Below are 57,671 nucleotides of genomic sequence, written 5' to 3'. Positions count from 1 at the left end.
ACCTTGCTGGCGGTCATGGTTTTAAAGGCATAGTTGTAGCAGGTAAAGGCGAAAATGTTGACGCCAAAAGCTAAGAATAATATGGCGACTATCGCTTCTTTCGACACATCAGTAGGGATTGCCGTGTCTTGAATCAATAAGAAGGGTAGGAAAAATAGTGTGCCAACGATCATTTGCAGCAGCGTCAAGAATACTGGCGAGTAACGCTGGGATAATTTTCTCGCAAGTAAGCAGTATGCCGCCGCCGCCGTGATTGCGCCGAACTCTAAAGTATTGCCCAGTAATGGGTTGCTCGCGTGTTCAGAACTCTCGCCACTCAAGGTTAACCAAATAACACCCACAACCGCCATTAAACAGCCAACAATTAGTCTGCTATTGAGCTTCTCTTTCAGCAAATAATAGGCCGCTACGGCAACCATGATCGGCTGTAATGACGTTATCATGCCGGCTTCCGAAGCTGTGGTATAGGTCAAAGCATAGCTTTCGAAAATAAAATACAGGCAAGGCTCACAAAGCGCCAAAAGCAATAATAGCCACCAGTCGCCCTTTTGATACTGTTGCTTTTTACCCATTGTTGGTAAAAAGAAGATCAGTACCGCGGCAGCCAGGATCATGCGTAAAAAGACCGTCAAGATTGGTCCAAACTCAGCTATCGCGTACTTCATAGCGACAAAGGATCCAGCCCACATGACAATAGCACATATCAAGCCAATCATTGCCAAATGCTTTTGAACGTTTTTGTACATGCCTAGCTCCAAAAAAAGGCTTATCCGAATAGGCCGTATTCTATGGCGCTACAATTGATAAGAACAACGATCTTTTTTCATTACCTTAATTAATTTAAATAATGGATGTTGCACAATAATAGTAATTAATCATCAACAATGACAGACGTCGGGAAGAACAGTACAAAGCAAGAACCTTTACCTAGCTCGCTCTGTACAGACACAGTGCCATTAAAGCGCTGCATGGCGGCTTTAACAAACCTTAAACCAAGTCCAATCCCTTTTATTTTCGCCATTTCGTGGCGTCGTATTCGTGAGAATGGCTTAAAGATGGTCTTCATTTGATCGGCATCAATTCCCTCTCCCTGGTCCGCCACCATCACCTTAACCCCGTCCTCGCCTTGTTCCAACGTGATTTCGACTTGGCTCTTAGCCGGTGAATATTTAATGGCATTGGTGAGTAGGTTGACGATCACCCGCTCCAATAGCTCCTCATTCGCTTTCAACCAAATATCATCATACTGGCTAAAGTCAAACTTGAGCTCAATGTCCTTATCTCGAGCAAGTGGCCGCGCTACTGCCAAGGCACTATCGATACTGTTTAAAATCTCTACCGGATACAAAGGCATCTCGATCCCACTTTCCGCTCGGGAAAGCATAAGAAAGTGCTCGGCCAATGATAAGCTTGATTTCGTCAAACGCTCAACCTCAGCATTAAGCTCATCAACGGTTAGATCGGTTTGTTTGCTTTGATACTGATTTAGGAGAGCTAGAACGGAGGTCATAGGTGAACGCAGATCATGAGATATGAAATCGATCATTTCCAACTGACGCTGTTGTTCACGTTTAATTAGAGTAATATCGGACATATTGATAATGAGGAAATCCTGTCCTTCAACATTGTCTAAAAGCGAAATACCTATTTTATAATAACGTTTTCGAGAGTTAATCGCCTGTATCTCACGGCCGACACCATCAACCATGACCTTTTTAATTTCTTCAGACCAGTCTGAACCCACTTGCAGAGTTAACTGGTTGAACACGTCGAATATATCTTTGCCAATATCAACATCCAGATATTTTTTAGCTTCCATATTGGCATAAAAAACAACCCCAGAAATGTCTACAAGTAATACAGCTTCCGACATTTTATCCATGGTTTTTTCGACAAATCGGCGTAGGAAGTTTATTTTCTTAATTGCTACTTCGACTTGGGCTACCTTTTCTTCAACAACGCTTCCCGCCGGCGCCTGCTTCTTCTGCACAAATGTTGACTGACGATATAACTTATAGAATAACTTGCGCTCCTCGTCTGTCTGCTCACCAACATCGATCAGCCAGCGCCTTTTATTAATATCGATAGGAATACTGCGATCGAATGCAGCTATATCTTCGACCCCTTCGGACCAACCTTGAATTAAATTCAATCGCTTCCAAAATTGAAAATGCTTTTCATAACTCGACTTAACTTCAGGCTCAAAGCTATTTCTCACCTCGTACTGAAGTCGTTTTACCGTATTGATGAAGAAAGTCATGTTGGCCACAACTGCACGCCACACCCACATCAAATAGCCCAGAACCATGACAATCGCCGGCGTTACCAACGGCAACCAATAGCCCGCACCGTGTAACAGGATCCAACTGGCAAAGAGCAAAGTAAAGGCCAGTAACAATACAAGGTAAACGTTATGCCTTGGAAGCGACCTTGGGATCAGCATAAATAATGCAAAGACCAGTAGTGCCGAAAGCGTACTAACAAAATTCTGACTCATCGGCAGAATTAAGCTGTTGTTCGCCAACCCTTCGTAAAGCGTGGCGTTGATTTCCACGCCTGACATGACCTGTCCATCACGATCGACAGGAACTGGAAGGAAGTCCGCATTACGGGCTGCGGTTGCAGTGACCCCGACAAATACCACGCGATCACGCAAAACATCCAATCCAACTCTACCTTCAACAAGATCCACAAAGCTGATTTTGGTGAAATAATCTTTATTTTCTTGATAAGGAATTAACGCATAGTGCGTTTTTTCTATTTTATTTAGATTATAAGAATATTCAGCGACTTGATTACTTTCAAAAGGGAAACTATAGATCTCATCGCCATTCGCAACATCCAATACTTCAACTGCGAATGTTCTCCAGTATGGTTCACCCAGCCCAGATTTGAGATAGACGCCTCGCGCGATATTGTCCTTGCTCAACTCGAAATGAACCACACCTAGCCCAACGCTCGCCTGATAAAGCTCTGGATAGGGCTGTAACTCAACCAGCTGTCCGCCTTGTATCAGTTCATCAATAACTACTGGGAAAATAACTTTGCCATTTTTCTTTACCGCTTGAGTTAAAGCTTCATCCCCTGGGCCGCTCACTTTGTCGAATAGCACGTCGTAACCCAGTGCTTTGACCTTGGCTTCAGTAAGCCTATCGATAGCTTTGGCGTGTAGCTCCCTTGGCCACGGCAAAGGGCCGTATTCTCGCAGACTTTTCTCATCCATCGCTATGATCACAACATCTTTGGAGTAACTCTTCTCTTGCACACGAAGCATACGATCGTAGGCCAGTAACTCCAGTGGCTGAAGGACCTTAAAACAGGTTAAGAAAAATGTGATTATGGCTAGAATCGCTGCGAAGGCGATACCACCCTTTGTTAAAAATCTACGATTAACAAACACTATAAATGCCTTATAGTAGAAGAATAAAGAGTAACACTGAACCAATCCCAAAGGCCGTTTTGCCATTGCCTTGCGGCTCGATTAGTACGCGCTGTGTTTCTGAGAAACGGCTTCTATTATATGGACCAAGCGTTGCCACCCTAATATAGAGCTGGGCTTCTGGGAACCCTTCTAATACTAAGTGATTGGACTGACTCTTTCCCTCTTTGATGATATCCCTAAATTGCTCATCGGTACTGACTTGCCAGTAATATTCCTTAGCAAGGGGTACGGGCTTCCAGCTTAGAGTTAGCGCATCTTCAGTGGTGATGGTTTCAGCTGACAAGACTAACTGTGGCGGTATCGGTCGCTTTACATCGAAACGTTTAGGCTCCGAATATTGACCAAAGCCATGATAATTTCCGGCAGTGACGCGCCAATAATACGTCCCTGCGGGCAAGCCCTCTTGGATATGTCGAACCCTTGACTTCAAGTCAGTTTGCGAAACAATATTCCTGAATTGTCGGTCCTTGGCTAGTTGCCATCGATATTGAGTCGCTCCATCGGCCGCTTTCCAGGAAAACTCTAATGACTCTCCAGCAGTATACTCCTCGATAAAAGTATTCAGTTGTGGACTTGTAGGCACTGGTGAAATAGTAAAGTGATGCGTTGCATTTAAACCTTGCAGGCCATCTTTATCTATCGCTCTCAAGCGTAGCGAGTACTCGCCAACCTCCACCTCCGGTAAAGTGAACTGATGAGTGTTTACCGTTGCTTTATATTCTAAAACCGTTAGCTCCTTATCCTTGAAAAGCTCCACCTGATAACTGATTGCCTCATCGATAGGCTGCCAAGTAACGGTCACTGGGTGTCCGGGGTATTTCGAGCGTGGATTGACCCATTTTGGCTCAGGCAACAATTCTTTAGGTTTCGTCAGCGGTAGTTTGGCCGAAGTAATTAACCCATAGCCTTCCTTCACTGACTCCTTATTTTCATGTAACTGAACTGAAACCGTTCCCTCATTCACCTCATTAAAGACTATACCTTCATTTTCTTTATCTAAGCGAACACGGAACTCTGTGCCCCGCACTGTGGCCACAGCCGATGGAGTTTGTACTTCGAAATTCGCTCCAGGACCACGTAACTTTTCGACACGACCTTCCGCTGAGCCTTGCATCAAGCGCACACGGCTATCGACCATTCCCGTCTCGCCCCACTTGGTTTGAACGTCAAAGATAAGTTCCGAGTTCTCGCCCAATAATAATTCCGAGCCGTCAGCAAACAGCAAAGCCACACTCGAGTCTTTTTTCGTGACTAGGATGTCATCCAGCACCAACTTTTGCTCTTCGGTTAAAGGAGTCCTGACACCTCTGCGGACAAAGTAAGCTTCACCATTAATGGAGTTGACGTTAACTTCTGCTGGAGCAAACTTAAGATATTCCATAGGAAACTTAAGCGTTACGCCTGGCGGTAACTGTCGATCAAGCTTTACATTGTTGTACTTTTGTATGTCTTGGAATTTAAGCGGATCTTTTAAATATTTATGTGACAAGCCCCAAATGGTGTCGCCCTTACGAACGGTATACAGCCAATCTTCGGCGAAACACTGAGGAACCAGTAACGTCACCAAGACAATCGCTGAGCTCCAAAAACCGCGACTAAACATCATCGATTTACCTATATTCAGAATATTATGACCAGCCGAGTTTAGCCTGCACGTAAAAGCGCGACAACTTTAAACTGCGACACTCGGCTCCATGAGTTCTTCTAGGCGATAACCGTGCTGATAAACTGTTTTTATACGATAACCACTCTCCGCTCGAATGCTTAGCTTTCGACGTAATGAACTGACGTGTGCATCGACGGTTCGGGTGCTGATCTCAGACTCAATGCCCCATATATGCTTGAGAAGATACTTTCTTGAGAAAAGACGTCCAACATTTTTAAATAAAATTAACGCTAACTCATATTCCTTTGTGGTTAATGTTGCCGGCTCGCCATTGACCAACACTTTTCTGTGTTGCTGATCGACGGTGAACGGCCCTACCTCTATCTGAGCTTCTTCATCCAGTAACCCGGCACGACGCACCAATGCATTCAACCTAGCCAATAACTCAGAGCGTCTAAATGGCTTTATCATATAATCGTCAGCGCCTTTCTCGAGGGCGGCCACGATATCTTGCTCGGCATCACGGTTAGTCACAAAAAGAATAGGTCCCTGCCAGTTCATGAATGATCGAACTTGCTCCAAAGCCTCTATGCCCGACATATCAGGCAGCTCCCAATCTAGAATCAGTAAGTCAAACTCGTCAGCTTGTAATATTTCCAGAAAAGACTCTGCGTTTTCGCAATGAGTGGCTTGGTATCCAGAGTCTTGTAAAATTGCCATCAGTGCGTCTGCTTGAGTTTTATCATCTTCAAGGTATAGCAACTTTATATCTTCGTACATGGTGTCTCCTTGCCGGGAAAGTTTTTATTATTTGAACCGGAGCAACTATTAGCCCCTAACTGACCAAGTTCCGTATAGTATAGTGTTTAACGCTATCAGATTTTAAACAAATGTAAAATAGGGGTTTCCCCCTAGTGCTAAACAAAGCATGAAATTATCAAAGAAGTCTGACCACGCTTGCAAAAAGTGGTTATTTGTTGGTAATTTACTGTAAAATGCACGAACTTTGAAATACTGCTTATCCGCAGGGTTGCTAAACATCGCTCAGACGATTCTTTTATTTTGAGCGGTTTTAAGCTCTTTTAAGCGAAGTTAAATAGTTTTGGAGACTAGATGGCGAAATTAATGCTTCTACATGGTCCTAATTTGAACCTTTTAGGACAACGCGAAACCGATATTTATGGTGAGTTGACGCTAGACGCCATCAATTCGGCCGCCAAGAAACAAGTTGAAGCAACAAATATTGAGCTAATAAGTTTACAAAGCAACTCAGAAAGCCAACTAGTTGAAACTATTCAGCAGGCAAAAGCTGATAATGTGTCGCTAATTGTTATTAACCCAGCGGCTTATACACATACTAGTGTAGCAATCCGCGATGCATTACTTGCGGTAGAGATCCCTTTTATTGAAGTGCACTTGTCGAACCCTCACCGTCGTGAGCCTTTTCGCCACCACTCATACTTTAGCGATATCGCTGAAGCTGTGGTTGCTGGCTTTGGCGCCGATAGTTATCGATATGCACTTGATGCAGCCATTAAAATCATCCAAAAAAATTAATAGTAGGTAGAGACTATGGATTTACGTAAAATTAAGAAGTTAATTGAACTCGTCGAAGAGTCGGGTGTTGCCGAGCTTGAAATTCAAGAAGGTGAAGAGTCGGTTCGTATCTCACGTTCCTCTAGTGCTCCAGCGCCAGCTCCTATCCAATACGCGGCAGCTCCAGCGCCACAGGCGGCACCTGCGCCAGCACCACAAGCACCAGCGGCAGACTCTGCGCCGGCTAAAGACGAAGTTAGTGGTCATAAAGTGCTTTCGCCAATGGTAGGTACTTTCTACGCCGCGCCATCTCCTGGTGCTAAAGATTTCGTAGAAGTTGGTCAGCAAGTCAAAGCTGGTGATGTGTTATGCATCGTTGAAGCGATGAAAATGATGAACCAGATCGAAGCCGATGTTTCGGGCACAATCAAAGCAATCTTAGTGTCAAACGGTGAGCCAGTCGAGTACGACGAACCTATGTTTATCATCGAGTAACCCTTAAAACGAGTAGGAAATAATTATGTTAGAGAAAGTGGTCATAGCCAACCGTGGCGAGATCGCATTGCGCATATTGCGAGCCTGTCGTGAATTGGGTATTAAAACGGTTGCGGTTCATTCAACAGCCGATGAAGACTTGATGCACGTTCGCTTAGCCGATGAATCCGTTTGTATCGGTCCGGCTTCAGCTGCCGAAAGCTATCTCAATATCCCTGCGATTATCTCAGCCGCCGAAATTACCGACGCCGTGGGCATTCATCCAGGTTACGGTTTCTTAGCAGAAAATGCTGACTTCGCCGAGCAAGTAGAGCGCAGTGGTTTTACCTTCATCGGCCCAAGTGCAGAAGTTATCAACCTGATGGGCGATAAGGTTTCAGCTATCGCAGCCATGAAAAAAGCTGGCGTACCTTGTGTACCTGGCTCCGACGGCCCGCTAGGTGATGACGACAAAGAAAACCTTGCCATGGGTAAGCGTATCGGTTACCCAGTGATCATCAAGGCTGCAGGAGGTGGCGGTGGCCGTGGTATGCGCGTGGTGCGTAAAGAGGAAGAGTTGCTGAATGCTATCTCTTTAACCAAGTCAGAGGCCGGCTCTGTTTTCGGCAACGACATGGTTTATATGGAGAAGTTCTTAGAGACTCCTCGTCATATTGAGATCCAAGTTCTAGCTGATGGACACGGCAACGCAATTCACCTAGGTGAGCGTGATTGCTCTATGCAGCGTCGTCACCAAAAAGTGGTCGAAGAAGCTCCAGCACCAGGCATTACCGACCAAATGCGTAAGCATATTGGTGAGCGCTGTGTTCAAGCGTGTAAACAACTTGGCTACCGCGGGGCTGGTACTTTTGAGTTCTTGTACGAAAAAGGCGAGTTTTACTTTATCGAGATGAATACTCGTGTTCAGGTCGAACACCCAGTATCAGAACTTATTTCCGGTGTCGATATCATTAAAGAACAGCTTCGTATCGCCAGCAATCAGCCGCTGTCGTTCAAGCAAGAAGATATCCAGCTCAAAGGTCACGCCATCGAGTGCCGAATCAATGCCGAAGATCCGGAAACCTTTATCCCATCTCCAGGCGTCATCACGCGTTTCCACGCTCCAGGTGGCCCAGGCATCCGTATCGACTCGCACATTTACGCTTCATACAAAGTGCCACCTTTCTATGACTCAATGATCGGAAAGCTGATTACTTATGGCGAAACTCGTGAAGTCGCGATTCAGCGTATGCAAATGGCACTAGAAGAAATCGTTATTGACGGTATTAAAACCAACATACCGCTTCAACAACGCATTCTTGCCGACGCCAACTTCCAAAAAGGTGGAACCAACATCCACTACTTGGAACAGCATATGTTTGGCGATAAAGACTAAACGTCGATATATGTAAGCAAAAAGCCGGCAACTGCCGGCTTTTTTTATTCCCCATTATATTGAGCCGCTTGATGACAAAATAGAGTGATCAAAATCTGGATGATTTTGATAGGAGTTTTCAGCACAAGGAAGTGCTGTAGACTCTGGTACGTAAATATTTTGTCTGAAAAGCGGGAAGTCATTCCTCGAATGACCTCATTATAGGGGTGTGCTTCTCTTTGGTTCCTTTCTCTTACACAAATAAGAGAAAGGGACTCAACGAATGTCGAAAAGCAGAATGACAATTAACTTCGAACCAAATTAGTAGATTCCCCACTTTCCCCTTATAATAAGCCCAAAATTGTAAACCCAAAAATTCCTATGGCTTGGATCCAGCTAAAATTCGACTATAAACACTCCGACGCCGACAGCTTAAGCGATCATTTGATGGAGCTTGGTGCGTTGGCGGTGACGTTTCTTGATGCAGAAGATAAGCCGATTTTAGAGCCACTACCTGGCGAAACGCCCCTTTGGGAACACCTCATCGTATTGGCGCTTTTCGATGCGGAAACTGATACGCAGATGATGGACGGGTTGCTCGAAAATAGCGACTTTTACCAGCATTTTGGCGACAGTTATGAGTGGGAAATCATTCGCGACCAAGACTGGGAGCGAAGCTGGATGGATAACTTTAAGCCGATGCAGTTTGGCGAACGCGTTTGGATCGTGCCTAGCTGGTGCGAAGCTCCTGAGCCGAATGCGGTGAACATTAAACTCGATCCCGGATTAGCCTTTGGTACTGGCACACACCCGACGACTTCTTTGTGTTTGCAATGGTTGGATGGTGCTGACCTAAGCGGAAAAATCGTTATCGATTATGGCTGCGGTTCAGGCATTTTAGCCATTGCCGCCCTATTGCTCGGTGCGGAAAAAGTTTATGCAGTGGATATCGACCCGCAAGCCATCGAAGCGACCAAGCAAAATCTTGAGCGCAATGGCATTCAAAGTGAGCGCCTAATTTTAGGGTTACCAGAAGACGTGGAATTACCTAGGGCTGATATCCTAGTGGCCAATATTTTGGCCGAACCTCTGCGCCAGTTGGCAGAATCCATTGCATATTCGGTGCAAAGCGGTGGAAATCTGGTATTATCAGGGCTTCTTGAAAGTCAGGCAGAAGAATTAAAAGAGCTTTATAGTCAATGGTTTACCATGGACCCAGTGGCCAAAGAAGAAGACTGGGCGCGACTATCAGGACAAAAACTATAACAATCTAATCCTGCTTTGTTAGCCGCTGTTGCTAGCAAAATGCACGGGTAGGATATATCGCATTGTAGAAAATACATTATGAGTGAAACCTTTTTAACCAATTGCCCACACTGTAAATCAGTGTTTAAGCTACGTCGGGAGCACCTAGAAGTTGCTTCGGGTCACGTACGTTGTGGTAATTGTCACTCACTATTCCTCGCCACCGACTCCCTCGTATCTTTAGACAAAGAAAGCCAAAAGGCAAAAATGTCTGAGACTGTGGAGGAAGCTGAAGAGCAAATAGTTTCAAGCGCTATTCCTGAGCTCACTCAAATCGACAAAACCGATCACTATCAATTAGATATAGAAGAAGAATCTAAGGAAGTTAAAGAGCGGCCACACTATATCAAATGGTCTTTCTATGGCCTTGCAAGCTTGATTTTAGTTTATCTCGGCTTGTGGTTTTTTTACCTATGGCCAAACCAAGGCTCCCTCGGCCAACAGGAAAGCTGGCGTCCAATCTATCAAGCGTCATGTTCGGTATTTGGCTGCCAACTCGCGCCACGCCAAGATATTAATCAATATCGCGTTAACGCCATTGAGGTTAATATTACCCGTGGCGGGCAAAAAGAGGTCAGTATGGTGCTCAAGAATGTGGCAGAATTCCCCCAGCCCTACCCAAAAATGCGGGTTATTTTAAGCGACATCAAGGGCAAGCAATTTCCTAGCCCAGTCTATAAACCGCAGTATTATTTGCCTCAAGTGAATCACAACGATTTGATCCAGCCTAATCAGTCGGTTCACATCGCCTTTACCTTCAATAACGAAATCGCTGACTATAGCGGTTACCAAGTCGAACTCGTTGAATAGTTCTTATACTTTAGTGTCTTAGTTAACACTGGTCATTTGTCAAGCAAAATATTGTTGGTTTTTTAAACAATATTCGTTCAAAAGCCCCATGAAAAAGTGTATGATCGGCGACCTTAATTTGAACCCACAGTATTGATACTCAAGCATCTGCACGGTGTTGAGTGATGCGTTGGATACTAGCTGACTCATTATGCAAATAGCACAGTACAAACTCGATAATCCATTAATTCTTGCACCCATGGCTGGTGTAACGGATCGTCCTTTTCGTATTTTGTGCAAAGAGTTAGGCGCGGGTATGACGGTTTCGGAGATGATGGCTTCAAATCCCAAACTGTGGAATACCAAAAAAAGCCTAATGCGTAGTGACCATAGCGGCGAACCCGGTATCCGCTCGGTTCAAATTGCTGGCGCAGAACCTGAGATGATGGCTCAAGCCGCACAACACAATGTTGAGAATGGCGCAGAGATCATTGATATCAACATGGGTTGCCCAGCAAAGAAGGTTTGTAAAAAAGCAGCTGGCTCAGCGCTTCTGCAATACCCTGACTTGGTTGAAGACATCATCAAGGCGGTGGTTAATGCGGTCGATGTGCCGGTAACGCTAAAAATAAGAACAGGGTGGAATCCTGATAATCGCAATGGTGTCGAAATTGCGAAAATTGCGCAAGACAATGGTATTCAAGCGTTAGCTGTCCATGGCAGAACACGCGCTTGTAAGTATCAAGGGTTCGCAGAGTACGACACTATGGCGGCAATCAAACAGGCGATCGATATACCTATGGTTGCTAATGGCGATATCACCAACCCTGAGAAAGCAAAGTTCGTACTGGAATATACCGGTGCAGATGCTTTGATGATAGGTCGAGGGGCACAGGGGAACCCCTGGATATTTCGTGAGATTTGGCACTATTTGCAGACGGGAGAGTTCCTAGAAGCACCCAGTATTGAAGAAGTTCGCAAGGTCATGATTCGTCATGTCCTAGGGCTTCATCAGTTCTACGGTGATCACATGGGCCCTAAAATTGCTCGTAAGCACGTTTCTTGGTATTTGCAAGAACAGGCCGACAGCAAAGAATTCCGTAGCACCTTCAATCGTATCGATGACGGCGCTGAGCAGATAGACGTTTTAAACCTTTATTTTGAACAAAAGCAACAGGCTAAAGCAGCATGACAATTTTTGACACGACAACTAACACACAAGCAGCTCTTAATCAGGCACCTCTTTCACAAGGAGTTGCACAGGGCGACACTTCAAGCTTCCAATCTAACCCTACTTTGCGCGAGCACGTTGCGATTTCTATGCAACAGTATTTGAAGCAAATGCAAGGTCAACCTTTGAACGATGTGTACGACTTAGTTTTATCACAAGTTGAAGAGCCGCTTCTGCGCGCCATCATGGAACACACTCGTAATAACCAAACTAAAGCTGCAAAAGTTCTAGGCTTAAACCGTGGTACTTTGCGTAAAAAGTTAAAGCGTTACAACTTACTGTAAAATCGACCAATTAAAATTAGAGTCACCGATCTGCTAATCACAGTCCAACTCTTAATTTTTAAGGAGCTACAACATGTCAAACTATCGTCCGGTTAAGCGCGCCCTGATTAGCGTTTCTGATAAAACTGGAGTAGTTGAATTCGCCAAGAGAATCAGCGCTAAAGGTGTTGAAATTTTATCTACTGGCGGCACTGCAAAATTATTACGCGACAATGATATTACAGTAACTGACGTTGCTGATTACACCGGCTTCCCTGAAATGATGGATGGCCGTGTAAAAACGCTACACCCAAAAGTTCATGGTGCTATTCTAGGTCGCCGTGGCATGGATGACAGCGTCATGGCAGAACACGACATCATCGGTATCGATATGGTGGTGGTCAATCTTTATCCTTTCGAAAGCACTATCGCAAAAAGCGATTCTACGCTTGAAGACGCTATCGAGAACATCGATATTGGTGGCCCTACAATGGTTCGTTCTGCGGCTAAAAATCACCAAGATGTAACGATCGTCGTTGAAAATGAAGACTTCGACCAGGTTGCACAGCAAATCGAAGAAAAAGGCGCCGTGGATAGAGACATCCGTTTCCGCCTTGCAGCTAAAGCGTTTGCACATACGGCACGTTACGACGCTGCAATCTCGAATTACCTAGGCGTTCAAGCCGCTGAAGAAAACAGTGAATTCCCGCCAACCTATTCTGTGCAATACAAAAAAGCACAAGATATGCGTTATGGCGAGAACCCCCACCAAAACTCAGCGTTTTACGTCGAGCACAATCCACAAGAAGCGAGTGTTTCAACAGCGAAGCAGTTGCAAGGTAAAGCACTGTCTTACAACAACATCGCTGATACCGACGCCGCTATTGAATGCGTAAAAAGCTTTGAGCAACCAGCTTGCGTTATCGTAAAGCACGCTAACCCATGCGGTGTGGCTATCGCTGATACCATCGGTCAAGCTTACGACTTAGCGTTCGCCACGGATCCAACGTCTGCCTTCGGTGGTATTATCGCTTTCAACCGTGAACTTGATGCTGAAACAGCCAAAGCGATTGTTGATCGTCAGTTTGTTGAAGTGATCATTGCACCAAGCATTAATAACGATGCTAAATCCATCGTTGCTGAAAAGAAAAACGTCCGTTTATTAGAGTGTGGCCAGTGGCAAGAAGCGGTTCCGTCTTATGATTACAAGCGCGTTAACGGCGGACTATTAATCCAAGATCGCGATTTAGGCATGGTTTTCAATGATGATTTACGTATCGTCACAAAACGCCAACCTTCTGAAGAAGAAATGCGCGATTTATTATTCAGCTGGAAAGTTGCCAAGTTTGTTAAATCAAATGCCATCGTATACTGCAAAAACGGCCAAACTATCGGTGTTGGCGCAGGCCAGATGAGCCGCGTTTACAGTGCTAAGATCGCCGGAATAAAAGCGGCCGACGAAAACCTTGAAGTTCGCGGTTCAGTAATGGCTTCTGATGCCTTCTTCCCATTCCGCGATGGTATTGATGCGGCAGCTAAAGCGGGTATTACCGCCGTCATCCAGCCAGGTGGCTCGATTCGTGATGACGAAGTTATCGAAGCTGCAAACGAAAATGATATGGCCATGGTCTTCACGGGCATGCGTCATTTCCGTCACTAAAACTGATCTAAGGAACGACGAGTGAACGTATTAATTATCGGTAGTGGTGGTCGCGAACATGCTTTGGCATGGAAGGCTGCCCAGTCTGACAAAGTGACTAAAGTATTCGTTGCGCCAGGCAATGCAGGTAGCGCACTTGAAGACAAAGTTGAGAACGTGAACATTGGTGTTGAAGCGATCGATGAACTGGTCGCTTTCGCTAAAGACAATCAAGTTGAACTGACTATTGTTGGCCCAGAAGCGCCACTAGTGATTGGTGTGGTTGATTCCTTTAATAACGCCGGTCTTAAGTGCTTCGGCCCTACCAAAGGTGCAGCTCAACTTGAGGGCTCTAAAGCTTTCACCAAAGACTTTTTAGCACGCCACAAGATTCCAACGGCAGCCTATCAAAACTTTACTGAGATTGAGCCTGCGAAAGCTTACGTTCGTGAAATGGGCACGCCAATTGTCATCAAAGCCGACGGCTTAGCTGCTGGTAAAGGCGTTATCATTGCGCAAAATGAAGCCGAGGCTGATGCCGCGATCGACGACATGCTTGCGGGCAATAAGTTTGGTAATGCAGGTCACCGCGTGGTGGTTGAAGAGTTCTTGCAAGGCGAAGAAGCGAGCTTCATCGTCATGGTTGATGGCGAAAACATTTTGCCGCTAGCCACCTCGCAAGATCATAAAGCTCGCGATAACGGCGACAAAGGCCCTAATACTGGTGGCATGGGAGCTTATTCTCCTGCTCCAGTCGTGACACCTGAAATGCATGACCGCATTATGCAGCAAGTTATAGTGCCAACGGTTGAAGGTATGGCTAAAGAAGGCCACCCTTACACCGGCTTTTTGTATGCTGGCGTGATGATTGATAGCGACGGTGTGCCAAAAGTTCTTGAGTTTAACTGCCGCTTCGGTGACCCAGAAACTCAACCTATCATGTGCCGATTAAACTCGGACTTAGTGGAACTGTGCTTAACTGCGGTTGATGGCAAGTTAGACACGGCTAAAGCCGAGTGGGATCCACGCGCGGCAATAGGTGTGGTTATGGCCGCAGGCGGTTATCCAGATAGTTACCCTAAAGGCGACGTTATTACTGGTCTAGACCAAGTTAATGATACCAACACTATCGGCAAGGTGTTCCATGCCGGAACAGCTGAAAAAGACGGCAACATCGTGACTAACGGTGGTCGGGTTGTTTGCGTTGTTGCTTTAGGCGATAGCGTCACGGCAGCACAGCAAAAAGCCTACCAAGCGGTCGACAAGATTAGCTGGGATAAGGTGTATTACCGTACTGATATCGGTCATCGCGCTATCGCTCGTGAGCAGTAATCACAAGTATTAGTCTAGACTGACTGTTCTAAAGGCGCTTCGGCGCCTTTTTTCATGCGTCCGAAAAACTATTTAATTCTATGAAACGATTCTTATGTGCTTTACTCTAATAGATAAGCCACTTCGTGTTACACTGGTTTGGACTTTCGAGTAGTGAAATAACAAGGATTTAGAATTTTCTCGTGCAATCAAAAGCAACCCCTAAGAAAAGCTGGCTTAAAACAACACTAAAAATAACTCTGTGGTTTTTACTACTGATCACACTAACGTTAGCCATCGCCTACTGGACAGCCCCTTCGTGGGTTCCGAGCCAAATTAGTAAATTTCTCCCACCGTCTATAAAACTACAAAACCTAGAATTCAAAAGACCAGGTCTTACCTCGACCGATATCGACAATCTAACACTGGTGCTATCAACGTCTGCACCGGAAGGCGACGATATTGATGCCCGCAATAGTTACACCGTAAACTTAAAACAGGTTAGGTTAGGCTACTCTCTATGGCAGCGCAAACTAATCTCAATTTCAGCACAAAGCGCACACTTACAATGGCCAGAGTCACGCTCTGGTAACCAACAAAGTGAAGTAGCCCAGATTATCCCTTTACCTAACTTACCTGTCTCTGACATTGTTATTAAAAAGCTAACACTCGACGGACTGACCGTTCAGTCCATCCTTGCCAATGATATTACAATTAAAGAAACTCCCAATAGCGCCAGCCTAAGCACCCAGCTTGTTTTTCTTGATAAAGAGTTTGCGATTGAGGCTAAGGCTCAAAGAGTAAAGCAGACACTGACACAACTTTCAGCAAGAGTGACACAGGCTGGAAGCCAGCTTACCGTAGAAGCCGAACCGCACTCGACGAAACACTGGAAGTTTGATGCCAAGGGGCTACTAGACATCACTGAATTTTATGCTGAGCCCGGTATTGAGCTTAGTATTGAACCGGTTCAATTTGATCTTGTAGGATCGCTTGAGCTCGATGATAGCATCTCCTTGAATTTGCTCGACACTAGCTCGATGTCGACTCAGCTCGATGCCCAGAAGCTCGGCTTAATCAAAAAACTCGACGAGTTGCTTCAGGCAAACTATATCAACTCGAACCTCAAGCAACTAAACCCTCAGTACCACCTAGCTTTATCGCCTGTAGAAAGCGCTAATTTCCTATACCACCCTACCAAGCAGCAATTTTCGATAGAACATGGGCGATTAGATATTAACGTGACGAACCCTGCCGTGACTGCGGCGGTATCCTTATCCCAACTGCAACTTGATCTTAATCAAGCCCTGACCGCTGAAGCGCAACGGGCACAAATGATGCTTTCATTAGCGGTCAATGGCATAAGTGCAAAGTTTAAGTCGCCCGAACATCAAGCCAAGTCAGACACTCTGAATTTCTCGATGACCACGCAGGCGCTGTTACATCAATCTTCTTTGTTGATTAAGGACGCTAGTGCAAAAGTTAGCTTAGCTCCTGTAAGCTACCGCGGTAATAACTCGACCGCCACAGTTGCGCAGAATAGCTGGACCCTAAAAGGTCAGTCAGCTATTCATTTTGCAAATGCCAAACAGAATAATCATCAATGGAATCTGAGTTTAGACAAACCCGTCAACCCAACGTTACAGCTTGATGCCGAGCAGTTCTCAGCCAAGGGTGTCTCGGCACAACTTAATTACACCCAGAACACAAAAGCCCCTAGTGGCTTGCTCACCGGTAACTACCAGCTCAATCAGTTATCGTTAAAGCAGCAACCGTTAAATTTAAGCGGACTCAAAGGCAGCATACAGTTTGTCACCAATCAGTCGCCAAAAGGTCATCTCTCCTTTTCCAGCGCCAACTACAAAGGTCAACAAGTAGGTTTTACAAATATTTCAGGCGTACTTGACTGGAGCAAGTTAAACGATCGCTTTTTTGCCCAAGGAAGCTTAAGCCACCAACAGTCTAAGGTCCCTTTTAATTACCAGTTCAATCTAGCCAACTCCAAACATAACCTTAAAATCAAGCAGTCTTCGTTACCCGTTTCAACTATTAGAAGCTGGGTTACAGTGTTTAAGGACTATCCTCAACTTAGCTTTAATGCCGGTAATCTGGAGATCAGCTCCCTCGATGGCGATCCGGTAGGACTATTCTTTAACGGCAAGCTCAAACTCGACAAATTCAATCTTAAATATGATGAGTTTGAGGTTAAGAATTGGACCATCGAAGACTCCCTAACCTCGAGTTCTAAACTATCCGGTACCCTAAAAAGTCATATCGAAAGTATCGAGCTGGCGACAGATATTGCGATCACCGATATCTCTTTTTTAATGCCACACACGATTGATAGTGTTGAGATCATCGATCTAAAGGGTAAGCTTTTAAATGGCACAATAGGTATTCCTAGCCTCACCATTAACAAAAACGGAATTTCACCATTTATCACTAACCTCCGCTCCATTGATATTAATGCTTTACTCAAAGCATTGAATAGCCAAGATTTAACATTAACGGGCCGCTTTGACTTTACTTTGCCCTTGACTGTTAGTGAGCAAGGGCAACAAATCACCAATGGCCACTTTAAAGCCTTAGGTGAGGGCATCATAAAGCTTAAATCCAAAGATAGTAAAAATGCCAATATTGCTTTCCAAGCCCTTGAAAATTTTCACTATAAAGAGTTTTCTGGCACGATTAATTACAATCTAGAAGGTGATTATACTATCGCTTTGAATGTTCTTGGTTCGAATCCAAACCTTTATAATGGTTTCCCAGTAAAGCTCGATCTGACCTTGCGAGGGAAATTACCCAAGCTTCTCTACTCGATGATTGTAACTGGGGATATGACGAAGCCTATATTGGATGATTTAAAGCAACAGCAAATTCTCAACATTCAGTAATAATTCATGTTATTGTTTTATACTGTGTAACATGGCTCATAGCACTTATGACATATACTCAATAAGCGCTTGAAATAAATGATAAGGATTTGGTTATGACCAAGCAAAAATACTTCGCTTTCAGCGCCATCTTGACGGCTTTATTAGTCGCCAGTGGTTGCACAGTAAAGCTGCAAGCACCCGACAAGCCCATTCACATTATTGGTGACTTCACCATTAAGCATGAGATTGTGGTAAAAGTTGAAAAGGCGCTCGATCAAGCTCTCACTGAAGAGTCAGGCTTGTTCTAAGTCGCTAACCCTACATTAATAAGGATCGTAACGATTTTAGTTCTTTCTAGAATATAGGTCTAAAATTAGGAGAGTAAGATGAAAGCTCTAACAAAATTTGCACTAACAGTATCTGCCGCTTTACTTTTAACGGCGCAAGCTTTCGCCGCAAACCTTGGTACTCTAAAAGATCAGGGTGTTGTCGGTGAACTTTCAAATGGCTACGTTGGCATTGTCGACATGTCAAAAGCGACTGCTGACGTTAAAGCTTTGGTCGAATCGGTCAATGATAAGCGCCGTGATATCTACGCTGAGCAAGCTAAAGCAAATAACAAAACACTTGCAGAGATCGAGGCCATAGCTGCACGTCGAAACATCGACCGCACACAAGCTGGTCACTACATCAAAGTTGGCGGTGGCTGGCAGAAGAAGTAGTCAAGAAACCACGTCTTCATTGTTTTATTCTTTATAAAACGACTATTTAGGAACCGTCTGAGTCACGCTCGGGCGGTTTTCTAATTCATCAAACCACATACCAAGTTTCGTAAAACCATCCAGCCGAGTATACTCAGGGTGTCTAAAACGCAAGTAACTGACAAGCGCTAGCGTATTAATTGACAAAACCTCAAACTGCTTTGGATAACTCGCTAAATGCTTTTGTAAATAGGCTAAGCCGCGATCTAGTGCACCATAAAATCGCTCTTGCCAGAACTCAGACTGACCTTCATCGCGCATCTTATCTTGCTGCAATGCCACGGCTGTATCTAGCAGGCCTCTTGTTAGCGAATATAACGTTCTCAATTGCCAATCATTATTGACTGATTTGAACAGTCTCTTCTCGCTACCAAATTTGCTATCTAAATATTCTGCAATTACCTGGCTATCGAAAATCGCCATGCCGTCATCGTCAATCAAGCACGGAACCTTGCACAAAGGATTAGCTTCGATTAGCTCTTTGGGATTATCAAACGGATGTTGTGCGATCTCTTCAACTTTATCGCTCAAACCTAACTCTCGCACCACAATACGCGCTGTTCGCGCATAAGGCGATGCATCGGAGTAAATTAATTTCATACTTCACCTAATTTTGTTTCAAAACCAATTAATTCGCTTTAACAGCTCGCTGTTCAGCCCAATCGCGCAGTGCCGTGACTTTCTCAGCCATAACCACCGATAGAGGCCTTGTCTGCGCTATTTCATCAAGAATCATTTGTGTCGTTAAAGGGTTTTCCTGATAGTGAGCAGCGTATAAACTAGAGACAATCGCCTGCTCAATTTCGGCGCCACTAAAGCCTTCAGTATGCTTTGAAAGTAATACTAAATCAAAGTTCACTCCAGACTGTTTACGCTTCTCTAAGTGGATTCTAAAGATTTCTTGGCGAGCCATTTCGTCCGGTAAGTCGACAAAAAACAGTTCGTCAAAACGACCTTTACGAATTAATTCTGGTGGTAAAGCGCTAATATCGTTTGCCGTCGCCACGAAAAATACGGGGCTCTTATTTTCCTGCATAAACGTCAACAAGGTCCCGAGCATTCGTTTTGAAGTTCCACCATCGCTATCAGAAGTGCTTAAACCCTTTTCGATTTCATCAAGCCATAAAACACAAGGTGACATAGTTTGCGCAAGCTTTAACGCCTCGCGTAAGTTCTTTTCGCTTTCACCGTGCCATTTATTGTATAAAGCACCAAAGTCTAGTCTCAGTAGTGGAATTCCCCACATGCCCGCGACAGCTTTTGCTGCTAATGATTTGCCACTACCTTGAACCCCCATTAGCATAATCCCTTTGGGGATGTCCAAGCCTAAATCTGTATCACTTAAGAATACTTTTTGTCGGAGCTGTAACCACTTTTTCAGATTGACCATGCCGCCAACTTCAGCGAAATGCGCCGTTTCGCATTCGTAGTGAACTGCACCGTCCAAATCCAATAGTTTGTATCGAGCCTGATTAACCTCATCCACTTCATCTTCGGTAATAGCTCCATCATCATAAATTAGGTTGCGCACCATTTGTTCGGCATCAGCCCAAGACAGTCCACGCAGGTTTTTGATTAATTGTGACAATACTTTTTTATCGGTACGTACTTTCCTATCAGGATTTTGTATGCCCCAGCGCGCCGCCTCTTTGCGAATAATACTTTCTAAATCTTTTTCATCGGGTAATTTTAACTGAAATGAACGGGAAAGCCTTCTCAGCTCGTCAGGAAGCTTAATCTTATGGCTAATAAGAATGATGGTTTGCTTATTTTTCGCAAAATTGAGAGCAATATCACGTAGCAATCGAATATTTTGTGGGTGCTCCGCATCTAGAAAAGGGTGCATATCACACAATACATAAAGACCTTCGCGTTCCATCTTCTTAATATGCGTTAAACAGCTTTCAGCAGTCTTAGTATTACCCAAGGCAGCAAAGCTATCCCCAGCGACTTCCTGCCGTCTCAAGCCTTCGGTCAGGTGCCAGCCGAATACCGGCTTATTGATATTAATTGCTACTTGATTAATCAGTTGCATCGCACGATTTTCTTCGTGAGTTTCAATCACTAAAATAGGATTTTTCGACCTAATCAAAATATGAAGGTCATTCTGCTCCGTGATGCTCGCCATAAATTTTAATCCGACTCCATTGTTCTATTTATTATGATTTAACGCTAAAATGAATTTATAACACGATTTTACCGATAATTCTTATGCGCCAATACAGTTTTTTCGACAGGCTCTGTATGGTAGCCGACTCCGCCCTAAAAACCACCAAAGGAATTTACGACACAGCTCCACGTCCTAATCCTGCGTCTGAGGTTTCTGAGCAAGAGATGACTGCTGACGAACAGGCGCATGCGGCTAACCTGATGCGCATTAATCATACTGGGGAAGTTTGCGCCCAAGCCTTGTATCAAGGTCAAGCACTAACCGCTAAGCTACCTGAAATCCGCCAAGAGATGGAAGAAGCGGCGCAAGAGGAAATCGACCATCTTGCCTGGTGTAGCCAACGCCTCAGCGAGCTTAACAGCCACGAAAGTTACCTTAATCCTTTTTGGTATGCCAGCTCATTCACCATTGGCGCAGTAGCTGGGCTAGTTGGCGACAAGTGGAGCCTCGGTTTCGTCGCCGAAACGGAAAACCAAGTCTGTAAACACCTCGAAGATCACTTAGAAAAGCTTCCTGAGCAAGATCACAAAAGCAAAGCTATATTGTCGCAAATGCACACAGAAGAACTAAAACACGCCACCACCGCCATTGAAAATGGTGCCGCCGAATTACCTAAACCGATCAAAGCAGGTATGAAGGTCATGTCGAAAGTTATGACCAGCACAGTTTATTACATCTAAGTTCTAAAAAAGATTTCAATCAAGCCATTCAAATAGGATGGCACTTAAGTTTATAATGGGAATGATTATTATTTACACATTATAAGGAATCCACATGAAATTACTTTCTAGTAGCGTGCTTGCTCTAATCATCACTTTAAGTGCAACGGTAAACGCGTCAGAAATTCGTCACTACAAAGGCAAAGACATTAACACGGTTGAAGAAGCCATCGCCGTGCTTCAAGAATACAACCCAAAACTTCAAGCCATGCTCGAAGCTGAAGAACTAAAACCGCAAGACATGGGCAAAATCCATGAAATGACCTACACCATGGAGAATTCTTTAAAGATCCTTGAAGGCTCCCTACAAATCACCCAGCGTAACCTCGAAGAGCTTCACCTGTCTTCCGAGCGCATGGAAACGGAAAAAGCCAAGATCTACGGCGGGCTTTACCTTGAAGGCGCGGCTTTTTATACGGAAAAGAAATGATGACGACGGAGCTTTATAGCTCCGCGCCACACTTTTTACAATGTACTGCGTCGGCGTCATGCCCTTCGTAGGCGCATGATGGGCAAGCGTTGTTGGTGATTTCTTTGGCTTTTTGGTCTTTAATCGCTTGGCGCGTAATTTCGGCGCTGTAGATTCCGGTGGGAACGGCGATTAGTCCATAACCCATGATCATGATGCAAGAGGCGAGGAACTGCCCGAGTGGTGACTGTGGTGAAATATCACCATAACCGACGGTGGTTAATGTAACGATGGCCCAATAGACTGACTTGGGTATACTGGTGAAGCCATTTTCTTCGCCTTCGATAACGTAGATTAGCGAACCGAATATCACCACCAGTAAGACCACGGTATAGAGGAACACGCTGATCTTGGCATGACTGTTTTTCAGCGCCTTCATCATGACACCGGCTTCATCAATGTAACTGGCGAGTTTGAAAATACGAAAAACCCGTAAAACACGCAGTATTCGGATGACGAGGAAGTATTTGGCGTCAACAATAAATAAGGCTAAGTAAGTCGGCAATATAGACAGTAAGTCGACGATGCCATAAAAGCTTCTGGCATAGAGCATCGGTTTTCTGACGCAAATAAGGCGAAGTATGTATTCAATGGTGAATAAGGCGGTAAAAGTCCATTCTGCTACCCATAAAGACCAACGATACTTGGTCGATATACTTTCGACACTATCGAGCATGACGGCGCCAACACTTGCGAAAATGCTGATAATCAAGACAACATCAAAGGTTTTCCCCCAAGGGGTATCGGCTTCGAAAATTACTTCATGAATTTTTTCGCGCCAAGGTGCTAGCGGCTCCCCTTCATCAAAGTTGTGCTTTCTGTGGATCGTTGTTTGGCCCATTAAGTATAACGATTCCTTTTATGTCATTAGTTTCGGTTATTAGCCAATCATAAACAGATACTTATAATATTCAACAATAGACTAATTATTTATATTCATGTGTTTTTCACATCAAAAGATGTAAAAATAGGGTGTTTTAGACGTCCAAACCATGTAGAATTCGATTACTTTTTGACCGCCATGGGGCAACCATGACGGCTTTTATGTAAGTGTACCCACACAAACTAAAGGTATTAGTTAGACAATGAGCAATTATTCCGTCTTTACTTCTGAATCTGTTTCAGAAGGCCACCCAGACAAAATCGCTGACCAAATTTCTGATGCAGTTCTCGACGCTATCCTAGAGCAAGATGTTAACGCTCGCGTTGCAGTCGAAACCATGGTTAAAACCGGTATGGTCATTGTTGCTGGTGAAGTAGCAACAACCGCATGGGTTGATATCGAAGGTATTGCGCGAAAAACCATCGAAGATATCGGCTACACGGGCTCTGACATGGGGTTCGACTTTAGCTCATGTGCTGTATTGAACGCTATTGGTAAGCAAAGTCCTGATATTGCTCAAGGCGTTGATCGCGAAGATCCAGATGCTCAAGGCGCTGGTGATCAAGGTTTGATGTTTGGTTACGCCAGCAACGAAACTGACGTGCTAATGCCTGCACCGATTACCTATTCACACCGCTTAGTCGAGCGCCAAGCACAGCTTCGTAAAAATGGTAAGCTTACTTGGTTGCGCCCTGACGCCAAAAGTCAGCTGACTTTCCGCTATGAAGATGACAAGCCAGTAGGCATTGATGCAGTGGTCTTATCCACTCAACACACGCCGGAAATTTCACAGAAAGATTTGCAAGAAGCTGTGATCGAAGAAATCATTAAGCCGGTCTTACCGAGCGAATGGATCACTGCCAATACCAAATACTTCGTTAACCCAACGGGCAAGTTCGAAATAGGTGGTCCTATGGGCGACTGTGGCTTAACTGGCCGTAAGATTATCGTCGATACCTACGGCGGTATGGCGCGTCACGGTGGCGGTGCCTTCTCGGGCAAAGATCCTTCAAAAGTTGACCGTAGCGCAGCTTATGCTGGCCGTTACGTCGCCAAAAACATCGTTGCCGCAGGTTTAGCGGAACGTTGTGAGATTCAAGTGTCTTACGCTATTGGTGTTGCCGAGCCAACCTCGATTAGTGTTAATACCTTTGGTACTGGCAAAGTCAGCGAAGATAAACTAGTCGAGTTAGTTCGTGAGCACTTCGACTTACGCCCTCGCGGTTTAATCCAAATGCTGGATTTATTACACCCTATTTACAAAGCCACAGCAGCATACGGTCACTTCGGTCGCACCGAAAACACTTTCACGTGGGAGCGCACCGATAAAGCTGACGCACTACGCGCTGCTGCTGGGCTATAAATTATCTGCTTACAGAAAAGCAGCAACACACTAAGTATTTACGTAAATCGTAACCAATTATTGGGAACAACATGACAGATTACATTGTAAAAGATATTAGCCTCGCTTCATGGGGCCACAAAGAAATTGAAATGGCGAAAAGCGAAATGCCAGGCTTGATGCAGATTCGTGAAGAATACGAAGGCGAACAGCCACTAAAAGGCGCACGCATCGCAGGTTCATTACACATGACGATCCAAACCGCCATGTTAATGGAAACGCTTATCGCGCTAGGCGCAGAAGTCCGTTGGGTTTCTTGTAATATCTACTCGACGCAAGATCACGCAGCAGCAGCTATGGCTGACCAAGGTATTCCAGTTTTCGCATACAAAGGCGAAACGCTAGACGAATACTGGGACTACACGCACCGCATCATGAAGTGGAGCGACGGCGGTTCACCAAACATGATTCTTGACGATGGTGGCGACGCGACCATGCTTCTTATCCTAGGTACGCGTGCTGAAAAAGACATCAGCGTATTGGATAACCCAGGTAGCGAAGAAGAAACTGCCCTATTCAAATCAATCAAAGCGAAGCTCGCCGAAGACGACACTTTCTACTCACGCACGCTTGCTGAGATTCAAGGTGTGACTGAAGAAACGACGACTGGTGTTGCGCGTTTATACCAAATGAAAAAATCTGGTGAATTACCATTCCCAGCAATCAACGTAAACGACTCTGTCACTAAGTCTAAATTCGACAACTTATACGGCTGCCGTGAATCATTGGTTGACGGTATTAAGCGTGCAACTGACGTTATGATCGCCGGTAAAGTGGCTATCGTTTGTGGTTACGGTGATGTGGGTAAAGGTTCTGCGCAATCGCTACGTGGCCTTGGCGCTACCGTTTGGGTAACTGAAATCGACCCAATTTGTGCATTACAAGCAGCGATGGAAGGCTACCGAGTGGTTAACCTTGAAGATGAAGGCGTTGTTGAGCAAGCCGACATTTTCGTAACAGCAACCGGTAACTACGACATCATTCGCCATGAGCACATGGAGCGCATGAAAGACCAAGCGATCGTTTGTAATATCGGCCACTTCGACAACGAAATTAACATTGCTAGTTTAGAAAACTACGAATGGATCAACATTAAAGACCAAGTTGACCAAGTGGTATTCCCAGACGGTAAGCGCATTACCCTGCTAGCCAAAGGCCGCTTAGTTAACCTAGGTTGTGCTACAGGCCACCCAAGCTTCGTTATGTCGAACTCGTTCACTAACCAAGTTCTTGCGCAAATCGAACTTTGGAAAAACGGTGACAAATACGACAACGACGTTTATATCTTACCGAAGCACCTTGACGAAAAAGTTGCCAAACTTCACCTAGAGCGTATCGGCGCAAAGCTAACCACGCTAACCGACGAACAAGCAGCTTACATCAACGTCACAGTCGACGGCCCATACAAGCCTGAGCACTATCGTTATTAATTACCATTGTTTGTAATGCAAAAAAGCCGGCTTCTGCCGGCTTTTTTTATTTCTATAATCCTCAACAAAAAACGAACTAGTGAAACTTAGTCTATTTCGAAAGTCCTAATTGCAAAATAAAAGTAAGCACTAACTTTATAAAAATATCATTATTAGTAAATAGCGGTGTTAATGGCATGGAAAACTACCTGTTTTGTCCGAAATATACTGGATATAGCGGTCTGAAGATCCGCTAACCCACTAAATATCTAGAAAGTAGACACTTGTAAAAAAACATTAAGAATAATAAAGTGTTACGAACGAATTCGTATAGTAAGATGTTATATCCTGAGGCACATGGAAGAAAGTACCTTAATTCAAACATTAGCAGTCTGGGGCGCAGTGACCGGAACCATTGGTACTGTGATTGGTGTGATCAGCTTGATTCTTCGTTTCAGGGCACATAAACGAGACAATCCGTCCCTACTATGCGCCGCTGACTTCTCGTTCGAGCACTCTTCCGGTGGAGCTGTTCCAAAACATAAGATCACTATCAGATCGGTTGGGCGGCGCCCCGTGTCAGTTGACTACATCCGCTACTTTATGAAGCCACAACGCCGATGGCACAGCATTTTTAGGCGTTACCATTGGTCTCAAAAAAGATGGGTTTATGATCAGAGCCCACGTCAACCGATCAATCTCTCCGAGGGCAAGCGTGCAGATATTCTGATTAATCTACCCAATGGTTTTCCACTTGACGAAGTTTTGAAGGCAGAGGTTCATGATCAAGCAGGTAATAAATGGAAGGTTACCTGGCCTCGCCCAAACGTTCTGAAGCGCTTGATTAGAAATGAAAAGCTTAATGGAATCGAGAAATCAAACGATCGCCAGCAGTGTAAGGTAATTGGTTATGTGGCTGGCGACTATTTCCGTATCTATGCTCAGTGGAATCAGCAGCCGGGAAGCAAAAGTTCGTCTAAAGGGCAGTTTTTTACATTTAGGAAACGTGAAGATTACGAAAAAAAATTTACAGAAATTGAAGGCAAGCAAGTGCCAAGATTTCTCGCTGAAGAGATATCAAGTATAAGCTAGCGTAGCCTCAAAAGAGCAACGTGATTTCGAGGTTTTTCCCTTTTAATGTTCCCATAAAACAAATATCTGGAGTGTTGTCGCCTTTTTCGTATAATCAATTTACTATTTTAGAAAGTTCACGGAGAGCTAGCGTAGGGTACCCCATGGGGCAGACCCTGCGTTATAACGCACCATTAGAACTTTTGTATATTACGGTGCGTCTCGACGCACCCTACTGCTACGTATCTGTATATAAGGATTTGACATTAAAGCTCTAATATTATTAATTCTATCCATAATTATTTTGGTCTCCGCTATCTACCTTTACGTTTTTCGTAGTCAAGAAATTCGGGTTGATTTGATTCCTCAACAATTTGAGTTTTGTGGAAATACCATTTCCGAGGGTGATCATGCGTATGATGAATTAATTAAAGTCTTAACAAGCCACAAAGACGGCTGGGTAGCGTCTTACGTTACCTATATTCCAACGAGAGTTTACAATTCTCCTTCTTACCAAGTTAACGTGGTGGGAAAGCAGATCGTTGTTTCTTATAAAGCTAAAGAAGGCTATCTTCAGTTTGTTAAGTTCGTAAAGTATGCTTGGTCCAATAGCTGTGTATAAGCTGCACCTCATTATTCTGCGCAGCCCCCTTTGAGACTTACTCCCAAATACGCGATAATGTCGCCACGATTGATTCAATCAAAAGATTTAACTTATGAATAACGCAAGTCTGAAAGAGCGCGATCTGGCCGTTTTATGGCATCCATGTAGTCAGATGAAGGACTACGAAAAATACCCAATGACGCCGATTAAAAAAGGTGATGGGGTCTATCTCGAAGATTTTGATGGTAATCGCTATATCGATGCGGTGAGTTCTTGGTGGGTCAATCTATTTGGTCATGCCAACCCGACTATCGCACAGGCGATGAAAGATCAGGTCGATCAGCTTGAGCACGTTATCTTTTCGGGCTTTACCCATGAACCAGCTATCGAGTTAGCGGAAAAACTGGTCAAGGTTACGCCAGAGGGCTTAGACCGTGTGTTCTATGGTGAGAATGGTTCGTCGGCGGTAGAAATCGCGCTTAAGATGAGTATTCACTACTGGCAGTTAAAAGATAAGCCACAAAAAACTCAGTTTGTGACCTTAGAGAATGGTTATCACGGTGAAACCACAGGCGCATTAGCGGTTTCCGACGTAGGGCTTTATAAAGAGCCGTATAAAACCATGATGTTTGACGTTATGACGGTGCCATCACCTGATTGTTATTACCGCGAAGAAGGCGAAAGCTGGGAAGAGTATTCCTTGCGTCAGTTTGTGCACATGCGCAAGATGATCGAAGAAAAGCACGAAACCGTTGCCGCAGTTATTTTAGAGCCATTAGTCCAGTGCGCTACCGGCATGCGCATGTATCACCCTGTTTACTTAACTGAATTGCGTAAACTTTGTGATGAATACCAGGTTCATTTGATTGTGGATGAAATTGCTGTGGGTTTCGGCCGTACCGGCACTATGTTTGCCTGCGAACAGGCGGATATCTCTCCTGACTTTATGTGTATTTCAAAAGGTTTAACGGCGGGTTTCTTGCCTCTGTCAGCGATGCTAACTCGCGAAGAGATTTTTGAAGCGTTTTACGACGACTATGAAACCTTAAAGGCCTTCTTACACTCGCACAGCTACACCGGCTATGCCACAGGTTGTGCGGTAGCAAACGCGACGTTAAAGATCTTCCGCGAACAGCCGATTATCGAAAACAACCGAGAACTGGCGAAGCACATGGCGCAAGCAACTGCTCACTTCGCTGAGCATCCAAACGTCGCCGAAGTTCGTCAGACGGGCATGATCCTAGCAGCTGAAATGGTGCAAGACAAAAAGACACGCCAAGGTTACGACTGGAAAGAGCGCCGCGGTATGCGCGTTTATGAATATGCTTTATCGCGTGGTGCTTTATTACGCCCTCTGGGTAACGTAGTCTATTTTATGCCTCCGTATGTGATTACGCCTGAGGAAATCGACACGTTAGCCGACATCGCCTGGAAAGGTATCCAGTTGGCGACTAAGGATTAAAGCTAAGAATTCTTAGTAAGGACTCAACTATGCGTATTCCTCGTATTTATACCGCTGACGAGCAGCTACAGGTTGGCACTATGGTTACGCTCGATCGCGAAGCCAGTAACCATCTAAGCCGTGTGTTGCGCTTGAGGGTTGGCAGTGAAGTTGTGCTATTTAATGGTGATGGTCACGACTACCAAGGCAAAATCGAAGCCATAGAGCGGAATCAGGTTCAGGTGCATCTGCTTCAGGCTCAAGAGATAAATGTTGAGTCGCCCTTGTATATTCACTTATACCAAGGGGTTTCGCGTGGCGATAAGATGGATTTGACGTTACAGAAAGGTGTTGAGCTTGGCATAAAAGAGTTTACACCAATCATTACCGAGCGCTGTGGCGTAAAACTTGATGAAAAACGCTGGGCCAAAAAAATACAGCACTGGGAAAAGGTCATTATTAGCGCCTGCGAGCAATGCGGTAGAAACCAGATCCCTAAACTTAATCCAGTCACACCATTGTCAGAAGCTATCAGTAAGCGTTCGGGGCAGGACTTTTTCCTACATCCTGATGCCGAGACTCAGTTTAAAAGCTATGGCGCGGTTAATTTCGAGCAGTCTATTTCGCTTTGGGTAGGCCCGGAAGGTGGCTTCAGTGAACCTGAAGTTGATGAAGTTACACGTAACGATATTACACCGGTTGCATTAGGGCCACGAGTTTTACGAACTGAAACAGCGGCCTTGGCGGCAGTCTCAGTCATAAATTCGGTTTGGGGTGATTTTTAGCTCTTAACTTAGACCTTAGAGACAGATCAAAAAAGGCTACCTTAAGTAGCCTTTTTCTTTATCATATTACTGTTTATGCGCTTAATTTAGATTCGATTAAATCCAAATCAGGAATCAATGCTTTCTTACCATCCACTTTAACCCATGCTTTCACGCCGTCATCCGAGCTTTGCGAACTGTCGGAGATAAACTCGCTATTATCGCTATCCACAGGGATAAGACGTGGAATACCACGCACCATAATGGCCACGAATGGCACATCTTGATTCCCATTAAGAGTATAACAAATAGCAATTCGTGAACGCTTAATATCGCCTAAGTCTTTCTTGCCTTGGAGACGCTCCAGCGCGATTACCGGAATACTAATATTGCGCCATACCACCGTGCCGACTTTCCATTCATCATTTTCCTCTACCCCATCATCCAGGGTTACGTTCATGAATGGAACAATCTCCGCAACTACTGTATTGGGTAACAATAGGCTATCTTCGAGGATTGGTACCAAAAAACTGTATACATCTTTAACTGTCTTGCTCATGCAAATTCTCACGCATATTGATCAAGTGAATGATGACTCTCTAAGTAGTCACACAACTGTCTTGCTAACCCCTCAGGGCTATCTTTATAGATTACTTTACCCGTTCGCATCATATTTAATGGCATAGATGCTTGGACACAAGTCTCAAGCGTTTGACACCAAATTTCGACACCATTCTCGTCGAGAATGTCTGCGCTTGAGGCACCATCGCCATCCATACCGCTAAATATAATCGCTATTTTTTTGTACTTCTCCAACCCCGTTACAGCTGAAAACATCTGACTAATATTTGGTGCGAACGGCGATTCCCAGCTGGATTCCTCTAAATAAATTCGACCATTTGGGTTAAAGTTTAATTTTTTATCAATTGGCGCGATATAAAGCTTACCGGGCGCAATTGGTTTTGTTCCATCTACAATTTCTGCACTGATGAAAGGGTGCTCGTTCAACATCGATTGCAAACCCGGCAAAAATTCTTGCGTTATATGGTTTGCCAACACAAAGCATACAGGTAACGTTTTGTTTGGTAGTGCGTCAATGAACGCTTTCACGGCAGCTGGGCCGCCAGTTGAGCCACCTAGCAAAACTAATACTGTATTCATGAGCCGCCTTTTTAAATATCCAGCTCTAGCATTTCATCAATAGTTGAAAGCAGCTTATCTTCATTATACGGCTTGCCTAAATATTGGTTCACACCAATTTCCTCGGCTCGTTCACGGTGTTTCTCACCGGTACGTGACGTAATCATGATGATTGGAATATGCTTCAAACGTTCATCGTGACGAATAATCGTAGCAAGTTCAAAACCGTCCATTCGTGGCATCTCAATATCCAGTAACATGACATCCGGAATATCATCATGCAACTGCGTAATTGCATCGACCCCATCTTTCGCAGTCATTACTTGGAACTGGTGTCGCTGTAGTAGACGGGCTGTTACTTTACGTACGGTAATTGAGTCATCCACAACCATAACTGTTGGAACGCGATCTTCCTGCGTGACTTCTTCAACAATGCCACCTTCGTTTGAGAAATCCCATTCGTGGAATCTATCAACCAAAGTCTGCATATCAAGGATAAGTACAACGGTACCATCACCTGTAATCGACGCGCCTGAAATTCCAGGCACAGCAGAAATCTGTCGGCCAACGTTTTTAACAATAATTTCTCTTGAACCTAGTAACTCATCGACGTGTACAGCAATCGGTCTTCCTTCACCCTGAATTATTAATACAGGTACGTATTCAGACGTCGGCGGAGTAATTTCAGAATTACGCTCTAAAATCTGTCCTAGATAACGCAGTTCAAACTCTTCACCAAGATGCTCGAAGGTATCTTTCTTACTTTGATAAATATCTAATAGGTCGCTGGCTTTTACACGCGCTACCGTTGTGATATTTGACAATGGAATTGCGTATGGCTCGCCTTTAACCTTAACCATTAACGATTGATTCGATGATAAGGTAAATGGCAAACGAACCGTCATGGTTGTTCCTTTACCATCTTCAGAGCTGACATTCAATGAGCCGCCCAACTGAAGGATTTCACTATGGACAACGTCCATACCAACACCACGACCTGAAATCTGTGTGACTGTGTCGGCCGTTGAGAAGCCTGGCTGTAGAATCAAACGATACAGCTCACGATCTGACGGCTGATACGACTCGTCGATCATGCCTTGTGCCACTGCACGTTGCTTCACTTTATCCTTGCGGATACCAGCACCATCATCTTCAATTTCGATGTAAACCTCATTACCACGTCTGCTCAAGTTTAGCTTGATTTGCCCTTTGGCTGGCTTACCCGAGCGTTTACGTTGCTCTTTACTTTCAATGCCGTGGTCAATTGCATTACGTAACATGTGATCCAGTGGAGCAACCATACGTTCAATTACAGTACGGTCCATCTCGCCTTCTGAGGTGAGGATTAAATCGACATCTTTATTCAGCTCCGAAGAAATTTGGCGAACCATTCGACGCAAACGACTTTCGATGCTGTTAAATGGAACCATTCGTGTACGAATTAACCGGTCTTGGAGCTCAGTATTCACTCGCCCCTGTGCGAGCAAGGTAGCTTCCGCATCGCCAACTTTAGTATCTAGAGTCTCCTGAATAGACATCAAGTCACTCGCAGCCTCAAGCAAGCTTCGTGTCAATTCTTGTTGACGAGTATATCGGTCCATTTCAAGTGGGTCGAAGTCATCAAACTCACCAGAAATTTCGCGTCGGTATAAAACCTGAGCTTCGGTTTCAATTTCAAGATTACGCAGCTGTTCTCTTAAACGATCAACAGTCGATGACATCTCACCTAAGTTAAAGTTTAGATCCGCCACTTGTTGCTCTAGTCGAGAACGATAAATTGAGCTCTCACCAGACAAGTTAACTAAGTTGTCTAAAATCTCAGAACGAACACGGATAACGTCACGTGATGCCGCATCTTTAGCTTGTTCTTCTTTCTTCTTCTGACGCTCGGCTAACGAAACAATATTAACTTTGGCTTGCTCATCAGACTCAGCCAAATCACTCTTATCCAACTGATAAAGTTGCGCAACAATTGCATCTTTGTCGTTACGAAGTCGGCGCTCAAGCTCAGATGTAACGGATGGCATCTTCCCGTCTTGTACGGTTTCTACCATCTCTATTAATGCTTCATGACCCGTTTTTAATAGCTCAACCCAACGCTGTTGCCCCGCTCGGGCATCTCGTTGTAGCAACCCTACAATTTTCTCAAGCGACTCGGCTACTTCAGCAATTGGTCGTATTAATGCCAGTTTTGCACCGCCCTTTAAGGTGTGAAGACTTCTCGCCGCGGCTTCTAATGACTCATGTTTAGCAAAATCATTCGACCAGGTATTCACTGATTCTTTATAGTTAGCCAATAACTCAGAGGCTTCGCTTAAGAATAGGTCAACCAGTTCTTGCTCCCAGATATCCTCTTTGGCTGGCGCCTTTTCTTCTATAGCTTTTTCTTCTGCGACTACTGGCTCGTTTGTTTCCTGAGGGACAACTTCATCTTCTACCGTTGCAGTACCGCCAGATTTCTCAACCTCAATGAACTCCTCAATTTCTCTCAGCATCGACTGAGGCGAAGGTATCGCTTCAGGATTTGTTCGCGCTGCGAAAATTGATATCAATTTATCTTCAGCTTTAGTTGCAAGCTTTATAGCTTGTGGTGTTGCAGCTATTCGCTTCTCAATAATTGCGGTATATAAATCTTCTAAACCGTGAGCTAAATCACCGATTGGTGTAAAGCCGGCCATACGCGCACTACCCTTTAAGGTGTGTAAGTTCCGCTGTAGTTCTGCAATAGGCTCTAGATTTGATGGAGCTTCGCGCCACTGCTCAAGAAGTCGCATATCGTTATCAAATAACTCTTCTGCTTCCTCTGTGAAGATTTCCAGTAACTCTTCATCCATCTCAATATCTAAGCTTACTGTGTCAGAAGTTTTCGCAGCAACTGGCTCAGAGGCTGGTTCTTCTAGCTCAGCGCCGTCTGTTGACTCGTCCACGATATCTTCTGCTTCAGAATTCTCAGCAATAAGTTCTTGCTCTTCTTGCGCAGTATCTTCATCAGTTTCTAACTCACTTACATCAACTGCTTCAAGTTCTTCGATCGCAGCTTCTGACTCGGTCTCATCAAGGCTTTCTGCATCCTCAATCGAGTCTATTAGCTCACTTTCTTCAACAATATCGACTTCTTGTTCTTCAACTTGTTCAGATTCTTGAGCTGTTTCTTGTGTAGTTTCCTGAGTGACTTCCTGTTTCGCGTCATCATCTTCTACGTCTTCACCCGAGCTCTCAACATCTTCAACAACCAAAGATTCTTCAGTTTCTGATTCATCAGCATCACTAGTTATATTGTCTACTTCGTCAGTTAGAGCGGCTGTGTCAGAGTCATCAGCGGCTTGCTCGGCTACTGCACTATCAGTATCTATATCAGACAGGTCAAGGTCCCAATCTAACGCTTCATCATCATCGGTATCACCAGCCGCATCTTCAGATTCAACATCATCTGTGGTTAATTCAGCCAGACCCAGTTCATCAAGTTCAGTTTCTAGATCAACGGTGTTCTCTTCGACAATATCTTCTTTTTCATTATCGAAGGCTTCTACTGTATCTATATCGGCTAGTTCGAGATCGCCGAACAAGGCATCGTCTAAGTTTTCTAATTCAGTGCTTTCAGATTGACCTTCTTCTGAAGTTTCACCTGCGGTTATTTCTGAATCAGCCTCTTCACTCGTTTCTTCTTCTAAATCTTCAAGCTGCAAATCTATCAGCTCAAATCCACTATCATCTTCAACGACTTCTGGAGTCCAAGTATCTAATGCTTGTATAAGATCTTTTGTAGTTGGAATTGATAAATTAGCAGCCAAACAGTCAAACTGATTTTCAAGCTGTAAGTACGATTCTGATAAGAGAACACCTAGCGAAGTATCGACTTTAGAGGCAGCCATATTACGTTGCAGAGCACCCGCTACACTGTCCACGGTAGATTTTATTTCATCAATTTCTACCTCACTCATAATAGCTGATAAGCGCTCTACTGATGCTAAAACATTGGCAACCGCATCGGCTCTTTCTTCTTCCGGTGTTTCTTGTAAGTTTGTTGCATCAATATCAGCAAGCACATCAGCTGCAATATTAAAGACATCTTTTAATAATTCTGGATCACGTCCTTCCTCAGAACTACTGTCGTCACCCGCAAGTCGAGCTTTAGCAACAGAAACTTCCTCTAATAGAGACTGCTCATGTGCCTCGATAACAGCTTCATCTTCGGGTGCCGATATAATATGTTGTAATAACTCCTTAGTATGGGCAACTAAGGACATATCTTCCTGTTCAGCCATTAAGCCTCGAGCATTCAACTCTTGGAAGTAGCTCTCCACAGGACCTATGACTTTTGCTAATGACTTTAAATCGGCAATATGCGCGACACCTTTCAGTGTGTGTAAAGAGCGCAGAAGGTTGTCACTAATTTGACACTGAGTGATGCCTTGCTCCATTTGGCTAGAGAAGGCTTCAAGATTTGCAATATGATCATCAGCTTCTTGCTTAAATACTTCAAATAGTTCTTGCTCAGGTGTTTGCTCCTGTACTGGCTCTTCTACTTCTTCAACACTCTGTACAGAATCTTCAGCAGCGCTCTCTTCTGCAGAAACAGATTCACCTTTACTTATTTTATCGGCGCGGTCTGCAAGATCTTGAGGGTATTCACTAGCTTTGCCCTGAGCATAGTCTTCAACCATGGCTGGTAATGCATTTGCAACGGCTTCAACTGTCTCTATTAACTCCTGGCTGAAACTAATACTATTATCAATTAAGCGGTTCAGCATATTTTCTACGGACCAGCTTAATTCACCAACATCATTTGCACCGACCATGCGTCCACTACCTTTGAGGGTATGGAAGTTCCTTCTTATGGTTGTTAGTGCATCTTCATTGCCTTGGTCATTTTTCCAAACAGGAAGTAGACTGTGCATTTCTTCTAAGACTTCTTCTGCTTCTTCAATGAAGATCTCTCGAACTTCGTCATCGATCAAATCATCTTCATCTTCGCTCTCCGCTTGTACGGATTTTTCTGCTTCTTGTTCGCTCGCTTCTGAACCATAATCGTCGTCGATTAAATCTTCTTCTGGCTCTTGAACGCCCACCAATTCAATTTCTGGAAGTTCCACTGAATCTTCGAGAACAGGAAGAGTCTCAGCCTCTAAGCTACCGTAGTGATCTTCTAATTCCCGAATACTCTCTATGGCTCTTTCTAGGACAATCGGAAGTCCGTGTAACCCAGAAGACATTAAACCTTCTAGGTAATAATCTACCGAACTTAAAGCATCAGCGAGGGTTTCAACCTCTTTATCACTAAGAACTACTTTTTCACTGATTAAATACTTGCTGATAAATCGATTTGTTTTTTGTACAACTTCTAATAAATTGTCAAGTTGTGCAAAACTTAAGGCACCTTCAACATCGGATAAAAGTTCAGGCACTCTTTGTAAACGCTTAATGTTATGACTTTCTTCAAGGTAGTCGGTAATAGCATCTTTAACCTTGTATAGGTTACCGCGGCTTTCCTGCACCAGTTGATATCGTGCGTTGACCAACTGTAACGAGTCATCGATCCCAGAACTTTTTGTTTCTCGTGCAAGTTGATGGCTATCCATCGACATTGCCCGCTGAATATAATCTTCTAGTTTAAGTACGGTTTCAGCTATAGAGACAAGACCTTGATCACGGTTGGTTACTGTTCCATCAACCAGATCTGATACCGCTTTCATTTTTGTTTCGACAATCTCTCTGGATTCACTCAAGCCTAGAATCGCTAGGGTGTCAGAAATTTTCTGCATCATTGGCAGCATTTCTTCCAAAGGTTCGTCGTCGACTGATTTTGTACGAATATATAAATCTAAAGACTCTTTAATCTCAGACAAGTCTTGGTTAATAGCTCCCAAAGCTATTCGTAAACTTTCTGTGCCTGGCCCCTGAAGTTGTTCAGTTTCTTGAGCAAAGTCACCTAATGTTTCTAATAGTTGGTTTAACTTAAATCTGTCTTGAACTTCCTTTACCGCCTTATCCTGGGTATCCAATTGCGCGATGTAGAAAAGCATGTTGGCGAGTAGTTTCTTTTTGCCTTCTTCATTTATGTCCTGCTCAATTAATTCTCGGATCCGACGGTCCATCTGACCGAACATGCCTTTAATTGAGTTTTTATGCTCTGTTAACAACGGTTCTACATGACTTAAGAAGACTGTCGCAACCCACCATAGTGTGTTGTATGGCACTCTTTCACCCAAAGCCCATAACTCTTGGGTAATTGCTTGCATATTCTTGACGTTCTTTTGGGTATCCACTTCACGAATGACTCCAAGCAATGCTTGCTGGAATTTCATGCGCAAAGCCCGAACCTCGGCGACTATGTCGCTTTTCAGCTCAACTTGCTCAGGAGCTGCAGGCGCTTCAACGCCCTCGACATCAATGTTAATTAGATCGCCTGCACCCAAAGGCTCAGCTTTTCGACAGGTGCGGATAGAGTTTATGGTAGGTAGTAATAATACTGGTAAGTCTGCCTTCCCTTCACTATAACGGGAGAGGTAGCTACGCAAACGTAGCACTGCTGATAAAAACTCTTCATAAGCAGCAGCATTAGACTCAACTGTGCCTTCGCCAATCGCTTCTGCTAATGCTTCCATTTCCTGGGCTAGTAACGATGCACCTGCAAATTCCAAAATTTGCATGGTTCCACTAATCTGATGCATACAATTTGCACAGAAGTGTAGCTGAGTTTTATCCGACTCATCGTCGGCAAACGCGTTAATCGCTTGTTGCGCTTGCTCCAGGGTCGTCTCTACTTCTTCTTTAACCCAGTTAAAAGCTACTTTTGTTTGATTATCTTTCATGCTTACACCGTGTTTGTAGCTATAATTGTCGCTGATATGCCAAACAATTCTTTTCGTCTATTCGTACCAACTCAGGATGTTGCCAGTTAATGATTTCACCGACTCCTAGAATCAACACACCACCCGGGATTAACCGCTCCACCAGCTCGTTTAATATCTCAACACGATCTTCTGGTCGAAAATAAATTAACACGTTCTGACAGTAAATTACGTCGTAATTTCTTTTGGGCGCTTTGGATAACTGATTAAGGTTACTTTGCAAATAAAGCACCCTGTTACGTATGTTTTCCTTTACCCGCCAGTGGTTTGAATCATGACGATTAAAATAACGTTCACGAATTTCTGGAGCTATCATATGAATCTTTCGCTCACCGTATATTGCCTTTCTTGCTGCAGTAAGCGATGGATAGCTGATATCTACCCCTGTAATGCCATAGAAAAATCGTAAACCTTTCTCGTTTAAACTTCCGAGAGCCAACTCTTCCAAAGCTATGGCTAAGCTATATGGTTCTTCCCCCGTTGAACACCCAACACTCCAAACTTGAATATTACAATCACTATTTGCGTTAGCCGATTGTATTATCTTTTGTTGGCATACATGTTGAACTAGGTCGAAAGATTCCTTATGCCTAAAAAAACTTGTTTCATGAATGGTTAAGGCATCTATTAGCTGAAACCATTCTATTGAAGCCCAGTTTTTATCCTGTAGCTTTTGGTAATACTCCTCATAATCCGATAAATCTAGGGCTCTTATTCTTCTTAGTAAACTTGTCTTTAAGAACAAAGCCCTGTTTGTCGGAATCCAAATCCCCGAATATTGTCTAATCAGAGACTGCCAGCGTTTAAAGCTGGCAGACTTCATTTCAGGAACATGAGTGAGTGAGTTCTGCCTCAAGCGTTTCTACCTATGCTAATTGTTATTTAAGAGCGTGTTTTTTCGCTGTCAGTAGAGTCGCTGTCGTCATCTAAACCGTCTAACGTTTCATCAATTTCCTTTAAGAAATCTTCTTCGTCTTCATTTAAGTCTTTTAAATCTTCTTCACCAAAGATGTCGTCGTCTGAGTCTAGCTCAGTATCTTCATCGTCAACATTTGGGATTTCGTCTAAAAGCTCTTCGTCGTTATATGACTCATCAGCCCCAGTTTCGCTCTGCTCCAAGAACTCTTCTAGTGAAGTGTCGCCATCAAAATCGTTTTCTAGAGCGGCGCTATCTTCATTTAACTCTTCGCCACTTTTTGCGAAATCCGATGAGAAGTCTTCCATAGCACCACTATCGGCACCAAACATATCGTCGTTGGTTGAATCCAACTTGAAACCAGACACTGAACGACGTAATTCATCAGACAACAATGTTAACTGACCAATCGACTTAGCTGTTTCCTGCGTACCTTCAGAAGTCTGAGTAGTAATTTCCTGAATAACGGTCATCGTATTAGAGACGTGACCTGCTGACGCTGCCTGCTGGCGAGCCGCATTCGAAATTGACTGAATCAAGTCTGCCAGGTTAGTAGATACAGACTCAATTTCTTCCAGTGCAACACCCGCATCTTGTGCCAAACGCGCACCTCGAACAACCTCAGAAGTCGTATCCTCCATCGAGATTACCGCTTCGTTAGTATCCGTCTGAATCGTTTTTACAAGTGCTTCAATCTGCTTCGTCGCGTTACTTGAACGCTCTGCCAGTCGCTGTACCTCATCCGCAACAACCGCGAAACCACGACCGGCTTCACCTGCCGCCGATGCCTGAATCGCAGCGTTAAGTGCCAGAATGTTCGTTTGGTCAGCAATATCGTTAATCAATGATACGATGTTACCAATTTCCTGTGACGATTCACCCAGTCGCTTAATACGTTTCGAGGTTTCTTGAATCTGCTCACGAATCGTGTCCATGCCTCGAATGGTGTTTCGTACGACCGCGCCACCTTTCTTAGCGATTTCTACCGACTTTTCCGCTACCTGAGATGACTCAGATGCGTTTGCAGATACCTGCTCAATAGACACCGCCATTTCGTTAATCGCGGCAGAAGCTCCTGTAATTTCTTGCGCTTGTTGACGAGATGCATCGGCAAGTGCTGTCGACGTTTGTTGTGTTTCTTCAGCAGACTTAGATACTTGATCAACCGCTTCGTTTATCGCACTGACCACGCCACGTAGTTGGTCAATGGTTAAGTTAAAGGAGTCAGCAATTGCACCCGTGAAGTCCTCGGTTACCGTTGCTTTTACCGTTAAGTCACCATCTGCCAGACTATCAATCTCGTCCAGTAGTCGAATAATCGCTTCCTGGTTCTGCGCGTTCTCTTCTTTTTCGCGTTCAGCAGCAATCTCTGATTCTGCTAATCGCTTTTTCTCTGCAGTACGTTGGCTTAAGTACATGCCAATCAATAATAAGATGATGACACCAAACAATGCTGCAGAGATGTAAACACTACCTAAATCGGTAAAGCTTGTTGCCTGTCCGGTAAAGGCTTCCTCCACCTCATTCGTGCTGTTTAAAAGCGCCTGCGCGTTTGCGTATACAGCATTCGATGCATCTTGTACTTCAAATAACTTTGGCGTACTAAAAACAATGTAATCAACGTTTTCGTTTACGCTTTGGAAATCATCAACAATAGACTCAAGAGCGGCACGTGCTTCAGGATTGTTTACACGTCGAATTTCTAACAGGTCATCCCCGTATAACTGCCCTTCAAGGTAAACGCCGAAAGTTCCAACATCCTGCCCAAAGTCTTCTGCTGCAATCGCGGCTTCTTCACCCCCACGCAATACTTTCTGCATGCCTGATGATATACGTTCCGCCAACCATTTCTGGCGTGTAGCCTGATGAACCTCTTCTGCATTTGCTCGGTTATCTAGCAGAATATCAATCACACTATCGTATTTACGTTGCATTGCAGGAATTTGCTCAGACAACTCATCGGCTTTAAGGAACATTTGGTTAACCACTTCTTGGTTAGCCAAAATGGCTTGCGTGCGAGGTCGTACCTTATTCCAATTGTCTTCGAGAGTTTTTAGTTCTGCTTGACGGATGCCTGCAGGAGCTGGCGGTAGATTACTGACTTTTTCGCCATCAATCAGGTCACGCAAGTTACCTTCAAACTGTTTTGTAGCAGCATCCAAATCTCCGAATGCACTTTGCGTGCCCTGCGCAGACTCCGAGGCGTTCGTCGCGATTTGCTGCGACAATACCTTCATATCTGATGCTAATTCAATACGTTTACTTTGATCTTGGCTTTGCAAGAAACCATAACCAGCGTTAATCGCCAGTCCAATCAAAATTACGACCAAAAGAAACGCATAGATACCGATTCCTGAACGGCCTGCTTTTTTCCTGTTATTAGTGGTCTCACTCATAGGTTGCTCCCGAGACTTTTTGACTTCATATTGTTGTAAAAATTAAATTAAACGGCGACTTGATGGAATTCAGGGCTTTCAAAAAGCTCTTTAATCCCAAAAATCCGCCAAAGTTCCCCATCACGCTCAAAGGCACCAATAATATAAGGTGCTAAAACAGCGTCAGCGGTCAAGTCTGCTTCTACCTGTTCATCTTCGTCGAAATGATGTAGACCACGAATCTCATCCACTACCAGACCTAGATAGGATCCTTCTTGGTCAATGACCAAAACTCTTTGTTTGAGGATACTTCGTGAGCTTGAACGCCCTAGATATTCTTGTAAATCAACCAACGAAAGGAGGACACCACGTAGGTTCGCGACACCCTTATGCCAGTTTTTTGTTCCTGGGACTTTCGTCGTATGCGGAACTGGGATTAGTTCAACGATCTCATCAATTGGAACGATATAGTTCACGCCGTTCAATCTAAATCCAATTCCACTCCAAAAGGCTTCGCCTCGAACATCACGTTGAGGCAATGAGTCCTTATGGTCTTGTCCTCGCTGACGAATATCGTCGAGTAGTTGGACAACACTGCTCGCGTGTGTTTCAGGCATAAGTTTTTATGATCCTAGTACGTTGTTAATAGACTCTACCAATGCAGACTCATCTACCGGCTTCGTAATATAATCATTTGCGCCTTGCCTCATCCCCCAAACGCGGTCAGTCGCTTGCGACTTAGTTGAAACTATAATGATTGGGATTGATGAAGTGCCTGAATCTTTTTTCAATTGGCGAGTTGCCTGAAATCCATTCAGCCCAGGCATTACCACATCCATTAAAATTAAATCCGGCGTATTTGCCTTAGCTGATGCTATGCCTGACTCACCGTCAGGAGCAGTTATAACCTGATGACCATTCTTTTCTAAAATTTTGGTCAGGCTATGCGCTTCTGCTGGAGAATCGTCAACTATCAGTACACGCGCCATGTTTCTCTACCTCTCTAATAATAACAATCGCGACAATTTATACAGCGGCAGTTGCCTTACCGTCTAATTGTGCGGAAATAGCGTTTAAAAGTTCATCTCGGCTAAAAGGTTTTGTTAAGTAATTATCCGAACCCACTACTCGGCCTTTTGCCTTATCAAAGACCCCATCTTTACTGGAAAGCATAATTATTGGGGTTTTCTTGAAAGCCTGGTTACTTTTTACCAAGGCACAGGTTTGGTACCCATCTAGCCTTGGCATCATTATATCAATAAATATTATTTCGGGTTTGTAATCAGCAATTTTGGATAGTGCATCGTATCCATCTACCCCTGTGACTACGTCACAACCTTGCTTTTTTAAAAGTGTTTCAGCGGTACGTCTGATCGTTTTACTGTCGTCCACCACCATCACTTTTAGTCCGTTAAATAAATCACTCATCTAATGGTTACCTATGAATAGCGAAAATTCACTATTTAATAATAAGTTAGCGATCTTTCTTCAACTGTTTTTTAACTTTATAGGTAACTTTTACCACAAAAGTCCTAAACTCGCAAAGTAGATCACGTTTTAAGACTAAATTGCTTGCCATTTGCATGCAAGCTTTTTAGCGATATTTCTTCGAAAGAACAAGAAATGACTTATTCCTTCTTTATTAACACCACTTTATAGGCTCCAACTCTTTTCTGAAAGTGGTTCGTTAATATTTATTGCTTATTTGTGAATGAGCCCTATCTTGTCTTTCCACTTTCAGTTTATCTTTTGAATAGATTCATATTTAGCTTGTAGCAAGAACGTGGTAATTTAATACAAAATCACTACTCTTCAATACTTATGACCCACTCGGTACTCGTGGTGATGGATCCAGTCGATTCCGTCAAAACACAAAAAGACACCAGTTTTGCTTTGATGCTAGAAGCTCAGCGTCGCAACTGGACTCTTTATTACTGCCAACCGCAGGATCTTTATTTAGCGGAAGGTAAAGTCAAAGCTTTATGTCAGCGCGTCAAGGTTCAAGACAATTCAAACGACTGGTACAGCTTCCAGGACGCCTCACAAATCATAGTTGACTGCGGCGACTTTTCCGCGATTTTAATGCGCAAAGATCCGCCTTTTAATATGAACTATATCTATAGCACTTATTTGCTGGAGTTGGCTCAGCAGCAAGGTGCATTGGTGGTCAATGATCCTGAGAGCCTGAGGGATTGTAACGAAAAGCTGTATACCGCTTGGTTCCCTGAACATACGCCAAAAACACTCGTCAGCGCTAATTCCGAGCAGTTAAAGCAGTTTGCTCATGAACACGGAGACGTTATTTTCAAACCACTTGATGGAATGGGCGGCGCTTCGATTTTCAGAGTGAAGTCTGGCGATCCTAATCTTTCGGTAATTATTGAAACCTTAACTGCACATGGTCAAGATTTAGCTATGGCGCAGCAGTTTATCCCACAAATTACAGATGGCGATAAACGTATTCTTATTGTTAACGGCGAAGTTGTGCCTTATAGCTTGGCGCGAATTCCATCAAAAGGTGAAACTCGCGGTAATTTAGCTGCAGGTGGCAGCGGCGTCCCTATGCCAATCACCGAAGATGAGCGAGCTATAGCCGAAGCGATTGCACCGGATCTGGTAAAACGTGGGCTTTTGTTTGTTGGCTTAGATGTAATTGGCCAATATGTGACAGAAATTAACGTAACCAGTCCAACCTGTATGCGAGAATTGGAAAACGAATACAATATTAATATTGGCGCTATTCTGTTTGAAGCGCTTGAGAAGCAATTATCCACCTAACCTGCTATCTTGGATGTGTGGATTAACCTGACTAGATACTAATTATTATTAATCAATGACGAGCCAAGCAGCGCCTCAGCCTGAGAGCCAAAAACCGATTAGCCAGCGCAAAGATGCGGTGACACTTAAAGTGTCGTCGATCACAGCCTCAGATCGATTAAAGTTCACCATTTTTATGGCGGTTTGCTTTCACCTGTTGGTTTTGCTCGGCATTCGCTTTACCCTGCCTGAGATTAATCCTTCTAAGATACCACTCTCACTCGATGTAACCCTTGCTCAAAGAGAAAGTTTAGAAGCGCCAGAAAAAGCCGATTTTATCGGACAAAAAAACCAAGAAGGTGCTGGCGATGCAGAAGATGCTAAGCGCCCCACTACCCAGTTAGAGCATTTCAAAAACACCGAAGGCACCACCAACACTCCATCTTTGGAACTGCTACCCAAACCTACGCAGAAGCAACAACAACTTGATTTCGTAGCAAGTATTCATGCGCAGCGAATGACTACATCAAGTCTCGATCCTGAGAAAACCGAAGCTGAGATTGAGCTTCCCACCATAGAAAGCCCGCCTCCTGAGGATTTAAAAAAGCGCAACCTTGAGCAGGATATAAGCGATCAACTACAAACACGTGGGCTTCGTAAGCGCCAAATCTCAGCCGCGGTTAGACAGTCGCCAAGTGATGCAGCGTATCTTGAGACCTGGCGTAAAAAAGTAGAAGCAATCGGTAATCTGCACTATCCGGAGCAGGCTAAGCGTCAGGGTATTTACGGTAACCTAAAGCTTAAGGTGGCGATTGATAAAGATGGAAAGCTGGTAAGTGTAAAGATTATCGAATCTTCGGGGCAAGCGGTGCTTGATCAAGCTGCGCTACAGATTATAAGATTGTCAGCCCCGTTTGAACCACTGCCTGAGTCTATTCGTCAAAACACGGATATACTGGAAATAGTTCGAGAATGGGACTTCCACAAGTAATTCCTAATACAACCTATTTAAATACTGATATAATTTAAGCATGCAACCAATTAATTCATTGGCAGATCATTTGCTGATCGCTATGCCAACGCTTGAAGATACTTTCTTTTCTCGTAGTGTTACCTATATTTGTGAACACACGGACGAGGGGGCGCTTGGCATAATGCTCAGCCAGCCCCTTGAAACAACTTATCATCAGCTGTTCGATCACCTTAAAATCCCGAGCACCAACCAAGCAGTGTTAGATAAGGCACTACTCGCTGGTGGCCCCGTGGATAAAGAGCGGGGCTTCATCTTACACAGCCCAATCGGAAGTTGGGATTCAAGTTTATCTATCAGTGATGAGATTGGTTTATCCACTTCAGAAGATATTCTCACAGCAATTGCGAATAACGAAGGTCCTGAAGATGCGGTCATTGCTCTTGGATACTCTGGTTGGGATAAAGGGCAGTTAGAACGCGAGATCGAAGAAAACTCGTGGCTTATCGTCCCTGCCGATAAAAACATTATATTCCATACCGAGCCAAGTAAGCGCTGGCAGCAGGCAACAAAGCTGCTCGGTATCGACTGGACACAACTCACTGAGCATTCAGGTCATGCCTGATTCAACCAAGCCGAATAAATCTCTAGGGCGTTTTTTAGGGTTCGATTTTGGCGAAAAGCGTATTGGCGTTGCGACTGGGCAAAAAGCCTTAGGCACAACCCAAGCGTTATGCGTGCTAAAGGCCGAGAATAACCAGCCCAACTGGGAGCAAGTCGAAGCACTTATTAAGGAATGGCAAGTGGATGCTTTTGTGGTGGGATTACCGCTCAATATGGACGGCACCGAGCAGCCGGTAACTCTGATGGCTAAAAAGTTTGCCAACCGTCTGCATGGTCGTTTTGGCCTACCAACGTTTACCCATGACGAGCGCCTTAGTACTGCTGAAGTGAGAGAGTACTTATTCGAGCTTGGAGGTTATAAGAAAATTAAAGACTCAGATTTCGACGCCTACGCAGCAGAGTTAATCCTAAAAAGTTATTTCGAGTCCCAATAAGCCCCTCTTCTTCATCAAATCTTTATATTTCAGAATATGCACAAAAAAGCCCAGCATAAGCTGGGCTCTTAATAGCTCTTGTGCAAGTTCGGTTAGAACTTAAAACATGCTATTCGAGTGGTCATCGTCCATTTCAACCTGCAAACCCTCGGTTCCATCAGCCAAAGAGTCCGCGTCTTTCTCGTGCAACTTAATACGCAGACGCAAATCGTTCGCGGAGTCAGCGTGCACTAGCGCATCATCGTAAGAGATCTCACCTTTAACATAGAGGTCGAAAAGCGCTTGGTCAAAGGTCTGCATACCGAGCTCTGTTGAGCGCGCCATCAATTCTTTAATCAAGTGTACCTCACCTTTACGGATATGATCTGAGATCAACGGTGAGTTAATCATAATTTCAATCGCGGCTCGTCTACCTTTACCATCAACCGTTGGTACGAGCTGTTGTGCTATCACGGCGCGGAGATTCATCGATAAATCCATTAAAACGCGTGTGTGCTCATCTTTTGGGAAGAAGTGCAAAATACGGTCAATCGCCTGGTTCGCGTTATTAGCGTGCAGAGTACATAAACACAAGTGACCCGTTTCAGCAAAAGTAATCGCCTGTGACATGGTTTCCTGAGATCGAACCTCACCAATCAGAATGACATCTGGAGCCTGACGAAGGGTATTTTTTAACGCAACTTCAAAGGATTCCGTATCAATCCCAACCTCACGCTGTGTGATAATACACTTATCATGACGGTGAACATACTCAATTGGATCTTCAATACTGATGATATGGCCCATTGAGTTCCGATTTCGGTAACCAATCATAGCCGCAAGAGAAGTAGACTTACCCGTACCGGTCGCACCAACGAAGATAATAATTCCGCGTTTTTTCATTACCAAATCGTTTAAAATATTGGGTATTTTCAACTCTTCGGTAGTCGGGATTTTCGTTTCAATACGACGAACCACCAATCCCGGCTGATTCCGCTGGTAAAATGCACTGGCACGAAAACGACCAACGTTTTCCACACTGATCGCGTACTGGCACTCTTTCTTTTCGGCAAATTCTTGCTTTTGTCGTTCGTCCATTGACGAGTGAATCAACTCCTCAACCTGGGCTGGCGTCAGCATGCTTTTCGTTGCAGGACGAATTTGCCCGTTAATTTTGATACATGGAGGTCGATGAACTGTGATGAAAAGGTCCGAGCCTTTATTATCCACCAAAGCTTTCAGTAATGGAGTAATATCCATAGCCATAATTGATTCTTTAGCCTCTCTAGAATTCTTCTTTATTGGTCGCTTTCATACGCGCATCATTACGCGACACAATGCCCTTACTCACTAATTGTTTCAAGCTGTGGTCAAGCGTCTGCATACCAAGTGACATACCTGTTTGCATCGCCGAGTACATCTGTGCCACTTTCGCCTCACGGATGAGGTTTCGAATCGCTGGTGTACCGATTAAAATTTCATGGGCAGCAACACGACCACCGCCGTTGCGCTTCAATAGGGTTTGAGCAATAACTGCCTGCAATGACTCTGAAAGCATTGAACGCACCATTGCTTTTTCGCCTTCTGGGAATACATCAATCACACGGTCAATTGTTTTAGCCGCTGATGTGGTGTGCAGGGTACCAAATACTAAGTGACCCGTTTCTGCCGCCGTCAATGCTAGACGAATCGTTTCAAGGTCACGTAACTCACCAACTAGGATAATATCAGGGTCTTCACGTAAAGCTGAACGTAGTGCGTTTGAGAAGCTGTGGGTATCACGATGTACTTCACGCTGGTTGACGAGACATTTCTTACTTTCGTGAACAAACTCGATGGGATCTTCAATCGTTAAAATATGCTCGTGTTTATTGTCATTAACGTAATCAACCATACCCGCCAAAGTTGTGGACTTACCCGAACCCGTAGGTCCTGTCACCAATACCAAGCCACGAGGCTGCATCGATACATCTTGGAAAATTTTTGGGGCCTTAAGATCTTCTAAGGTCAAAACGCGAGAAGGAATGGTACGGAATACCGCAGCTCGACCACGGTTTTGTACGAAAGCGTTAACACGGAAACGTGCCAAATCTTGAAGTTCAAATGAGAAATCCGCTTCTAGAAACTCTTCATAGTCTTTTCGCTGCTTATCGTTCATAATGTCATAAATCAGCGAATGGACTTCTTTGTCTTCTAGCGGGGGCACATTAATTCGTCGAATATCGCCATCCACGCGAATCAGCGGTGGCATTCCAGCGGAAATGTGCAAATCCGAAGCGTTATTCTTTACACTGAACGCTAAAAGCTCTGTAATATCCATAGGTTAGACCCCAATTTTGATATTTATTCTTACTAATGATAACTAGCATAGCCTCTCAACTAGAACTTCTGCAACAAGAAATCGCAAAAAGCAGCGAGAAACGCGTGAATTTTCAAGATAATGTGCGCCTAGTCGCTGTTAGTAAGCGCCAACCCATTGATAAAATTGAAGAAGCCTATCAAAACGGCCACCGCATCTTCGGCGAAAACTTTGTCCAGGAAGGCGTCGATAAAATCCAAAAAATAGCTAAAAGTGACATCGAATGGCACATGCTGGGTGCTATACAAAGCCGAAAGTGTAAAGATATAGCGACACATTTCGACTGGGTGCAAAGTGTTGATCGCCTTAAAGTTATCAATAAACTCAATCAAGCTCGAGCAGGAATGCCACCTCTTAATGTCTGTATCCAGGTCAATTTATTCGGCGAAGCTCAAAAAGCTGGCGTTGATGAATCACAGTGCTTTGAACTAGCGCAAGCGATCGTGGAAGCTAAACATTTAACTCTTAGAGGAATTATGGCGCTTCCTCCTAAGCAGCAGGATTATCAACAACAACTACAACAATTTGAGAAAATTTCCACACTTTACCAGCAGTTAAAGGATAAATACCCACAGATAGACACTTTATCAATGGGGATGTCTGGTGACTATGAAGCCGCCATTATGGCCGGAAGTACTATGATTCGTATCGGTACCGCTATTTTTGGTCAGCGCGATTAACGCTCCTTGTTGTAATTAACCGTTGAATTTGAGGCTTTAACCCTCATCACTATAGAATTAGATTTTTCGCAAACACATTCACAACACTAGTTAAGAGCTAGTGCAAACAATCGAATACAGGCATTTATGACTGAATCAATTGAATTATTAAGTAAAGCAAAAGTAGGATTTATCGGCGCGGGCAATATGGCTGCGAGCATTTTAGGCGGCCTCATCCAATCAGGCCTGCCAGCAGAATCGATTTATGTCAGCAATCGCAGTGCCGGTAAGCTAGACGCGCTTAAAGAAAAATATCCAACTATCAATACAACCCATGATAACGCTGAAGTTGTTAACAATGTTGACTATGTATTGCTGGCGGTTAAACCACAAATCATGTCTACCGCTTGTGCAGACTTCAAAGATTTAGATTTAAGCAATAAATGTGCGATTTCGGTCGCCGCTGGCGTCACTTGCGAAACCTTAAACAAGCTACTTGGTGCAGATACGCCAGTGGTTCGTAGCATGCCTAACACACCTAGCTTAATAGGCTATGGAGCTACAGGCTTATATGCTAACGATAAAGTTAGCAAGCAACAACGCGATGCCACTAGCGCGATTTTCGATGCGGTGGGTAAAAGCATTTGGGTTGATGATGAAGACTTGATGGATGTGGTCACAGCGGTGTCAGGTAGTGGCCCAGCGCATTACTTCTTATTTATGGAGTCGGTGGTTCAAGGCGGCATTGATCTTGGGTTACCCGAAGAAACAGCACGTGAACTGGCGGCGCAAACGGCCTTAGGCGCGGCAGCAATGGTACAGCAAAACGGCGATACCGAAATCGGTCAACTTCGTCGCAATGTAACTTCGCCAGGCGGCACAACGGCGGCAGCACTCGATACTCTGAATGAGCATAAGCTTCCTGAGATCGTGAAAAAAGCTCTCGAGGCCTCAGTAAAACGTGGTAAAGAGTTGGCAGACATTGCAAATCAATAATGATAAAACCCACGGAAGGGTTTATGATAGCTGGCTTTAAAGCTTCCCCCTAAATTAGCGTTCTTGACGACATTAGAGTGATACTTATCCATGAATAACATTAGCTTCACCTTGCTTGAGCACATTTCCAATATTTTGGTGATGATATTTTTGGTCCGAATTTTATTACAATTAGGGCAAGCGGATTTTCATAATCCAATTTCGCAGTTTATCCATAAATTTACTGCGCCTGTGCTTAATCCATTAAGAAAAATCGTTCCTGACTTCGGGCGTTTCAGTACCGCAAGTTTTGTTGTCGCTCTGGCTATCATCATTCTAAAGTTTTTCGTTATTTCTACCGTTTTTGGGCCATTTCCTCCGAAAGTAATGGCCTTAGGCGTTATTGTTGGCTTAATGATGCAAGGCGCTCCAGCAATGGGTGGCTTGGTTATGATTACGACCAATATGCTATTGATTTTATTTCTAGGTTTGATGATTGCGAGCTTTATGAGTGGCGGTCGCTATAGCCCAGGTGTTGCTTTTTTATACCAAGTTACGCGGCCTATTTTGCGCCCAGTGCAAAAAATCATTCCACCTATCGCAGGCTCGATTGACTTATCGCCAATGATTATCTTATTCGGGCTTTGGTTCTTGCAGGATGCGCTATACCGCCTTGGTGTTAGCTTAATCACTTAAGCTAAGCCAGAGTGCAATAGAATTCCTGAAAGACAGCGCAAATTTTGCTATCTTAAGGGTATCGGCCTTTACTAAGGCGCTGGAAATAGGAGAGCCTCGATGAACACCCTATTAAACGTGAAAAAATTATTTACCCTGCTGGCGATTACAGCAGGACTTATCGTGACTAATGATAGTCAAGCTAACGAGAAACGTGTCGGCGATTACATTATTCACTACAATGCTTTCAACAGCTCATTCATTCAACCTGAAACTGCGGTTCAATACCGAATTGATCGAAGTAAATACACAGGATTGTTGAATGTGTCGGTGCATCAGGTAGTTGAAGATGGCAAAGACAAGCCTCTGAAGGTCGCCCTTCGAGGCAAAGCCACCAACAACTTGAGCCAGTTCCAAGAGTTGGCCTTTAAAGAGATTGTTGAAGGCGAAGCGGTTTATTATTTAGCTGACTTCCAGTTCCGTGACCAAGAAAACATGGATATTGAGTTCACTATCAATATTCCAGGCTATTCAAAGCCGGTAAGTATAGACATCGAACAAAAGTTTTACGCTGACTAAGTAAAATTTTGTCACCACCGCAGACATATTCTGCGGTGGTTATAGGTTATAATCTCCGCAACATCCTAATCCAGTCAAACCATCATGCAAAAAATCGTTTTAGCTTCTGGTAACCGCAAAAAAGTCGCCGAGTTAACCCAGTTACTCGCTCAATTCCAACTACAAGTTATCCCACAAACGGAACTCAGCGTAGAAGATGTTCCAGAAACGGGCACTACTTTTGTGGAAAACGCCATTATCAAGGCAAGACACGCGGCCGAAGTTACCGGACTTCCGGCGATTGCTGATGACTCTGGAATTGAAATTGATTTTTTAGACGGTCAGCCGGGGATCTATTCAGCTCGCTTTGCGCTACTCGATGGTGCTACCGAGGGCGGCGACCAAGCTAACAATAATTTGCTGCTGGAAAAACTGCAAGGCGTGCCACAAGCAGATCGCACAGCACGCTATCAGTGTGTTTTGGTTTTTATGAAACATGCCAAAGATCCAACACCTTTAATCTGCCAGGGTAGCTGGGAAGGCCGTATTCTGACTGAAGAAGTAGGTGATGGTGGTTTTGGCTACGATCCTCTTTTCTGGTGTGAAGAGCATCAGTGCTCGGCGGCGCAGCTCACTCCTGAGCAAAAAGCAGCTATCAGTCATCGTGGCAAAGCGCTTAAAGAACTGATGAATAAACTGAAAGAGTCGCTAACTTAATGCTGACCAATCCTCCTTTATCACTATATATCCATATTCCATGGTGTGTCCGCAAATGTCCTTATTGTGACTTTAATTCCCATGCGGTAAAAAACCTGAAGTCAGAGAATCAAACTGAGTTCGATCTTCCTGAGCAGGAATATATCGACCGACTTATTGAGGATTTAGAACAAGAGCTGCCGAAAGTTTGGGGCCGACGTTTACACAGCATTTTCATCGGCGGTGGCACGCCAAGTCTGTTTAGCCCAGAGTCCCTAGATAGATTGCTTAGTGCCGTTCGAGCTCGACTCCCTTTCGAAAATAATATTGAAATCACCATGGAAGCCAATCCTGGGACTTTCGAAGCCGAAAAATTCCGCGGATTCCGAAAAGCTGGAATTAATCGCCTATCGATAGGTGTGCAAAGCTTTAACGCCAAGCATTTAGAGCAGCTTGGACGAATCCATAACCCTCAGCAAGCGATCGATGCCGCAAAGTTTGCCCACGAAGCAGGCTACGACTCGTTCAATTTAGACTTGATGCACGGCTTGCCCAATCAAACTCTAGAGCAAGCACTTAATGATTTAGAAACGGCTATAAGTCTTAAGCCCCATCATATTTCTTGGTATCAACTCACGCTTGAGCCGAACACCTTATTTCATCAACAGCCACCTCAGTTGCCCCATGACGAAGTCCTGTGGGATATTCAAGAAGCTGGCCAAAAGCTTCTCGCTGACCACGGTTATCAACAGTACGAAACCTCGGCATACAGCAAAGCCCCTGGGCTTAGAGCCAAGCATAACCTCAATTATTGGCAATTTGGTGACTATTTAGGGATTGGTGCTGGTGCCCACGGCAAAATCACTCGCCTCGATTTAGGTGAAATTCATCGCACCACCAAAAAGCGCCATCCTAAGGATTATTTACAGGGATCGCTCAGCGACATTAGCCAAGATACCGCAATCCCTAATCGCGAACTCCCCTTTGAGTTTATGCTTAATGCTCTACGCCTTATCGACGGCGTACCTGTCACTTTATTTTCGCAATACACAGGCTTACCGATTAACCACATTCGTGAAGTACTGCAAGAAGCCGTAGCCGATGGCTTGCTCGAAAATGATCCTGCTCGACTCCAACCTACTGAAAAAGGCGCATTGTTTCTTAACGAATTGTTAGAGCGCTTTATACCAAACTCAGAATCAAATAATAACGAGCCAAGTTCAGCTAGCATACAGTTCACCCAGCTATAATTTCACCATAACACTACGTTAGTTTTGCTAACCGTTAATATGACAAAAGCATATTAACGGTCTATGCTATTTCTAAATCAATTTATTGTTAGGGACTTCTATGAAACTGATAAAACTATTTACACTAGCCACTGTGGTACTGTTATCCTTGGCTGCCTGTAAACAAGAAACCGTCGAAAGCACTTCAAATTCTGAAGAAGCCACCGCACAAAGTTTCACCGTAACGGCTGAAGTCATGTACCGTGAACGTATGCTTGCACCGCCAGGAAGTAGTTTAACGGTCACTTTAGAAGATGTATCAATTGCCGACAAAGCCTCTACTGTTATAGCTGAGCAAATCACAGGCATTGATAAAAAGACCCAACTTCCGCAAAAAATCACACTACAAGTCCCTAAAGAAGAGTTAGTAGAGAATCACGCCTATGCGCTGCGTGCTAAGCTTGAGGACCCCGACGGCTTACTCATGTGGACAACCACCGAACATCAAAAAGTAGACACTTCTAATTCCAGCCACGATTTAGGGCAAGTGGTTTTGAAGCGAGTCCAGTCCGGAACTGTGGGCAGCAAGGTTAATTCTTTATATCCCATCCCTTTTACCGCTCGAGGCAACGAGCCAGGCTGGTTAGTAGAAGTAAAGCAGAACACTATTGATATCAAGACCAATTATGATCAAAACAGCATGTCGGCACCTCGCCCAGAGCCTCAGCCTTATAAAGGTGGCTATAAATATCATTTTGAAGCCGATGGAAAAATTGCCATTCTCGATATCCAGCGCAAACTTTGTTACGACGACATGAGTGGTAGGCCGCACCCCGCTCGCGTAACCTTCGCCTTAGACGGTAAACTTCATCAAGGTTGTGGCGGCGAACCGCTTGAGCTGTTAGTCGATATTGAATGGGTAGTCGAGGATTTGGCTAATACAGGGATTATTGATAGCTCAAGAATGACTTTAAACTTTGATCGTGAAGGGCGCGTTCACGGCCTAGCCTCTTGTAACAGCTATAGTGCCAGTTACCAACTAACTGGCGAAACGCTAACTGTGCAGAATCCACTTGCTACTCTTAAAGCCTGCGCCGAAGCCTTAATGAATCAAGAGCAGAAGTTTTTGGACTTATTAAGTAAGGTGAATCGTTACGATATCGGTGGCAAAGGCGCGCTCATTCTAACTACAGAAGACGGCAAAACAATCACCGCAAGACATTAGCGGAAAAGTCTCTGGATTCCGCGGTTAAACCGCGGAATGACCTATGTTTATTTAAGCTCTAGCCAATACCCCGTGGGGCAGACCCTGAGCTCATGCAAAAGCGTGTATAACGCAGAAATTCTAAGAATCTACCGCCTCAAACATCATATCCCAAACCCCATGCCCTAAATTCTGTCCTCGAACTTCGAATTTAGTGAGTGGTCGCGACTCTAGACGCGGTACAAAATCCCCAGTCTCCGATAGATTTTTATATTCCGCCATTGGGTTTAGTATTTCTAGCATATGTTCTGCGTAGTTTTCCCAGTCGGTGGCTAGATGCAGAATGCCGCCGGGCTTGAGCTTTTTATGCAGTTTCTGGCAGAACTCGGTTTGAATAATTCGACGTTTATGATGACGCTTTTTATGCCAAGGATCTGGGAAGAAGACTTGAATACGATCTAAGCTATGGTCCGGGATGCAGTGCTCGATCACCTCTACCGCATCGTGATTAACCACACGAATATTCTCTAGGTCATACTCTTCCGCTAATACTAAACAAGCGCCGACACCTGGATTGTGTACCTCGATTCCAAGGAAGTCATGGTCACGCTGGTCTCTCGCTTGCTCAGCTAGTGATTTGCCCATACCAAAGCCAATCTCTAGGATTACCGGTGCTTTGCGCCCAAAAATCTCCTCGAAATTATACGGCTTTTTCTCGAATTCAATCCCGAGCCTTGGGAAGTTCAAATCCATGGCGCGTTGCTGCCCCTTTGTTAAACGGCCTTTGCGCAACACGAAGCTGCGGATCTTACGCTGAGGTTTTTCTTCAGAATTCAAAGGGATAGCTCTCTTTCTAGTTAACGGTATAATACTTGGGAGTGATTTTATCATATTGTAAAAGTTTGATGTAAATTATGTGTTTAGTGCGACAAATACGTTGCGAAAATCCAGTCAAATCAGTAAGGTATTTCATTCGGTTTTAGGATTTGTGTGAGTGTAAACTCAGCAAAAATAACGATAAAAGCTTAGGAGTTAGGATAGGAATGCCATTTCCGGAATTACCGAATGGCCATGCACTTTTTGTGTTATTGCTGACGGTATTTGCCCTATATTTATTTCGACGCGACGACATTCCGCTGGAGACTTCCTGCGTGGTTGTGCTGTTGATTTTAACGATGGGATTTACCTTCGCTCCATTCCATAACTTTAATGGCCACCTCGAGCCGATGGAATTTTTCAGTGGTTTTGGTCACGAAGCGCTGGTAGCTGTCTGTGCTTTAATGGTGGCAGGACAAGGCTTAGTGCGCACTGGTGCTTTGGAGCCCATCGGGCGTTTATTAGCTCGTGCTTGGAAAGTCGCGCCATTATTTTCATTGCTTCTGACCCTGCTCATTGCAGGAGTGTTAAGCGCTTTTGTCAACAATACACCGATCGTTGTTTTACTTTTACCGATTTTAATTAGCGTGGCCGTTCGTTCAAACCGTAGCCCTTCTGGCTTACTGTTGCCCATGGGTTTCGCCACAATCGCCGGCGGTATGGCTACTACTATTGGTACTTCGACAAACCTCTTAGTGGTTTCTGTGGCGGCCGATCTGGGTTTAGAACGTTTCGGCATGTTCGATTTCTTACTGCCTGCTTCTATAGCAGGGGGAATCGCCATCGTCTACCTCTGGTTGGTTGCACCAAGAATTACGCCCGAGCGTCAGGCTGTGATGAAAAATACGTCACCTCGCGTCTTTACGGCTCAGCTACATATTAATGAAGAATCTTATGCCGATGGCAAGACTTTGGCGGAAGTGATTGGCAAAACGGACGGCATGATGAAGGTTAAGAGGATTCATCGTGGCTCTGATGCAACCATCATGCCAATGCCCGACGCCATTATTCGAGCCGGTGATAAGTTACGCGTAACCGACTCCCCTGACCGACTCAAAGAATACGAGCAAGTGCTTGGCGCTCGACTCTACAAAGCAGGGCAAGAGGTTAATGAGGACCACCCGCTAACAGCTGAAAACCAACAGTTGTCTGAAATCGTGGTGACACCGGGCTCACCACTCGCTGGTCGTTCATTAAAAGACGTCAGTTTTATGAACCAATACGGTCTTGTAGCAATTGCTTTACACCGTGCCGATCGCGTGGTCGATATGCACAATAAGGGTCTGGGCAAAGTGACGCTACATGTTGGCGATGTAATTTTAATCCAGGGTGGCCAGAGCGAAATTGCCGAATTTAAAAAGCGTGGCGATATCTTAGTGCTTGATGCTACCACCGACTTACCTCGATCTCATCGTGCGCCAAGAGCTCTTATTATTATGGGCTTGGTTATTTTGCTGGCGGCGGTCGGCTTGTTACCTATCGCTATCAGTGCATTAGGCGGTGCCTTGTTAATGATATTAACGCACTGTATTACTTGGCGTGACGCCATGAATGCGCTAAGTGCGCCCGTAGTATTGATTGTCGCCGCCAGTTTAGCGCTTGGTATCGGTATGACTGAAACTGGAGCGGCAGAATACCTTGCACAAGCCTTCGTTTCGGTTTTACACGGCGCCCCACCAGCAGTATTACTCAGTGGTCTGATGTTGTTGTTAGCAATTCTGACCAACGTTGTATCGAATAATGCTGCCGCGGTTATCGGCACACCTATTGCGGTTAGTGTAGCGACCCAGCTTAACTTGCCGCCCGAGCCCTTTGTAATAGCAGTTCTTTTTGGTGCCAACATGAGCTTCGCCACGCCAATGGCTTATAAGACTAACTTATTGGTAATGAATGCTGGTGGTTACCAATTCTCTGATTTCGTTAAAGTTGGCGTGCCACTGGTGCTATTGATGTGGGTGTCGTTGTCGATTATCCTGCCCATCCTCTATAATTTCTAAAGCACAAATACAATGTGGTCGGCTAACAGCTTTCAGCGCAAAGTCATTGAGTATTATCGCCAACACGGTCGTAAGCACCTACCATGGCATGGCACCAAAGATCCTTATCGAATTTGGCTCTCTGAAATCATGTTGCAACAAACCCAGGTCGCCAGAGTCATCCCTTATTACGAAGCTTTTCTAGAGCGCTTCCCTACTATCGTGGATTTAGCCGAAGCGAGTAGTGATGAGGTGATGCACCTGTGGAGTGGTTTAGGCTATTACAGTCGCGCCAGAAACCTACACAAAGCGGCCAAAATCGTAGCCAAAGACTTCGCTGGAACATTTCCACAAGATCCTGAAGAGATTGAAGCCCTGCCGGGCATTGGCCGCTCTACCGCTGGGGCCATCGCTGCTTTTTCTTTCGATAAGCCCACAGCTATTTTAGATGGCAATGTTAAACGAGTATTAGCCCGTTGCTACGGCATCGAAGGCTGGGCGGGTAAGTCAGCCGTACTTAAATCCCTGTGGGCAAAAGCGGAAAAAAATACACCGTCTCAAAATACCGCTCAGTACAACCAAGCCATGATGGATCTCGGTGCTGTAGTTTGTACCCGCTCTAAGCCTAAGTGCGAACAGTGTCCTTTGGCCAAAGAATGCTACGCCTTAAAGCAAGACATGATAAGTGAGCTACCGGGAAAGAAGCCAAAAAAAACACGTCCCAAACGTTCGGTTTACTGGCTAGTTTGTATCGATAATAACCAAGTATTACTCCACAAGCGCCCTCCATCTGGAATTTGGGGCGGGCTCTGGTGCTTCCCAGAATTGGACCAAACAGCCCCCATCCCTGAGCATTATGAGCAGCTAAGCAGTTTCGT

At 44.4% G+C, this 57,671-nt stretch carries 51 protein-coding genes (2 of these 51 running past the window's edge); 33 read left to right on the top strand and 18 right to left on the bottom strand.

The genetic code is table 11. From position 1 onward, the window contains the following. From ABD128_RS08305 to ABD128_RS08290, 4 genes are all read right to left on the bottom strand, one after another. On the bottom strand, positions 1-746 hold the 5' portion of the coding sequence (locus ABD128_RS08305; protein WP_343989084.1) for a DMT family transporter. The gene continues 241 nt to the left of window position 1, outside the view; only the first 746 of its 987 coding nucleotides appear in the window; the start codon lies at positions 744-746; its stop codon lies beyond the left edge, outside the window. A 125-nt stretch (positions 747-871) separates the two neighbouring features. Then, positions 872-3,400 carry a CHASE2 domain-containing protein gene (locus tag ABD128_RS08300; protein WP_343989082.1) on the bottom strand — a complete coding sequence of 843 codons (2,529 nt, stop codon included), beginning with the start codon at positions 3,398-3,400 and terminating at the stop codon, positions 872-874. A 10-nt stretch (positions 3,401-3,410) separates the two neighbouring features. Further along, positions 3,411-5,048 carry a FecR family protein gene (locus ABD128_RS08295; protein ID WP_343989080.1) on the bottom strand — a complete coding sequence of 546 codons (1,638 nt, stop codon included), beginning with the start codon at positions 5,046-5,048 and terminating at the stop codon, positions 3,411-3,413. A gap of 66 nt (positions 5,049-5,114) precedes the next feature. Continuing rightward, complete coding sequence (locus tag ABD128_RS08290; RefSeq protein ID WP_343989078.1) at positions 5,115-5,828, bottom strand: response regulator transcription factor; 714 nt, start codon at positions 5,826-5,828, stop codon at positions 5,115-5,117. Positions 5,829-6,161: 333 nt separating this feature from the next. Between ABD128_RS08290 and aroQ the strand changes: the two genes are divergently transcribed. The 12 genes from aroQ to ABD128_RS08230 all read left to right on the top strand — a co-directional run bounded on the left by aroQ (position 6,162) and on the right by ABD128_RS08230 (position 18,569). Continuing rightward, positions 6,162-6,605, top strand: a complete 444-nt coding sequence (aroQ, locus tag ABD128_RS08285; RefSeq protein WP_343989076.1) for a type II 3-dehydroquinate dehydratase — start codon at positions 6,162-6,164, stop codon at positions 6,603-6,605. 15 nt (positions 6,606-6,620) lie between these two features. Continuing rightward, positions 6,621-7,079: an acetyl-CoA carboxylase biotin carboxyl carrier protein gene (gene accB, locus ABD128_RS08280; protein ID WP_343989074.1), complete on the top strand. Its 459-nt coding sequence runs from the start codon at positions 6,621-6,623 to the stop codon at positions 7,077-7,079. A gap of 25 nt (positions 7,080-7,104) precedes the next feature. Beyond that, on the top strand, positions 7,105-8,454 hold the full coding sequence (gene accC, locus ABD128_RS08275; RefSeq protein WP_343989072.1) for an acetyl-CoA carboxylase biotin carboxylase subunit: 1,350 nt from the start codon (positions 7,105-7,107) through the stop codon (positions 8,452-8,454). 360 nt (positions 8,455-8,814) lie between these two features. Next, positions 8,815-9,699: a 50S ribosomal protein L11 methyltransferase gene (gene prmA / locus ABD128_RS08270; protein ID WP_343989070.1), complete on the top strand. Its 885-nt coding sequence runs from the start codon at positions 8,815-8,817 to the stop codon at positions 9,697-9,699. A 78-nt stretch (positions 9,700-9,777) separates the two neighbouring features. Continuing rightward, complete coding sequence (locus ABD128_RS08265; RefSeq protein ID WP_343989068.1) at positions 9,778-10,548, top strand: zinc-ribbon and DUF3426 domain-containing protein; 771 nt, start codon at positions 9,778-9,780, stop codon at positions 10,546-10,548. A gap of 190 nt (positions 10,549-10,738) precedes the next feature. Then, positions 10,739-11,719 carry a tRNA dihydrouridine synthase DusB gene (dusB, locus tag ABD128_RS08260; RefSeq protein ID WP_343989066.1) on the top strand — a complete coding sequence of 327 codons (981 nt, stop codon included), beginning with the start codon at positions 10,739-10,741 and terminating at the stop codon, positions 11,717-11,719. Then, positions 11,716-12,042, top strand: coding sequence for a DNA-binding transcriptional regulator Fis (gene fis, locus ABD128_RS08255; RefSeq protein ID WP_343989064.1), 327 nt, complete (start codon positions 11,716-11,718; stop codon positions 12,040-12,042). The genes dusB and fis overlap by 4 nt, the downstream gene beginning before the upstream one ends. Positions 12,043-12,115: 73 nt before the next feature. Further along, positions 12,116-13,681 carry a bifunctional phosphoribosylaminoimidazolecarboxamide formyltransferase/IMP cyclohydrolase gene (purH, locus tag ABD128_RS08250; protein ID WP_343989062.1) on the top strand — a complete coding sequence of 522 codons (1,566 nt, stop codon included), beginning with the start codon at positions 12,116-12,118 and terminating at the stop codon, positions 13,679-13,681. Between the two features lie 21 nt (positions 13,682-13,702). Continuing rightward, entirely contained in the window at positions 13,703-14,992 is a 1,290-nt protein-coding gene (purD, locus tag ABD128_RS08245) for a phosphoribosylamine--glycine ligase (protein WP_343989059.1), read from the top strand. Between the two features lie 182 nt (positions 14,993-15,174). Next, on the top strand, positions 15,175-17,865 hold the full coding sequence (locus ABD128_RS08240; protein WP_343989057.1) for an intermembrane phospholipid transport protein YdbH family protein: 2,691 nt from the start codon (positions 15,175-15,177) through the stop codon (positions 17,863-17,865). A gap of 95 nt (positions 17,866-17,960) precedes the next feature. Beyond that, a complete protein-coding gene (locus ABD128_RS08235) occupies positions 17,961-18,155 on the top strand; it encodes a YnbE family lipoprotein (RefSeq protein ID WP_110200517.1) in 195 nt (64 codons plus the stop codon). Positions 18,156-18,233: 78 nt separating this feature from the next. Beyond that, positions 18,234-18,569: a YdbL family probable chaperone protein gene (locus tag ABD128_RS08230; protein WP_343989054.1), complete on the top strand. Its 336-nt coding sequence runs from the start codon at positions 18,234-18,236 to the stop codon at positions 18,567-18,569. Positions 18,570-18,611: 42 nt separating this feature from the next. Here ABD128_RS08230 and ABD128_RS08225 read toward each other — a convergent pair whose 3' ends face one another. Both ABD128_RS08225 and ABD128_RS08220 read right to left on the bottom strand, forming a co-directional pair. Continuing rightward, positions 18,612-19,208, bottom strand: a complete 597-nt coding sequence (locus ABD128_RS08225) for a glutathione S-transferase (RefSeq protein WP_343989052.1) — start codon at positions 19,206-19,208, stop codon at positions 18,612-18,614. A 28-nt stretch (positions 19,209-19,236) separates the two neighbouring features. Next, positions 19,237-20,736, bottom strand: coding sequence for an AAA family ATPase (locus tag ABD128_RS08220; protein ID WP_343989050.1), 1,500 nt, complete (start codon positions 20,734-20,736; stop codon positions 19,237-19,239). 83 nt (positions 20,737-20,819) lie between these two features. Here ABD128_RS08220 and coq7 point away from each other — a divergent pair, with 83 nt between their 5' ends. Beyond that, a complete protein-coding gene (gene coq7 / locus ABD128_RS08215; protein WP_425545679.1) occupies positions 20,820-21,458 on the top strand; it encodes a 2-polyprenyl-3-methyl-6-methoxy-1,4-benzoquinone monooxygenase in 639 nt (212 codons plus the stop codon). A 94-nt stretch (positions 21,459-21,552) separates the two neighbouring features. After that, entirely contained in the window at positions 21,553-21,927 is a 375-nt protein-coding gene (locus ABD128_RS08210; RefSeq protein WP_343989048.1) for a DUF6746 family protein, read from the top strand. 13 nt (positions 21,928-21,940) lie between these two features. Here ABD128_RS08210 and ABD128_RS08205 read toward each other — a convergent pair whose 3' ends face one another. Beyond that, entirely contained in the window at positions 21,941-22,807 is an 867-nt protein-coding gene (locus ABD128_RS08205) for an ion transporter (protein WP_343989046.1), read from the bottom strand. Positions 22,808-23,051: 244 nt separating this feature from the next. Between ABD128_RS08205 and metK the strand changes: the two genes are divergently transcribed. From metK to ABD128_RS08175, 6 genes are all read left to right on the top strand, one after another. Further along, entirely contained in the window at positions 23,052-24,212 is a 1,161-nt protein-coding gene (gene metK / locus ABD128_RS08200; RefSeq protein WP_343989044.1) for a methionine adenosyltransferase, read from the top strand. Between the two features lie 71 nt (positions 24,213-24,283). Further along, on the top strand, positions 24,284-25,681 hold the full coding sequence (ahcY, locus tag ABD128_RS08195) for an adenosylhomocysteinase (protein ID WP_343989042.1): 1,398 nt from the start codon (positions 24,284-24,286) through the stop codon (positions 25,679-25,681). Positions 25,682-26,017: 336 nt separating this feature from the next. Next, on the top strand, positions 26,018-26,752 hold the full coding sequence (locus ABD128_RS08190; RefSeq protein ID WP_343989040.1) for a hypothetical protein: 735 nt from the start codon (positions 26,018-26,020) through the stop codon (positions 26,750-26,752). A gap of 337 nt (positions 26,753-27,089) precedes the next feature. Beyond that, a complete protein-coding gene (locus ABD128_RS08185) occupies positions 27,090-27,353 on the top strand; it encodes a hypothetical protein (RefSeq protein ID WP_343989038.1) in 264 nt (87 codons plus the stop codon). Between the two features lie 94 nt (positions 27,354-27,447). Beyond that, the gene (locus ABD128_RS08180) at positions 27,448-28,797 is read left to right on the top strand and encodes an adenosylmethionine--8-amino-7-oxononanoate transaminase (RefSeq protein ID WP_343989036.1); all 1,350 of its coding nucleotides are present in this window, start codon (positions 27,448-27,450) and stop codon (positions 28,795-28,797) included. A gap of 29 nt (positions 28,798-28,826) precedes the next feature. Next, a complete protein-coding gene (locus tag ABD128_RS08175; protein WP_343989034.1) occupies positions 28,827-29,561 on the top strand; it encodes a 16S rRNA (uracil(1498)-N(3))-methyltransferase in 735 nt (244 codons plus the stop codon). A gap of 73 nt (positions 29,562-29,634) precedes the next feature. On the opposite strand, the gene ABD128_RS08170 is transcribed toward ABD128_RS08175, so the two are convergent. The 8 genes from ABD128_RS08170 to pilG are packed head-to-tail and all read right to left on the bottom strand — an operon-like array spanning position 29,635 to position 42,250. Further along, entirely contained in the window at positions 29,635-30,099 is a 465-nt protein-coding gene (locus ABD128_RS08170; RefSeq protein WP_343989032.1) for a chemotaxis protein CheW, read from the bottom strand. 8 nt (positions 30,100-30,107) lie between these two features. Next, positions 30,108-30,701 (bottom strand): chemotaxis protein CheB, encoded by a 594-nt coding sequence (locus tag ABD128_RS08165; protein WP_343989030.1) that lies wholly within the window; start codon positions 30,699-30,701, stop codon positions 30,108-30,110. Positions 30,702-30,712: 11 nt separating this feature from the next. Next, positions 30,713-37,492 carry an Hpt domain-containing protein gene (locus ABD128_RS08160; RefSeq protein ID WP_343989028.1) on the bottom strand — a complete coding sequence of 2,260 codons (6,780 nt, stop codon included), beginning with the start codon at positions 37,490-37,492 and terminating at the stop codon, positions 30,713-30,715. 19 nt (positions 37,493-37,511) lie between these two features. Next, complete coding sequence (locus tag ABD128_RS08155; protein ID WP_343989026.1) at positions 37,512-38,354, bottom strand: CheR family methyltransferase; 843 nt, start codon at positions 38,352-38,354, stop codon at positions 37,512-37,514. Between the two features lie 59 nt (positions 38,355-38,413). Next, positions 38,414-40,843 carry a methyl-accepting chemotaxis protein gene (locus tag ABD128_RS08150; protein ID WP_343989024.1) on the bottom strand — a complete coding sequence of 810 codons (2,430 nt, stop codon included), beginning with the start codon at positions 40,841-40,843 and terminating at the stop codon, positions 38,414-38,416. 47 nt (positions 40,844-40,890) lie between these two features. Continuing rightward, on the bottom strand, positions 40,891-41,439 hold the full coding sequence (locus tag ABD128_RS08145; RefSeq protein WP_343989022.1) for a chemotaxis protein CheW: 549 nt from the start codon (positions 41,437-41,439) through the stop codon (positions 40,891-40,893). A 6-nt stretch (positions 41,440-41,445) separates the two neighbouring features. After that, positions 41,446-41,811 carry a response regulator transcription factor gene (locus tag ABD128_RS08140; RefSeq protein WP_343989020.1) on the bottom strand — a complete coding sequence of 122 codons (366 nt, stop codon included), beginning with the start codon at positions 41,809-41,811 and terminating at the stop codon, positions 41,446-41,448. A gap of 37 nt (positions 41,812-41,848) precedes the next feature. Then, a complete protein-coding gene (gene pilG / locus ABD128_RS08135) occupies positions 41,849-42,250 on the bottom strand; it encodes a twitching motility response regulator PilG (protein ID WP_343989018.1) in 402 nt (133 codons plus the stop codon). 393 nt (positions 42,251-42,643) lie between these two features. On the opposite strand from pilG, the gene gshB reads away from it, so the two are divergent. From gshB to ruvX, 4 genes are read left to right on the top strand one after another with little or no spacing between them, the layout of a single operon-like run. Then, on the top strand, positions 42,644-43,600 hold the full coding sequence (gene gshB, locus ABD128_RS08130) for a glutathione synthase (protein ID WP_343989016.1): 957 nt from the start codon (positions 42,644-42,646) through the stop codon (positions 43,598-43,600). Positions 43,601-43,655: 55 nt separating this feature from the next. After that, complete coding sequence (locus tag ABD128_RS08125; protein ID WP_343989014.1) at positions 43,656-44,570, top strand: energy transducer TonB; 915 nt, start codon at positions 43,656-43,658, stop codon at positions 44,568-44,570. Between the two features lie 40 nt (positions 44,571-44,610). After that, complete coding sequence (locus ABD128_RS08120; protein WP_343989012.1) at positions 44,611-45,174, top strand: YqgE/AlgH family protein; 564 nt, start codon at positions 44,611-44,613, stop codon at positions 45,172-45,174. After that, positions 45,167-45,607 carry a Holliday junction resolvase RuvX gene (gene ruvX / locus ABD128_RS08115; protein ID WP_343989010.1) on the top strand — a complete coding sequence of 147 codons (441 nt, stop codon included), beginning with the start codon at positions 45,167-45,169 and terminating at the stop codon, positions 45,605-45,607. The genes ABD128_RS08120 and ruvX overlap by 8 nt, the downstream gene beginning before the upstream one ends. A gap of 99 nt (positions 45,608-45,706) precedes the next feature. On the opposite strand, the gene ABD128_RS08110 is transcribed toward ruvX, so the two are convergent. Together ABD128_RS08110 and ABD128_RS08105 are read right to left on the bottom strand one after the other, a co-directional pair. Then, complete coding sequence (locus tag ABD128_RS08110) at positions 45,707-46,852, bottom strand: PilT/PilU family type 4a pilus ATPase (protein ID WP_486326930.1); 1,146 nt, start codon at positions 46,850-46,852, stop codon at positions 45,707-45,709. A 19-nt stretch (positions 46,853-46,871) separates the two neighbouring features. Beyond that, on the bottom strand, positions 46,872-47,906 hold the full coding sequence (locus ABD128_RS08105; protein ID WP_343989008.1) for a type IV pilus twitching motility protein PilT: 1,035 nt from the start codon (positions 47,904-47,906) through the stop codon (positions 46,872-46,874). Between the two features lie 38 nt (positions 47,907-47,944). Between ABD128_RS08105 and ABD128_RS08100 the strand changes: the two genes are divergently transcribed. The 7 genes from ABD128_RS08100 to ABD128_RS08070 all read left to right on the top strand — a co-directional run bounded on the left by ABD128_RS08100 (position 47,945) and on the right by ABD128_RS08070 (position 53,962). Beyond that, positions 47,945-48,625, top strand: a complete 681-nt coding sequence (locus tag ABD128_RS08100) for a YggS family pyridoxal phosphate-dependent enzyme (protein WP_425545684.1) — start codon at positions 47,945-47,947, stop codon at positions 48,623-48,625. Between the two features lie 126 nt (positions 48,626-48,751). Then, positions 48,752-49,600: a pyrroline-5-carboxylate reductase gene (gene proC / locus ABD128_RS08095; protein WP_343989004.1), complete on the top strand. Its 849-nt coding sequence runs from the start codon at positions 48,752-48,754 to the stop codon at positions 49,598-49,600. 90 nt (positions 49,601-49,690) lie between these two features. Beyond that, entirely contained in the window at positions 49,691-50,275 is a 585-nt protein-coding gene (locus ABD128_RS08090; protein ID WP_343989002.1) for a YggT family protein, read from the top strand. Positions 50,276-50,374: 99 nt separating this feature from the next. Beyond that, a complete protein-coding gene (locus ABD128_RS08085) occupies positions 50,375-50,833 on the top strand; it encodes a DUF4426 domain-containing protein (protein WP_343989000.1) in 459 nt (152 codons plus the stop codon). Between the two features lie 84 nt (positions 50,834-50,917). After that, positions 50,918-51,529 carry an RdgB/HAM1 family non-canonical purine NTP pyrophosphatase gene (rdgB, locus tag ABD128_RS08080; RefSeq protein WP_343988998.1) on the top strand — a complete coding sequence of 204 codons (612 nt, stop codon included), beginning with the start codon at positions 50,918-50,920 and terminating at the stop codon, positions 51,527-51,529. Continuing rightward, on the top strand, positions 51,529-52,758 hold the full coding sequence (hemW, locus tag ABD128_RS08075; RefSeq protein WP_343988996.1) for a radical SAM family heme chaperone HemW: 1,230 nt from the start codon (positions 51,529-51,531) through the stop codon (positions 52,756-52,758). The genes rdgB and hemW overlap by 1 nt, the downstream gene beginning before the upstream one ends. 100 nt (positions 52,759-52,858) lie before the next feature. Beyond that, complete coding sequence (locus tag ABD128_RS08070; protein WP_343988994.1) at positions 52,859-53,962, top strand: META domain-containing protein; 1,104 nt, start codon at positions 52,859-52,861, stop codon at positions 53,960-53,962. A gap of 120 nt (positions 53,963-54,082) precedes the next feature. On the opposite strand, the gene trmB is transcribed toward ABD128_RS08070, so the two are convergent. Beyond that, positions 54,083-54,778: a tRNA (guanosine(46)-N7)-methyltransferase TrmB gene (trmB, locus tag ABD128_RS08065; protein ID WP_343988992.1), complete on the bottom strand. Its 696-nt coding sequence runs from the start codon at positions 54,776-54,778 to the stop codon at positions 54,083-54,085. A 206-nt stretch (positions 54,779-54,984) separates the two neighbouring features. On the opposite strand from trmB, the gene ABD128_RS08060 reads away from it, so the two are divergent. Both ABD128_RS08060 and mutY read left to right on the top strand, forming a co-directional pair. After that, the gene (locus ABD128_RS08060) at positions 54,985-56,814 is read left to right on the top strand and encodes an SLC13 family permease (protein WP_343988990.1); all 1,830 of its coding nucleotides are present in this window, start codon (positions 54,985-54,987) and stop codon (positions 56,812-56,814) included. A 12-nt stretch (positions 56,815-56,826) separates the two neighbouring features. Continuing rightward, positions 56,827-57,671 carry the 5' portion of an A/G-specific adenine glycosylase gene (gene mutY / locus ABD128_RS08055; protein ID WP_343988988.1) on the top strand. 190 nt of this gene lie beyond the right edge of the window, so the window shows 845 of its 1,035 coding nt (coding positions 1-845); the start codon lies at positions 56,827-56,829; its stop codon lies off the right edge, out of view.

It is taken from the genome of Kangiella japonica, assembly GCF_039523535.1.
GTDB lineage: Bacteria > Pseudomonadota > Gammaproteobacteria > Enterobacterales > Kangiellaceae > Kangiella > Kangiella japonica.
The sequence above is the reverse complement of the archived record's forward strand: the minus strand, read 5'-3'. Positions and strand labels throughout refer to the sequence as shown.

Bases quoted from the DNA above. Each gene is read 5' to 3' on its own strand.
- ABD128_RS08295 (WP_343989080.1), bottom strand. From the start codon at position 5,048: ATGATGTTTAGTCGCGGTTTTTGGAGCTCAGCGATTGTCTTGGTGACG.
- ABD128_RS08290 (WP_343989078.1), bottom strand. From the start codon at position 5,828: ATGTACGAAGATATAAAGTTGCTATACCTTGAAGATGATAAAACTCAA.
- aroQ (WP_343989076.1), top strand. From the start codon at position 6,162: ATGGCGAAATTAATGCTTCTACATGGTCCTAATTTGAACCTTTTAGGA.
- accB (WP_343989074.1), top strand. From the start codon at position 6,621: ATGGATTTACGTAAAATTAAGAAGTTAATTGAACTCGTCGAAGAGTCG.
- accC (WP_343989072.1), top strand. From the start codon at position 7,105: ATGTTAGAGAAAGTGGTCATAGCCAACCGTGGCGAGATCGCATTGCGC.
- prmA (WP_343989070.1), top strand. From the start codon at position 8,815: ATGGCTTGGATCCAGCTAAAATTCGACTATAAACACTCCGACGCCGAC.
- ABD128_RS08265 (WP_343989068.1), top strand. From the start codon at position 9,778: ATGAGTGAAACCTTTTTAACCAATTGCCCACACTGTAAATCAGTGTTT.
- dusB (WP_343989066.1), top strand. From the start codon at position 10,739: ATGCAAATAGCACAGTACAAACTCGATAATCCATTAATTCTTGCACCC.
- fis (WP_343989064.1), top strand. From the start codon at position 11,716: ATGACAATTTTTGACACGACAACTAACACACAAGCAGCTCTTAATCAG.
- purH (WP_343989062.1), top strand. From the start codon at position 12,116: ATGTCAAACTATCGTCCGGTTAAGCGCGCCCTGATTAGCGTTTCTGAT.
- ABD128_RS08235 (WP_110200517.1), top strand. From the start codon at position 17,961: ATGACCAAGCAAAAATACTTCGCTTTCAGCGCCATCTTGACGGCTTTA.
- ABD128_RS08230 (WP_343989054.1), top strand. From the start codon at position 18,234: ATGAAAGCTCTAACAAAATTTGCACTAACAGTATCTGCCGCTTTACTT.
- ABD128_RS08225 (WP_343989052.1), bottom strand. From the start codon at position 19,208: ATGAAATTAATTTACTCCGATGCATCGCCTTATGCGCGAACAGCGCGT.
- ABD128_RS08220 (WP_343989050.1), bottom strand. From the start codon at position 20,736: ATGGCGAGCATCACGGAGCAGAATGACCTTCATATTTTGATTAGGTCG.
- coq7 (WP_425545679.1), top strand. From the start codon at position 20,820: ATGCGCCAATACAGTTTTTTCGACAGGCTCTGTATGGTAGCCGACTCC.
- ABD128_RS08210 (WP_343989048.1), top strand. From the start codon at position 21,553: ATGAAATTACTTTCTAGTAGCGTGCTTGCTCTAATCATCACTTTAAGT.
- ABD128_RS08205 (WP_343989046.1), bottom strand. From the start codon at position 22,807: ATGGGCCAAACAACGATCCACAGAAAGCACAACTTTGATGAAGGGGAG.
- metK (WP_343989044.1), top strand. From the start codon at position 23,052: ATGAGCAATTATTCCGTCTTTACTTCTGAATCTGTTTCAGAAGGCCAC.
- ahcY (WP_343989042.1), top strand. From the start codon at position 24,284: ATGACAGATTACATTGTAAAAGATATTAGCCTCGCTTCATGGGGCCAC.
- ABD128_RS08190 (WP_343989040.1), top strand. From the start codon at position 26,018: ATGGAAGAAAGTACCTTAATTCAAACATTAGCAGTCTGGGGCGCAGTG.
- ABD128_RS08180 (WP_343989036.1), top strand. From the start codon at position 27,448: ATGAATAACGCAAGTCTGAAAGAGCGCGATCTGGCCGTTTTATGGCAT.
- ABD128_RS08175 (WP_343989034.1), top strand. From the start codon at position 28,827: ATGCGTATTCCTCGTATTTATACCGCTGACGAGCAGCTACAGGTTGGC.
- ABD128_RS08170 (WP_343989032.1), bottom strand. From the start codon at position 30,099: ATGAGCAAGACAGTTAAAGATGTATACAGTTTTTTGGTACCAATCCTC.
- ABD128_RS08165 (WP_343989030.1), bottom strand. From the start codon at position 30,701: ATGAATACAGTATTAGTTTTGCTAGGTGGCTCAACTGGCGGCCCAGCT.
- ABD128_RS08160 (WP_343989028.1), bottom strand. From the start codon at position 37,492: ATGAAAGATAATCAAACAAAAGTAGCTTTTAACTGGGTTAAAGAAGAA.
- ABD128_RS08155 (WP_343989026.1), bottom strand. From the start codon at position 38,354: ATGAAGTCTGCCAGCTTTAAACGCTGGCAGTCTCTGATTAGACAATAT.
- ABD128_RS08150 (WP_343989024.1), bottom strand. From the start codon at position 40,843: ATGAGTGAGACCACTAATAACAGGAAAAAAGCAGGCCGTTCAGGAATC.
- ABD128_RS08145 (WP_343989022.1), bottom strand. From the start codon at position 41,439: ATGCCTGAAACACACGCGAGCAGTGTTGTCCAACTACTCGACGATATT.
- ABD128_RS08140 (WP_343989020.1), bottom strand. From the start codon at position 41,811: ATGGCGCGTGTACTGATAGTTGACGATTCTCCAGCAGAAGCGCATAGC.
- pilG (WP_343989018.1), bottom strand. From the start codon at position 42,250: ATGAGTGATTTATTTAACGGACTAAAAGTGATGGTGGTGGACGACAGT.
- gshB (WP_343989016.1), top strand. From the start codon at position 42,644: ATGACCCACTCGGTACTCGTGGTGATGGATCCAGTCGATTCCGTCAAA.
- ABD128_RS08125 (WP_343989014.1), top strand. From the start codon at position 43,656: ATGACGAGCCAAGCAGCGCCTCAGCCTGAGAGCCAAAAACCGATTAGC.
- ABD128_RS08120 (WP_343989012.1), top strand. From the start codon at position 44,611: ATGCAACCAATTAATTCATTGGCAGATCATTTGCTGATCGCTATGCCA.
- ruvX (WP_343989010.1), top strand. From the start codon at position 45,167: ATGCCTGATTCAACCAAGCCGAATAAATCTCTAGGGCGTTTTTTAGGG.
- ABD128_RS08110 (WP_486326930.1), bottom strand. From the start codon at position 46,852: ATGGCTATGGATATTACTCCATTACTGAAAGCTTTGGTGGATAATAAA.
- ABD128_RS08105 (WP_343989008.1), bottom strand. From the start codon at position 47,906: ATGGATATTACAGAGCTTTTAGCGTTCAGTGTAAAGAATAACGCTTCG.
- proC (WP_343989004.1), top strand. From the start codon at position 48,752: ATGACTGAATCAATTGAATTATTAAGTAAAGCAAAAGTAGGATTTATC.
- ABD128_RS08090 (WP_343989002.1), top strand. From the start codon at position 49,691: ATGAATAACATTAGCTTCACCTTGCTTGAGCACATTTCCAATATTTTG.
- ABD128_RS08085 (WP_343989000.1), top strand. From the start codon at position 50,375: ATGAACACCCTATTAAACGTGAAAAAATTATTTACCCTGCTGGCGATT.
- rdgB (WP_343988998.1), top strand. From the start codon at position 50,918: ATGCAAAAAATCGTTTTAGCTTCTGGTAACCGCAAAAAAGTCGCCGAG.
- hemW (WP_343988996.1), top strand. From the start codon at position 51,529: ATGCTGACCAATCCTCCTTTATCACTATATATCCATATTCCATGGTGT.
- ABD128_RS08070 (WP_343988994.1), top strand. From the start codon at position 52,859: ATGAAACTGATAAAACTATTTACACTAGCCACTGTGGTACTGTTATCC.
- ABD128_RS08060 (WP_343988990.1), top strand. From the start codon at position 54,985: ATGCCATTTCCGGAATTACCGAATGGCCATGCACTTTTTGTGTTATTG.